Origin of the sequence: Streptomyces phyllanthi (genome assembly GCF_009377205.1) — a bacterium.
Taxonomy (GTDB): Bacteria; Actinomycetota; Actinomycetes; order Streptomycetales; family Streptomycetaceae; genus Streptomyces; species Streptomyces phyllanthi.
Window position 1 is genome coordinate 1 of record NZ_VJZE01000018.1, and the last position, 46,303, is coordinate 46,303.

General features: G+C 72.2%; 40 protein-coding genes and 1 pseudogene. 25 read left to right on the top strand and 16 right to left on the bottom strand.

Annotated elements, in window-relative coordinates:
• Positions 1 to 298: 298 nt before the first annotated feature.
• Complete coding sequence (locus FNH04_RS05040) at positions 299 to 2,401, top strand: ricin-type beta-trefoil lectin domain protein (RefSeq protein WP_194236562.1); 2,103 nt, start codon at positions 299 to 301, stop codon at positions 2,399 to 2,401.
• A gap of 210 nt (positions 2,402 to 2,611) precedes the next feature.
• Here FNH04_RS05040 and FNH04_RS05045 read toward each other — a convergent pair whose 3' ends face one another.
• The gene (locus FNH04_RS05045) at positions 2,612 to 3,379 is read right to left on the bottom strand and encodes an SDR family NAD(P)-dependent oxidoreductase (protein ID WP_152780717.1); all 768 of its coding nucleotides are present in this window, start codon (positions 3,377 to 3,379) and stop codon (positions 2,612 to 2,614) included.
• Positions 3,380 to 3,562: 183 nt separating this feature from the next.
• Here FNH04_RS05045 and FNH04_RS05050 point away from each other — a divergent pair, with 183 nt between their 5' ends.
• The 8 genes and pseudogenes from FNH04_RS05050 (at position 3,563) to FNH04_RS05085 (ending at position 12,355) form a co-directional block, all read left to right on the top strand.
• Positions 3,563 to 4,066 carry a MarR family winged helix-turn-helix transcriptional regulator gene (locus FNH04_RS05050; RefSeq protein ID WP_386573793.1) on the top strand — a complete coding sequence of 168 codons (504 nt, stop codon included), beginning with the start codon at positions 3,563 to 3,565 and terminating at the stop codon, positions 4,064 to 4,066.
• 66 nt (positions 4,067 to 4,132) lie between these two features.
• Positions 4,133 to 4,888, top strand: coding sequence for a response regulator transcription factor (locus FNH04_RS05055; protein WP_152780722.1), 756 nt, complete (start codon positions 4,133 to 4,135; stop codon positions 4,886 to 4,888).
• Positions 4,889 to 5,192: 304 nt separating this feature from the next.
• The gene (locus FNH04_RS05060) at positions 5,193 to 6,431 is read left to right on the top strand and encodes a cytochrome P450 (protein ID WP_152780724.1); all 1,239 of its coding nucleotides are present in this window, start codon (positions 5,193 to 5,195) and stop codon (positions 6,429 to 6,431) included.
• Between the two features lie 47 nt (positions 6,432 to 6,478).
• Entirely contained in the window at positions 6,479 to 6,676 is a 198-nt protein-coding gene (locus FNH04_RS05065; protein WP_152780726.1) for a ferredoxin, read from the top strand.
• The gene (locus FNH04_RS05070) at positions 6,673 to 7,881 is read left to right on the top strand and encodes an NAD(P)/FAD-dependent oxidoreductase (protein ID WP_322722600.1); all 1,209 of its coding nucleotides are present in this window, start codon (positions 6,673 to 6,675) and stop codon (positions 7,879 to 7,881) included. Before FNH04_RS05065 ends, FNH04_RS05070 begins: the two co-directional genes overlap by 4 nt.
• Positions 7,874 to 8,713 (top strand): SDR family oxidoreductase, encoded by an 840-nt coding sequence (locus FNH04_RS05075; protein WP_152780728.1) that lies wholly within the window; start codon positions 7,874 to 7,876, stop codon positions 8,711 to 8,713. Before FNH04_RS05070 ends, FNH04_RS05075 begins: the two co-directional genes overlap by 8 nt.
• Positions 8,714 to 8,809: 96 nt before the next feature.
• The gene (locus FNH04_RS05080) at positions 8,810 to 10,639 is read left to right on the top strand and encodes a flavin-containing monooxygenase (RefSeq protein ID WP_152780730.1); all 1,830 of its coding nucleotides are present in this window, start codon (positions 8,810 to 8,812) and stop codon (positions 10,637 to 10,639) included.
• Between the two features lie 32 nt (positions 10,640 to 10,671).
• Positions 10,672 to 12,355: pseudogene (locus FNH04_RS05085) on the top strand (hypothetical protein).
• A gap of 128 nt (positions 12,356 to 12,483) precedes the next feature.
• Here the strand turns inward: FNH04_RS05085 and FNH04_RS05090 are convergent.
• Positions 12,484 to 13,338 (bottom strand): LysR family transcriptional regulator, encoded by an 855-nt coding sequence (locus tag FNH04_RS05090; RefSeq protein ID WP_152780732.1) that lies wholly within the window; start codon positions 13,336 to 13,338, stop codon positions 12,484 to 12,486.
• Positions 13,339 to 13,406: 68 nt separating this feature from the next.
• Between FNH04_RS05090 and FNH04_RS05095 the strand changes: the two genes are divergently transcribed.
• From FNH04_RS05095 to FNH04_RS05120, 6 genes are all read left to right on the top strand, one after another.
• Positions 13,407 to 14,312 (top strand): EamA family transporter, encoded by a 906-nt coding sequence (locus FNH04_RS05095; RefSeq protein WP_152780734.1) that lies wholly within the window; start codon positions 13,407 to 13,409, stop codon positions 14,310 to 14,312.
• Between the two features lie 158 nt (positions 14,313 to 14,470).
• The gene (locus tag FNH04_RS05100) at positions 14,471 to 15,121 is read left to right on the top strand and encodes a GntR family transcriptional regulator (RefSeq protein ID WP_152780736.1); all 651 of its coding nucleotides are present in this window, start codon (positions 14,471 to 14,473) and stop codon (positions 15,119 to 15,121) included.
• 117 nt (positions 15,122 to 15,238) lie between these two features.
• Positions 15,239 to 15,997 (top strand): PIG-L deacetylase family protein, encoded by a 759-nt coding sequence (locus FNH04_RS05105; RefSeq protein WP_152780738.1) that lies wholly within the window; start codon positions 15,239 to 15,241, stop codon positions 15,995 to 15,997.
• Positions 15,997 to 16,707 (top strand): 4-carboxy-4-hydroxy-2-oxoadipate aldolase/oxaloacetate decarboxylase, encoded by a 711-nt coding sequence (locus FNH04_RS05110; RefSeq protein WP_152780740.1) that lies wholly within the window; start codon positions 15,997 to 15,999, stop codon positions 16,705 to 16,707. Before FNH04_RS05105 ends, FNH04_RS05110 begins: the two co-directional genes overlap by 1 nt.
• The gene (locus tag FNH04_RS05115; protein WP_152780742.1) at positions 16,704 to 17,801 is read left to right on the top strand and encodes a 4-oxalomesaconate tautomerase; all 1,098 of its coding nucleotides are present in this window, start codon (positions 16,704 to 16,706) and stop codon (positions 17,799 to 17,801) included. Before FNH04_RS05110 ends, FNH04_RS05115 begins: the two co-directional genes overlap by 4 nt.
• A gap of 10 nt (positions 17,802 to 17,811) precedes the next feature.
• Complete coding sequence (locus tag FNH04_RS05120) at positions 17,812 to 18,762, top strand: catechol 2,3-dioxygenase (protein WP_152780744.1); 951 nt, start codon at positions 17,812 to 17,814, stop codon at positions 18,760 to 18,762.
• 111 nt (positions 18,763 to 18,873) lie between these two features.
• Here the strand turns inward: FNH04_RS05120 and FNH04_RS05125 are convergent, their stop codons facing one another.
• The 4 genes from FNH04_RS05125 to FNH04_RS05140 form a co-directional block, all read right to left on the bottom strand.
• Entirely contained in the window at positions 18,874 to 19,827 is a 954-nt protein-coding gene (locus FNH04_RS05125) for an alpha/beta hydrolase (RefSeq protein WP_152780785.1), read from the bottom strand.
• 116 nt (positions 19,828 to 19,943) lie between these two features.
• The gene (locus FNH04_RS05130) at positions 19,944 to 20,666 is read right to left on the bottom strand and encodes an FAD:protein FMN transferase (RefSeq protein ID WP_152780746.1); all 723 of its coding nucleotides are present in this window, start codon (positions 20,664 to 20,666) and stop codon (positions 19,944 to 19,946) included.
• Positions 20,667 to 20,668: 2 nt separating this feature from the next.
• On the bottom strand, positions 20,669 to 21,409 hold the full coding sequence (locus FNH04_RS05135; RefSeq protein WP_152780748.1) for an FMN-binding protein: 741 nt from the start codon (positions 21,407 to 21,409) through the stop codon (positions 20,669 to 20,671).
• Between the two features lie 10 nt (positions 21,410 to 21,419).
• Positions 21,420 to 22,760, bottom strand: a complete 1,341-nt coding sequence (locus tag FNH04_RS05140) for a ferredoxin reductase family protein (protein ID WP_322722601.1) — start codon at positions 22,758 to 22,760, stop codon at positions 21,420 to 21,422.
• A gap of 132 nt (positions 22,761 to 22,892) precedes the next feature.
• Between FNH04_RS05140 and FNH04_RS05145 the strand changes: the two genes are divergently transcribed.
• The 8 genes from FNH04_RS05145 to FNH04_RS05185 all read left to right on the top strand — a co-directional run bounded on the left by FNH04_RS05145 (position 22,893) and on the right by FNH04_RS05185 (position 33,911).
• On the top strand, positions 22,893 to 23,618 hold the full coding sequence (locus FNH04_RS05145) for a response regulator transcription factor (protein ID WP_152780750.1): 726 nt from the start codon (positions 22,893 to 22,895) through the stop codon (positions 23,616 to 23,618).
• Positions 23,615 to 25,147: a sensor histidine kinase gene (locus FNH04_RS05150; protein WP_322722602.1), complete on the top strand. Its 1,533-nt coding sequence runs from the start codon at positions 23,615 to 23,617 to the stop codon at positions 25,145 to 25,147. The genes FNH04_RS05145 and FNH04_RS05150 overlap by 4 nt, the downstream gene beginning before the upstream one ends.
• Positions 25,148 to 25,214: 67 nt before the next feature.
• Positions 25,215 to 25,733: a MarR family winged helix-turn-helix transcriptional regulator gene (locus FNH04_RS05155; RefSeq protein ID WP_152780754.1), complete on the top strand. Its 519-nt coding sequence runs from the start codon at positions 25,215 to 25,217 to the stop codon at positions 25,731 to 25,733.
• Positions 25,734 to 26,306: 573 nt separating this feature from the next.
• Complete coding sequence (locus FNH04_RS05165; protein WP_322722603.1) at positions 26,307 to 29,330, top strand: SpoIIE family protein phosphatase; 3,024 nt, start codon at positions 26,307 to 26,309, stop codon at positions 29,328 to 29,330.
• 138 nt (positions 29,331 to 29,468) lie between these two features.
• A complete protein-coding gene (locus FNH04_RS05170; RefSeq protein ID WP_152780757.1) occupies positions 29,469 to 31,022 on the top strand; it encodes a sugar ABC transporter ATP-binding protein in 1,554 nt (517 codons plus the stop codon).
• Positions 31,019 to 32,203 carry an ABC transporter permease gene (locus FNH04_RS05175; RefSeq protein WP_152780759.1) on the top strand — a complete coding sequence of 395 codons (1,185 nt, stop codon included), beginning with the start codon at positions 31,019 to 31,021 and terminating at the stop codon, positions 32,201 to 32,203. Before FNH04_RS05170 ends, FNH04_RS05175 begins: the two co-directional genes overlap by 4 nt.
• Positions 32,200 to 33,357, top strand: coding sequence for a substrate-binding domain-containing protein (locus tag FNH04_RS05180; protein ID WP_152780761.1), 1,158 nt, complete (start codon positions 32,200 to 32,202; stop codon positions 33,355 to 33,357). Before FNH04_RS05175 ends, FNH04_RS05180 begins: the two co-directional genes overlap by 4 nt.
• 35 nt (positions 33,358 to 33,392) lie before the next feature.
• Entirely contained in the window at positions 33,393 to 33,911 is a 519-nt protein-coding gene (locus tag FNH04_RS05185; RefSeq protein ID WP_322722604.1) for a phosphatase domain-containing protein, read from the top strand.
• Positions 33,912 to 33,942: 31 nt separating this feature from the next.
• On the opposite strand, the gene FNH04_RS05190 is transcribed toward FNH04_RS05185, so the two are convergent.
• Entirely contained in the window at positions 33,943 to 34,158 is a 216-nt protein-coding gene (locus tag FNH04_RS05190) for a dodecin (protein ID WP_152780763.1), read from the bottom strand.
• A gap of 231 nt (positions 34,159 to 34,389) precedes the next feature.
• On the opposite strand from FNH04_RS05190, the gene FNH04_RS05195 reads away from it, so the two are divergent.
• Positions 34,390 to 35,655, top strand: coding sequence for an extracellular solute-binding protein (locus FNH04_RS05195; RefSeq protein WP_322722605.1), 1,266 nt, complete (start codon positions 34,390 to 34,392; stop codon positions 35,653 to 35,655).
• A 57-nt stretch (positions 35,656 to 35,712) separates the two neighbouring features.
• Here FNH04_RS05195 and egtD read toward each other — a convergent pair whose 3' ends face one another.
• Genes egtD through egtA form a run of 4 tightly spaced genes read right to left on the bottom strand, consistent with a single transcriptional unit; the run spans position 35,713 to position 40,098 of the window.
• On the bottom strand, positions 35,713 to 36,675 hold the full coding sequence (egtD, locus tag FNH04_RS05200) for an L-histidine N(alpha)-methyltransferase (RefSeq protein WP_322722606.1): 963 nt from the start codon (positions 36,673 to 36,675) through the stop codon (positions 35,713 to 35,715).
• Positions 36,672 to 37,490 carry an ergothioneine biosynthesis protein EgtC gene (gene egtC / locus FNH04_RS05205; RefSeq protein ID WP_152780765.1) on the bottom strand — a complete coding sequence of 273 codons (819 nt, stop codon included), beginning with the start codon at positions 37,488 to 37,490 and terminating at the stop codon, positions 36,672 to 36,674. Before egtC ends, egtD begins: the two co-directional genes overlap by 4 nt.
• Entirely contained in the window at positions 37,490 to 38,827 is a 1,338-nt protein-coding gene (gene egtB, locus FNH04_RS05210; RefSeq protein ID WP_152780767.1) for an ergothioneine biosynthesis protein EgtB, read from the bottom strand. The genes egtC and egtB overlap by 1 nt, the downstream gene beginning before the upstream one ends.
• Positions 38,824 to 40,098 carry an ergothioneine biosynthesis glutamate--cysteine ligase EgtA gene (gene egtA / locus FNH04_RS05215; protein WP_152780769.1) on the bottom strand — a complete coding sequence of 425 codons (1,275 nt, stop codon included), beginning with the start codon at positions 40,096 to 40,098 and terminating at the stop codon, positions 38,824 to 38,826. The genes egtB and egtA overlap by 4 nt, the downstream gene beginning before the upstream one ends.
• A 300-nt stretch (positions 40,099 to 40,398) precedes the next feature.
• Between egtA and FNH04_RS05220 the strand changes: the two genes are divergently transcribed.
• Positions 40,399 to 41,289 (top strand): TIGR02452 family protein, encoded by an 891-nt coding sequence (locus tag FNH04_RS05220; RefSeq protein ID WP_152780771.1) that lies wholly within the window; start codon positions 40,399 to 40,401, stop codon positions 41,287 to 41,289.
• A 4-nt stretch (positions 41,290 to 41,293) separates the two neighbouring features.
• On the opposite strand, the gene FNH04_RS05225 is transcribed toward FNH04_RS05220, so the two are convergent.
• The 5 genes from FNH04_RS05225 to FNH04_RS05245 form a co-directional block, all read right to left on the bottom strand.
• Positions 41,294 to 41,740 carry a type II toxin-antitoxin system PemK/MazF family toxin gene (locus FNH04_RS05225; protein ID WP_322722607.1) on the bottom strand — a complete coding sequence of 149 codons (447 nt, stop codon included), beginning with the start codon at positions 41,738 to 41,740 and terminating at the stop codon, positions 41,294 to 41,296.
• Positions 41,741 to 41,794: 54 nt separating this feature from the next.
• On the bottom strand, positions 41,795 to 43,213 hold the full coding sequence (locus tag FNH04_RS05230) for a flotillin family protein (protein WP_152780775.1): 1,419 nt from the start codon (positions 43,211 to 43,213) through the stop codon (positions 41,795 to 41,797).
• A gap of 161 nt (positions 43,214 to 43,374) precedes the next feature.
• Complete coding sequence (locus FNH04_RS05235) at positions 43,375 to 43,599, bottom strand: hypothetical protein (RefSeq protein ID WP_322722608.1); 225 nt, start codon at positions 43,597 to 43,599, stop codon at positions 43,375 to 43,377.
• A 35-nt stretch (positions 43,600 to 43,634) separates the two neighbouring features.
• Positions 43,635 to 45,059: an amidase gene (locus tag FNH04_RS05240; RefSeq protein ID WP_152780777.1), complete on the bottom strand. Its 1,425-nt coding sequence runs from the start codon at positions 45,057 to 45,059 to the stop codon at positions 43,635 to 43,637.
• Positions 45,060 to 45,224: 165 nt separating this feature from the next.
• The gene (locus FNH04_RS05245) at positions 45,225 to 46,247 is read right to left on the bottom strand and encodes a helix-turn-helix domain-containing protein (protein ID WP_152780779.1); all 1,023 of its coding nucleotides are present in this window, start codon (positions 46,245 to 46,247) and stop codon (positions 45,225 to 45,227) included.
• Between the last annotated feature and the right edge of the window lie 56 nt (positions 46,248 to 46,303).

Sequence of the window (46,303 nt, forward strand, 5' to 3'; positions counted from 1 at the left end):
GTTCGAAATTTCGTACGCTGTACGCAAGCTCGACCAGAACATAGGTTTGAGGTGCGATCGCGTCAACGTTTCCGGCGGGTTCGGCTCCGGTTGATTTCGCGTGGCCGGGGGCTTGGCGCACTCCGTCTCCCATGACCCGTGCGGCTGCTGCGAATTGAGTGGTGACGAGCCGTTGACTTCCGCGTAACGGGGGCTCTACTTTCAGCGCCGGTCGGTCGGTTCGGGGGTTCGAGCATTGTTCGGCATGTCGACCAATCTTGTGTGTGTTCGGTTGTCACGCCTTCCGGAAGGAACCCGTATGCCCCTTCAGCAGTTCGTCCCCCGCGCGAAACGCCTGGGCAGAGCCGTCCTGATCCGTACGGCGGTGCTCGCCACGGCCGCCAGTGCGCTGGTCGGCCTCCAGCACCAGCAGGCCACCGAACTCGACCGGGCGGAACCGGTCGCGGTGACGTCCAACCAGATCGCGGTACCCGCGGCGCCGATGGGCTGGGCCTCCTGGAACACCTTCGCCGCGAAGATCGACTACAACGTCATCAAGGCGCAGGTCGACGCGTTCGTCGCGGCCGGACTGCCGGAGGCCGGGTACAAGTACATCAACCTCGACGAGGGCTGGTGGCAGGGCACCCGCGACAGCCAGGGCAACATCACCATCGACGAGTCCGAGTGGCCCGGCGGTATGAAGGCCATCGCCGACTACATCCACAGCAAGGGCCTCAAGGCGGGCATCTACACCGACGCGGGCAAGGACGGCTGCGGCTACTACTTCCCGACGGGCCGCCCGGCCGCGCCCGGCAGCGGCAGCGAGGGCCACTACGAGCAGGACATGCTCCAGTTCTCGCAGTGGGGCTTCGACTACGTCAAGGTCGACTGGTGCGGCGGTGACGTCGAGGGCCTCGACGCGAAGTCCACCTACCAGGCCATCAGCGACGCGGCCGCGAAGGCGTCGGCCACCACGGGCCGCCCGCTGACCCTGTCGATCTGCAACTGGGGCAAGCAGAACCCGTGGAACTGGGGCGCCGGCATGGCCGCCCTGTGGCGGACCAACACCGACATCATCTTCCACGGCAACTCGCCGTCGTGGGACAGCATGCTCGCCAACTTCGACGCGAACGTGCACCCCTCGGCCCAGCACACCGGCTACTACAACGACCCGGACATGCTGATGGTCGGCCTGGACGGCTTCACCGCCGCCCAGAACCGCAGCCACATGAACCTGTGGGCCGTCTCGGGCGCCCCGCTCCTCGCCGGCAACAACCTGGCCACGATGAGCACGCAGACGCGTGACATCCTCACCAACCCCGAGGTCATCGCGGTCGACCAGGACCCGCGCGGCCTCCAGGGCGTCAAGGTCGCCGAGGACACCACCGGGCTGCAGGTCTACAGCAAGGTCCTCTCCGGCACCGGCAAGCGGGCCGTGGTCCTGCTCAACCGCACGGGCAGCGCGCAGAACATGACGGTCCGCTGGTCCGACCTCGGCCTCACCAGCGCCTCCGCCACGGTCCGCAACCTCTGGACGCGCTCCAACGTGGGCAGCTTCGGCACCAGCTACACCGTCTCCGTCCCCGCCAGGGACTCCGTGATGCTCACGGTCACCGGCGGCACCGAGGCCGCGAGCTCCACGTACGAGGCCGAGGCCGCCGGCAACACCAAGGGCGGCTCCGCGGCCAACGCGGCCTGCGCCAACTGCTCCGGCGGCACGAAGGTGGGCAACGTCGGCAACGGCGCCGCCAACACCCTCCGCTTCAACAACGTCACGGCCGGCGCCACGGGCACCAAGGTCGTCGACATCGCCTACACCAACGGCAGCAACGCGGCCCGTACGGCCGTCCTCCAGGTCAACGGGCAGCAGGCCACCACGGTCTCCTTCCCGCCCACCGGCTCCTGGACCACGCCCGGCACCGTCTCCGTCGAGGTCTCCCTGGCGAAGGGCTCGTCGAACACGCTGACGTTCTCCAACTCCTCCGCCTGGACACCGGACTTCGACGCCATCGAGGTCCGCCCGCTGCCCGGCGCGAACGGCGCCCAGGTGGTCGGACAGCAGTCGAACCGCTGCCTCGACATCAACAACAACACCATCACCAACGGCACCGACGCCCAGCTGTGGGACTGCAGCGGCGCCGAGAACCAGTCGTGGAACAACACCTCACGCAAGGAGCTCGTGGTCTACGGCAACAAGTGCCTGGACGCCTGGAACCGCGGCACGACCAACGGCACCCGGGTCGTCATCTGGGACTGCCACGGTGGGACCAACCAGCAGTGGAACGTCAACGCCGACGGCACCATCACCAACGTGAACGCGGGCCTCTGCCTGGACGCCAACGGCGCGGGGACCGCCAACGGCACCAAGCTCGTCCTGTGGACCTGCAACGGCGGCAGCAACCAGAAGTGGACCCTGTCGTAGTCCGCATGGCGCCGTGAAGCGCGAGGGCCCGATCCGAAGCGGATCGGGCCCTTCGCCGTTCCGGGACCGCCTGGGCCGCGACGCCTGCCGTCACGTGGTGCTCCGGCACCCTCCACCGGCGTATCCCCGCGCTGAGGCCGGCCGTCAGAGGGTGGCCTGCCGCAGGCCGCGGTCGGCGGCAGGCTCCACTTCCGGGCGCGCCCCGACGTCTCAGACGGCGGCCCAGCCGTCGTCCACGGGCAGAACGGCGCCGTTGACGAAGGCGGCGGCGTCGGAGGCGAGGAAGACGATCGCGGCGGCCTGCTCCTCGGCGGTTCCCAGCCTGCCGATGGTCGCGCCGATCAACTGGCCCACCACCGCGGGCCCGTGGGCTTCCTTGTCGGCGTCGACCTGGATGTTGGTCAGCGTGGGTCCGGGGGCGATGGCGTTGGCGCGGATGCCCTGCTTGCGGTACATGACGGCGAGGCTCTTCACCAGACCGATGACGCCGTGCTTGGAGGCGGTGTAGGCGGCTCCGGCGGCACTGCCCCGCAGACCGGCCTCGGAGGCGGTGAAGACGATGGAACCGCGCTCCGCTGCCAGCATGTGCGGCAGGGCGGCCCGGGTGAGCAGGAAGGGGGCGGTGAGGTTGATCCGGATGACGCGCTCCCACTCGGCGTCCGCGGTGTCCGCGAGGGCGGACATACGGTCCATGATCCCGGCGTTGTTCACCAGCACGTCCAGCCCGCCGAAGGCCTGCACCGCCGAGTCGACGACCTCGTCCACCACCCGCTGGTCGCTGAGATCGCCGACGACCGCGAGGGCGGTGCCCCCGGCGCCCTCGATCGACTTCACGGTCTCCTCGGCACCCTCCCGGTTCAGGTCCGCGACCAGGACCTTCGCGCCCTCCTCGGCGAACCTCAGGGCCGCTGCCCGGCCGATGCCGCCTCCGGCGCCGGTGACGACGACACCGCGGCCCTGCAGACCGGTGCTGCTCATGCTGTCTCCTCAGTGGGTGTGCGGGGGCGGCCGGCCGGGTGTGCGCGCCGTGCCCCGGGTGAAGGGGGAGGGGCCTGTGAAAAGCCCGACTTACTTGAGTCAAGCAAGCACAGACCGTTGACGCGAGTCAATCCCTCTTCCCATATTGCTTGAGTTAGGCAAGTGGCAGGTAGGGTGATGTCCATGCCTACTCCGTCGTCGGCCGGCGCCCCCGCACCGGAAGTGATCGAGATCGAACGCGCCCTGACCCGCGCCACCTATCTGATCAGCCGGACCCGGCAGCACGAGCGCCTCATGGCGCTGGCCGGCGTGGCGCTGGACCGGGCCGCCGTGACGGTGCTGCGGCAGATCGCCGACTCCGAGCCGCTGCGGCCGGGGGAGCTGGCCGGCCGGCTGGCGGTCGAGGCGTCCCATGTCACCCGGCAGGTGCAGCAGTTGCAGAAGGCCGGCTATGTCACCCGCGTCCCCGACCGCGCCGACCGCCGCGCCCGGCGCGTCGAGCTCACCCCGGCGGGGCGGGAGGCCGTCCGGCGCATACGGGAGGCGAGCCGCCGTGGCGTGCAGAGGACTCTGGCCGACTGGTCGCCCGAGGAGTGCCGGCGCCTCGCGGCCCTCGTCCGCCGCCTGGTCGACGACTTCCTCGTCCGCGCCGACGAGGAGGCGGACCCGGCCGTGGGTCCCGCCTGAGGCCCGGACACCCTGCCGGAAACCTCGCCGTCCCGCACGCTCACGCCCCCGATGAATGGTCCTCCCATGTACGGCAGCCTCAGTGAGAAACCCTCGGTCGCGCGCGGAGGAGGGCAGCACCTCCTGATCGCCACCGACGACCCGGCGACGTCCGAACTGCTCTCGACGACGCTGGAGCTGGCCGGTTACCGGACCGGTACGGCCGGGACCCTGGGCGACGCGCTGGCGCGGCTCGCCGAGCACCCGTTCGACCTGGTGGTCCTCGACATGACCGTGCCGGACCTGGAGGGGTTCGACACACGGTCCCGTCCCGTCGTCGCCCACCGTCCGGCGGTGCTCATCCTCACGCCGTACGACTCGCTCGGCAAGGTCCTTCCCGAACTGGGTCTGGGGGAGCGGGACTACGTCACCAAGCCGCTCCGGATCGCCGAAGTCCTCGCCCGGATCCAGGTGTTACTGCGCGACAGGAGCGTCGTATGGCGGGACAGCGCGCTGGAGTACGGCGATCTGGTCCTGGACGACGCCACCTGTCAGGCGCGGCGCGGGCAGCGGGTGCTCGATCTGACGCCCGCGGAGTACCGGTTGCTGCGCCATCTGCTGGGCAACGCGCACAAGGTCCTGTCGAAGGAACAGATCGCCCGCTACGTCTGGGGCGAGTACCGGGGGGACAACGCCATCGAGCAGCTCGTCTCCCGGCTGCGCCGCAAGGTGGACCGGGGCGGGCCTGCGCTGATCCACACCCGCCGGGGTTTCGGCTACTGGCTCGGCCGTACCGGGGACGAAGCGGGAACGGGTCAGGAAGCAAACGCGCCACTCTCGTGAGAGTCCGTACGGCGGTCCGGACGGATGGGGGCGGGAAGGCCCTCATGCGGTCCTCGCCGACAGTGTGGACGTATGCGCCGGTCTGGACCATGGTGTCAAGGGCATGGTTCGGCAAGCGAGTTGGAGCGGGAGTCCGTTCCGGTGCCCTCGCACCGAAGGGGCATGGGTGTGATCCGGGTCACGTCAGCTTGTTGTCAGGAAACTGTCCGGAAGGCGTCAGTCCGCTCTGTTTGCATGTGCTCATCGAGGCCTCGACATCACCCGGCGCTCCGCTCCGACGGAGTCCCCACCACCGAGGAGAGACATGGCCGACACGCTGGCCGGCACCCCCGACACCGCCCCTTCGGTTCCCGAGTACCCGATGCCCCGGGACGCGGGCTGTCCGCTCGCCCCGCCGCCGGCCCTGACACCACTGCGGGACGACCAACCCCTCGGCAAGGCCCGCATCTGGAACGGCGCCACGCCCTGGCTGATCACCCGGCACGCCGACCAGCGGGCCCTGCTGACCGACCCCCGCGTCAGCAACGACGACCACGAGCCGGACTTCCCCCACGTCAACGCCCACCGGGCGGCGATCGCGCCCTTCACGCCGAAGCTCATCACCAACACCGACGCCCCGGAGCACACCCGGCTGCGCCGGTCGGTCAACGGCCCCTTCCTCGTGAAGCGGATCGAGGCCATGCGGCCCGCCGTCCAGAAGCTCGTCGACGACCTGATCGACGACATGCTCGCCGGCCCCGACCCGGCCGACCTCCTCACGGCGCTGGCACTGCCCCTGCCCTCACTGGTCATCGCCGAACTGCTCGGCGTGCCGTACAAGGACCACGCCGTCTTCCAGGAGAACAGCAACCGCGTCCTCGACAGCTCCCTCTCGGCCGAGGAGGCGCAGGCGTCCGGCCGGGCGCTGCACCAGTACCTGGACACCCTGTTCCACGAGAAGCTCGAGAACCCGGACGACGACGTGCTGTCCGAAATGGCCGGCCGGGTCAAGGCCGGTGAGATGACCCACGAAGAGGCCGTCAGCATGGGCGTCGCCATGCTGATCGCCGGCCACGAGACGACCGCGACAATGATCAGTCTCGGCACCCTCGCCCTGCTGCTCCACCCCGACCAGCTCGCCCTGCTGCGCGAGAGCGACGACCCGAAGTTCGTCGCGGGTGCCGTGGACGAACTGCTGCGCTATCTGTCCATCGTCCACTCGGGTCTGCGCCGGGTCGCCAAGGAGGACATCGAGATCGGCGACCAGGTCATCCGCAAGGGCGACGGCCTCCTCTTCGACCTGCAGGCCGCCAACTGGGACCCGCGGGCGTTCCCCGAGAGCGAGCGACTGGACCTGAGCCGTCCCGCGCGGCAGCACAACGCGTTCGGCTACGGGCCCCACCAGTGCCTCGGGCAGAACCTCGCCCGCCTGGAACTCCAGGTCGTCTACGGCACGCTCTACAAGCGCGTCCCCACGCTGAGCCTGGCCGCGCCCATCGAGCAACTGGCGTTCAACCACACGGGGACCACCTACGGCGTCAAGTGCCTGCCCGTCCGCTGGTGACACCCCCGAGACACCTACCCCCACGAGGAACCGAGGAGCAGACCGGCATGCGTGTGGAATTGGACGAGCCGAAGTGCGTGGCGTCGGGGCAGTGCGTCATGGCCTCCCCCGACGTGTTCGACCAGCGGGACGAGGACGGCGTCGCGATCCTGCTGGAGGAGGAGCCCGGCGAGGAACTGCTCGACGACGTACGCGAGGCCGTGGCGATCTGCCCGGCGGCGGCCATCCGGCTGGTGGAGGAGTGAACCGAGTCGTCGTCGTGGGCGCCTCGGCCGCCGGGCTCGCCGCGGTCGAGACGCTCCGCCGGGAGGGCTTCGACGGCACGGTCACCCTCGTCGGCGACGAACCGCACCCGCCGTACGACCGGCCTCCGCTGTCCAAACAGCTGCTGTCCGGGGAGTGGAGCCCCGGGCGACTGGCGCTGCGCCCGACGTCCGACCTCGACGCCCTCGACCTCGACCTTCGTCTCGGCGTCGCCGCGACCGGGCTGGACGTGCCGGACCGTACGGTGCGTCTGGCGGACGGCTCGGCGGTGCCGTACGACGGGCTGATCGTGGCCACCGGGGTGCGCCCGCGCCGGCTGCCCGGTGAGGGCGCCCATGTGCTGCGGACGCTGGACGACGCGATGACCCTGCGGGACCGGCTGGAGCCCGGGCTGCGCCTGGTCGTCGTGGGCGCCGGGTTCCTCGGGGCGGAGGCCGCCGCCGTGGCGCGGCGGCTCGGCGCCGAGGTGACCCTGCTCGAACCGGCGCCGGTGCCGCTGGCCCACGCGGTCGGCGAGGAGGTCGGGCGGGTGCTGTCGCGGGCCCATCTGGACCACGGCGTCAACCTGCGCACCGGAGTCACCGTGACCGCGGTGACCGAGGACGGGGTGCGGCTCGCGGACGGTGAACAGGTCGACGCCGACGAGGTCCTGGTCGCCATCGGCTCGCTGCCCCACACCGAGTGGCTCGCCGACAGCGGCCTGGCCGTCGGCGACGGGCTGATCTGCGACGAGTACTGCGAAGCCGCCCGGAACGTGTACGCGGCCGGGGACGTGGCCCGCTGGTACAACCCGCTGTTCGGCACCTCGATGCGGATCGAGCACCGCACCAACGCCGCCGAACAGGGCATGGCCGCCGCCCGCAACCTCCTCCACCCCGAAGCCCGCAAGCCGTTCGCGCCGGTGCCGTACTTCTGGTCCGACCAGTACGACATGAAGGTCCAGGCATACGGCTACCTGCGCGGCCACGACGAAGTCGCCGTCGTGGACGGGGACCTTCAGGCGCGCCGGTTCGTGGCCGCCTACCGCACCGGCGACCGGCTGACCGGCGCCCTCGCGGTCGGTATGCCGCCCAAGGCGATCCGGACCTGGCGCCAGGCCATCGCGGCCGGCGCGAGCTGGCGTGAGGCCGTACGGCAGGAGACACCGGCAACGGCCGCTGACACCAAGGAGGTTGTCCATGACTGACCGTCTGCTCGACGAACGCCGCGACGTCGTCGTGGTCACGGGCGCCGGAGGCATGGGTACGGCGATCGCGCGCCGGCTGGGCAGCGGGCGCACCCTGTTCCTCGCCGAGGCCTCGCGCGGACAGCTCGACCGGGCCGTGGCCGCGCTCACCTCCGAGGGCTACGCGGTGCACGGCGTGCCGACCGACGTGTCCGACCGCGCGTCGGTCGAGAAGCTCGCGGAGGAAGCCGCCGGCGCGGGCCGCCTCGCCGCCGTCGTGCACACCGCGGGTGTCTCCGCCGCGACCGCGTCGGCGAGGACGATCCTCGAGGTCAACCTGGTCGGCACGGTCCATGTGATCGACGCGTTCGCGAAGACGGCGACCCGCGGTACATCACTCGTCGTGATCTCCAGCATGGCGGGCCACTTCGCCTCCCTGAGCCGGGAGGACGAGGCCGCACTCGCCACGGCCGCGGCGGAGGACCTCCTCGGGCTCGACGCCGTCGCCGCCGTCGGAGACGACGCGACCACCGCCTACATGGTGTCCAAGCGCGCCAACCACGTACGGGTGGAAGCGGCCGCGCTCGCCTGGAACCGGCGCGGGGCGACGATCAACACCGTCAGCCCCGGTGTGATCTCCACGGCGATGTCGCAGGCCGTGGCCGAGTCGCCGAACGGCGAACACATGCTCAGGATGATCGACGAATGCGGCGCCGGCCGCACCGGCACCCCGGGGGAGATCGCCGAAGCCGTGGCGTTCCTCACCGGCCCGCAGGCGCGGTTCGTCGCCGGCACCGATCTGCTCGTCGACGGCGGGCAGGCCGCCTGGATGCGCCGGCACATGCGGCGCTGAACCCCCACGCCGACCGGACGCCGCGCCCGGGCCCGGCGTCCGGTCGGCGTGTTCCCTTGATCAGCCGAGGACACCGGACAGCAGAGAGAGGACAGCATGTCCACACCCCCCACTCCGTCCGCCGACACCCCCCTCACCACCGACGAGCTGGGCTTCGACCCCGACGCCCTGCGCGCGAAGTACCGCGCCGAGCGCGACCGCCGGATCCGCCCCGACGGCAACCGGCAGTACCGGCGCACCACCGGCGAGTTCGGCTCCTACGCCGACGACCCGTACACCGCCTTCACCGAGCGGGAGTCCCTGCGCGACCGCGTCGAGGTGGTCGTCATCGGGGGCGGGTTCGGAGGCCTCCTCGCGGGCGCACGGCTGCGCCAGGCCGGAGTCGAGTCGATCCGGGTGATCGAACAGGCCGGGGACTTCGGCGGCACCTGGTACTGGAACCGGTATCCCGGCATCCACTGCGACATCGAGTCGTACATCTACCTGCCGCTGCTCGAAGAGGTCGGCTACGTCCCGAAGTGGAAGTACGCGCCCGGCGAGGAGATCCGGCAGCACGCGAGGGCGATCGCCCGGCACTTCGACCTCTACCGGGACGCCTGCTTCCAGACCCAGGTGACCGAACTGCGCTGGAACGACACCGAGTCGGAGTGGACCGTCACCACCGACCGCGGCGACGAGACGCGGGCGCGCCACGTGGTGATCTCCAGCGGGACGCTCAGCCAGCCCAAACTCCCCGGCATCCCGGGCATCGAGACCTTCCAGGGGCACACGTTCCACACCAGCCGCTGGGACTACGCCTACACCGGCGGCGATGCGAGCGGCGGCCTGACGGGGCTCGCCGACAAGCGGGTCGCCCTCATCGGCACCGGCGCGACCGCCATCCAGGTCGTGCCCCACCTCGGGGCCGACGCGCGGCACGTGTACGTGTTCCAGCGCACGCCCTCCTCGGTCGACGTACGCGGCCAGCGCCCCACGGACCCGGAGTGGGCCGAGTCGCTGGAGCCGGGCTGGCAGAAGCGGCGGATGGAGAACTTCCTCAAGGTCGTCACCGGTGTCCGCGTGGACGAAGACCTGGTGGACGACGCCTGGACCAGCAGCGCCCGGCTGCAGGAGAAGCTGATCCCCACCAACGCCTACGCGGACGTCCCGCCCGAGGCGCGGGAGAGACTGTACGAGATCGCCGACTTCCAGAAGATGAACGAGATCCGCGCCCGCGTGGACGCGTTCGTCGAGGACCCTCGGACCGCCGAGCTCCTCAAGCCCTGGTACCGCTACATGTGCAAGCGGCCCACGTTCAGCGACACCTACCTGCAGACCTTCAACCGGCCCAACGTCACCCTGGTCGACACGGCCGACACCCACGGCGTGGAGAAGATCACCGAGAAGGCGGTCGTGGTCGGCGGAGCGGAGTACGAGGTCGACTGCGTCATCTTCGCGACCGGCTTCGAGGTCGGTGTCTCCGGGATCCTGTCCGGGCGGCTTCCGGTGTACGGCCGGGGCGGCGCCAACCTGCTGCAGACCTGGATGAGCACCGGCCCGAGGACGCTGCACGGCTTCTCCAGCCACGGGTTCCCCAATCTCTTCCAGCTCGGCCCGCTGCAGAACGCCTCCGCCGTGAACTACGTGCACATCCTCGACGAGCAGGCCACGCACGTCGCCGAGATCGTCGCCGAGGCGGGCAAGCGGCAGGCCCGGTACGTCGAGCCGACCGCCGAGGCCCAGGACGCCTGGGTGGCCACGATCCGTGAGAAGGCCGCCGACCTGCACAGGTTCCAGGCCGAGTGCACGCCCGGCTACTACAACAACGAGGGCATGCCGAGGGAGCGCAGCGAGTCGTACGGCGACGGCCCGGTCGCCTTCCACGAACTGCTGCGGCGCTGGCGCTCCGACGGCGGCATGCGCGACGTCCTGGTCGAGGCCGAGTGAGCGGGGAAGGACGCGAGACGATGGCAGAGGCGATGACCACGCACCCCAGCCGGTTCGACGAGACCGGCCGCACACGGCCCGCCGGCACCCGCTGGGAGGCGAAGCGGCTCAACCCGCCCAACCGGCTGTGGGGTTCCAACGGCGTCGCGTTCGGCCCGGACGGGCGGCTGTACGTCGCCCAGTTCCTCGCCGGGCAGATCAGCGCCGTGGAACCCGCCACCGGGGACGTCGAGGTGGTCGTACCGATGGACAGCCCCGTCCAGTCGCCGGACGACCTGGCCTTCGGGGCGGACGGTTCGATGTACATCGCCGACCTGGTCCCCGGCCGGGTGTGGCGGCGCGGTCCGGGAGGCGAGTACACCCTCGTCTCCGACCGGGTGACGAACCCCAACGGCATCACGTGCGTCGGCGACCGGCTCTTCGTCAACGAGATGAAGCCGGGTGGCCGGCTGCTGGAGCTGTTCCCGGACGGCGGCGACCCGGTGGTCCTCACCGAGGGACTGGCCCTCGGCAACGCGATGCAGCTCGGCCCGGACGGCCACCTGTACTACCCGCACATGATGAGCGGCCGGAACCCGATGCTGACCGGCCAGGTCTGGCGCATCCCCCCCGGACGGCGGCGAGCCCGAACTGGTCGCGGACGACGTGCACCAGCCGGTCGCGGTCCGCTTCGACCAGGGCGGTGTCCTGCATGTGCTGTCGCGGGGCGTGGAAGGCATCGTGACCCGTGTCGACCTGCACGGCAGCGGGTCCCGCACCCTCGTCACCAGCGGTGTGGTCGGGCTGGACAACGCGGCGTTCGACGCGGAGAACCGGATGTTCGTCTCCAGCTACTCCAGCGGCGGCGTCACCGAGATGCACCCCGACGGGCGGATCCGCGAGATCGTGCCCCGCGGGCTCGACGGCCCCTACGGGGTGACGATCGACCTCGGCGGCACGGTCTACGCGGCCGACCACTACCGGCTGGCGACCCCGGCGACCACCCACGAGGGCGAGCCGAGCGACGGCCGGGAGGGTGCGGAGCCGGGGGGTGTGACCACGCGCCACCTGATGCCCTTCCACCACGGCATCACCGCCGACGGCGAGCTGCTGCACTCCACCTCGCAGTACGGCAGCGTCCAGACCTACGACCCCGGGCACGGGACCACGCGGGAACGGGCGGCCGGCCTGAGGCGGCCCCTGGGTATCGCGGTGGGGCCGGACGGCTCGCTCGTCGTCGCCGAGACGGACGCCGGCCGGGTCGTGGCCATCGACGCCGACGACACCCTCACCGTGCTCGCCGAGGGGCTCGACCACCCCGTGGATGTGGCCTTCGACGGGGCGGGGCGCTGTTACGTGAGCGACGACCGGCTCGGGGCGGTGCTGAGGATCGAGGACGGCAGGGCGGCGGTCGTCGCGGACGGCCTCGGCGCACCGCAGGGCCTCGCCGTACTGGGCGACGAACTGTTCACGGTGGAGACCGGGCCCCGCAGGCTCAGGGCGATCTCCCTGACCACGGGGGAGAGCAGGACCGAGGCGGAGGACCTGCCGGTGGGACCGCCCCCGGGTGTCGTCCCCCGCGCCGAGCCCGCGCTGTTCGCGGGCGGCATGCCCGGCGGGGTCCTCCGCTTCGCCGGCCTCGCCGCCACCCCGGACGGAGCCCTGCTGCTCTCGGCCAACGGCGAGGGCACGGTGTTGCGGCTGACCAGACCCGTGCCCGCCGAGCCGGCCGGCTGAGAGCCTGTGTCATATCCCCGGCCGGGCGTGCGACGCCTGGCACGCACGCTCGCCGCGTTGCCGAAACGCCCACGTGACTCCTCCCACCGGGGATATGACACAGGCTCTAGCGCCGTGCGGGCCGGGGCTCACGCGGAGCGGTAGAGCTCCGTGAGCAGTTCGATCGCGGCCTGGGTGGCGGGATGCGGGCCGTCCCGCCACCAGACGAGCCGTACGGCGATCGGCTCGGCGTCGCGCACCGGGCGGTAGACCACGCCCGAGCGGCGGTACTGGTGGGCGGTGGCCTCCGCCGTCACCCCCACGTACCGCCCCGTGGAGATCATGACGAGCCAGTCGTCGACGTCGTGCGTCTCCTCGGTCGTCGGCCGTGCGTCCGGCGGCCACAGGTCCGTCGTGGTGGTGCCGGTCCGCCGGTCGACCAGCAGAGTGCGCCCGCTGATGTCGGCGAGCCGGACCGAGCGGCGCCGGGCCAGGGGGTCGTCGGAGGCCATGGCGCACAGCCGCCGTTCCAGGCCCACGATGGCGGAGTCGAACCGGCGGCCGTCCGGCGGCCGGCGGACCACGGCGAGATCGCAGGCGCCCTCCGCCAGCCCGGCGGTCGCGGAGTTGACGCGGACCAGGTGCAGGTCGACCTCGGGACGAGCCTCACGCCAACGGCGCTGGAAGGCCGGCGTGTGACGGCCCAGGGCCGACCAGGCGTACCCGACCCGCAGCCGGGTGTGGCCCGACGTGGCCTCCCGCACCAGATCGTCCACCTCACCGAGCACCCGCCGGGCGTGCGCCAGCACGCGAAGTCCCGTGGCCGTCGGGTTCACCTCGCGGGAGGTGCGCCTCAGCAGCCGTACGCCGAGGGCCTGTTCGAGCGAGGCCAGGGTCCGGGAGACGGCCGCCTGGGAGACACCGAGCGCGATGGCCGCGTCCGTGAAGGTGCCCTCCTCGACGATCGCGACGAGACAGCGCAGCTGCCGCAGTTCGATATCCATGCATTCAGCGTATGGATGGATCCGTGGATGCATTATGCGCAAGAGGCGAGGCCGCCCACGATCGGTCCATGCGTGCAGAAGCGGCAGAGCCGGTGACCCCCACGTACAGGACCGCCGTAGCGGCGGAGGCGCCGGAACGCGATCGGCGGCCCCTCGCCGGGGTGGCGGCCATGGTCGGCAGCGGGCTGTCCAACCAGCTCGGTGCCGCGACCGGATCCCTCGCCTTCCCCGTGCTCGGGCCGGTCGGCGTGGTCGCGGTGCGCCAGTACGTCGCCGCGCTCGTCCTGCTGGCCGTCGGCCGGCCCCGGCTGCGCGACTTCACCGGGCGGCAGTGGCGGCCGGTGCTGCTCCTCGGCCTGGTGTTCGGCACGATGAACCTGTCCCTGTACGGCGCCATCGACCGCGTCGGCCTGGGCCTGGCGGTGACGCTGGAGTTCCTCGGGCCGCTGGCCATCGCCCTTGCCGCCTCCCGGCGCCGTCTCGACGCCTGCTGCGCGGTGGCCGCGGGGGCGGGAGCCGTCGCCCTGATGCGCCCTCAGCCCTCCACGGACTACGTGGGGATGGGCCTGGCCCTGCTGGCCGCCGTCTGCTGGGCGTCGTACATCCTGCTCAACCGTGCCGTCGGCCGGATCGTGCCGGGCGCCCAGGGCTCGGCGGCCGCCGCCGGTGTCTCCGCGCTGATGTTCCTGCCGGTCGGCGCCTTCGTCGTGGTGCGGCACCCGCCCACGGCCGGGTCCGTCGTGTACGCCGTCGCAGCCGGTGTCCTGTCCTCCGCCGTGCCGTATCTCGCCGACCTGTTCACCCTGCGCCGGGTACCGGCACGGGCCTTCGGGCTCTTCATGAGCGTCAACCCGGTCCTGGCGGCCGCCGTCGGCTGGGTCGTCCTCGGGCAGGGTCTGGGGTGGACCGAGTGGGCGAGCATCGGCGCGATCGTCGCCGCGAACGCGGTCAGCATGCTCTCGACGCGCGGCTGACCCTTCTGAACGCACGAGGACGTACGAACCGTACGAGTACGTGTGAGCTGAGCGTACGAGTTGAGCGTACGGCCCCGCCAACGCCATGTGAACAAAATTGTTGACAATCCTGTTGCTTGGATTTACGTTCGACGCGCACTCACTCAGGGAGGGCAGCCATGCCGAACGAAGCCCGTCCGGGCACTGGAGAGCAGGCCAAACAGCTCGCGCTCGCGAAGCTGCGGCAGGCGATCCTGCAGGGCGAGATGGCACCGGCCCAGCGGCTGGTGGAGAACGAACTCGCCGAGCAGTTCGGTGTCACGCGCGCCAGTGTGCGCGCGGCGCTGATCGATCTGGCCTCCGAGGGGCTGGTCGAGCGGATCCCCAACCGGGGCTCGCGGGTGCGCGTGGTGACCGTCGAGGAGGCGGTCGCCATCACCGAGTGCCGCATGGTCCTGGAAGGGCTCTGCGCGGCCAAGGCGGCCGTCGAGGCCAGTGAGGAGCAGCTGGAGCGGCTGACCGGGCTGGGCGAGGCGATGTCGAAGGCCGTCGCCGACGGTGAGCCGGTGACGTACTCCGAGCTGAACCGCGAACTGCACGACCGGATCCTGGAGTTCTCGGGCCAGCAGGTGGCCGTGGGGCTGCTGGATCGTCTCAACGCGCAGTTGGTGAAGCACCGGTTCCGGCTCGCGCTGAGACCGGGCAGGCCCCAGCAGTCCCTGAGCCAGCACCTGGCCATCATCGAGGCGATCTCGGCCAGGGACCCGCAGGCGGCCGAAGCGGCCGCGCGCGCCCACCTCGTCAGTGTCATCGACGCGTTGCGCGACTGACCCCTCCGGCGGTGGCCGGGTCGGTCTCGTCTGCCTGCTTCCTCGGTGGCCGGCTGCGGGCCCGCAAGGGCTGATCGCGCGGTTCCCCGCGCCCCTGATCGAAGGAGGACCCGAGCAATGACGAACGGCACGGCGCCCGCCACGCCATCCACCCCGCGATCGACCCTCGTCGTCACCGCGCACGCGGGCGACTTCGTGTGGCGGGCGGGCGGAGCCATCGCCCTGGCCGCCTCGCGGGGGGAGCGGGTCACCATCGCCTGTCTGACCTTCGGCGAGCGCGGCGAGTCCGCCACGGCATGGCGCGAGGGCCGGTCACTGGAGGAGATCAAGGGCATACGCCGGGAGGAGGCCGAGAAGGCCGCCGCCACCCTCGGCGCCGAGGTCGTCTTCTTCGACGCCGGCGACTACCCGCTGATCACCACACCCGAGCTCACCGACCGGCTGGTGGCCGTGTACCGGCAGGTCCGGCCCGATGTCGTGCTCACCCACCCGCTCGACGACCCCTACAACGGCGACCATCCGGCGGCGGCACGTACGGCCCTGGACGCGCGCGTGCTCGCCCAGGCCATCGGCTACCCGGCCGAGGGCGAGATCATCGGCGCCCCGCCGGTGTTCTTCTTCGAGCCGCACCAGCCGGAGATGTGCGGCTTCAGGCCCGAGGTCCTCCTCGACATCACCGAGGTGTGGAACACCAAGCGCAAGGCCATGGAGTGCCTGGCCGCCCAGCGGCATCTGTGGGACTACTACACCGACCTCGCCGTACGCCGCGGAGTCCAGCTCAAGCGCAACGCCGGCCCCAACCTGGGACTGGCCCACAAGACGATGGCGGAGGCGTATATGCGTCCGTACCCGCAGGTCACGGAGGTGCTGGACTGATGGGCGGCATGATCGTCACCAACCCGCCGAAGGCGGACGCGAAGGATGTCGAGGCGCTCTCCGCCTTCGGTGTCGCCACCGTGCACGAGGCGATGGGCCGCACCGGTCTGCTCGGCACCGGACTGCGCCCGATCCAGCAGGACACCCGTGTAGCGGGCACCGCGGTCACGGTGCTCTCCTGGCCCGGCGACAACCTCATGATCCACGCGGCCGTGGAGCAGTGCGGCGAGGGCGACATGCTCGTGGTCACCACCACCTCGCCCTCCACCGACGGCATGTTCGGCGAGCTGTTCGCCACCGCGCTCCAGCGGCGCGGCGTCTGCGGACTGGTCATCGACGCGGGCATCCGGGACACCGCCGAACTGCGCGCGATGGGCTTCCCCGCGTGGGCCGCGGCGGTCAGCCCGCAGGGCACGGTCAAGGCGACCGGCGGCTCGGTCAACGTCCCCGTGGTCATCGGCGGCCAGGTGATCCGCCCCGGCGACGTGATCCTCGCCGACGACGACGGCGTGGTGTGCGTGCCCCGCGAGCAGGCCCGGAGGACGGCCGAGGCGTCCGAGGCCCGCGAGGCCAAGGAGGCCGCGAGCCGCGCCGCCTTCCTCGAGGGCCAACTCGGCCTGGACCGCTACGGGTTGCGCGAGACCCTCGTACGGCTGGGCGTGACCTACGTGCCGTACGACGACCGGGCGGGGGACGGAGACCAGTCATGACGGGGCCGCCCGAGGAGGTCCGCTGCATGCTCATGCGCGGCGGCACCTCCAAGGGCGCCTACTTCCTCGCCGGGGACCTGCCCGCCGACCCCGGTGCACGGGACGGCCTGCTGCTGCGGATCATGGGCAGCCCCGACCCGCGCCAGATCGACGGCCTGGGCGGGGCGCACCCCCTGACCAGCAAGGTGGCCGTGGTCTCCGCCTCGCCCGACCCCGTGGCCGACGTCGACTACCTCTTCCTCCAGGTCGGTATCGGGGAGCCGGAGGTGACGGACCGCCAGAACTGCGGCAACCTGCTCGCCGGTGTCGGCCCCTTCGCCGTCGAACGCGGACTGGTCGCCCCCGGGGACGGCGAGACCGCGGTGCGCATCCGCATGCTCAACAGAGGGGAGTACGCCACCGCGAGGTTCCCCACAGCGGGCGGGCGCGTCGTGTACACCGGATCCGCCGAGATCTCCGGTGTGCCCGGGACCGCCGCGCCGGTGGTGATCGAGTTCCCGCCGGGCGGCAGCCCGCTGCTGCCCACCGGGAACGTCCGGGACACCGTCGCCTGCACACCGGTGACCTGCGTGGACAACGGGATGCCGACGGTGCTGATCGCGGCGTCCGCCCTGGAGGTCACCGGCTACGAGGAGCCCGGGGACCTGGAGGAGGACCGGGTTCTGGCGGACCGGCTCCACAGGATCCGGCTGGAGGCCGGTCGGCGCATGGGCCTCGGTGACGTGGAGGACGCCACCGTGCCCAAGCTCAGTCTGCTGGCGCCGCCCCTGCACGGGGGCTCGGTCATGACCCGCACCTTCATACCGCTGCGCTGCCACACCTCCATCGGTGTCCTGGGCGCCGCGAGCGTCGCCGCCGGACTGCGGGTGGCGGGCGGGGTCGGCGAGGGCATCGCACGGCTCCCCGCCGAGGGGGACCGGCTGCGCATCGAGCACCCCACCGGCTTCCTCGACATCGAGGCCGGAGTCGACCAGGGCGCCCCGGGTTCCGTCCCGGTGGCCAGCCGCGTCGCCGTGGTCCGTACCGCCCGCAAGATCTTCGACGGCACGGTCTTCCCGCGGCCGTCCCCCGCACCCGCCACCGAACGCCCCTAAGGAGAACCGGATGACTCCGCCCCTCGGAGACATCGCCCATCTCGGGCACGTCGAACTGCTCACCCCCGACCCGGACCGCAGCCTGACGTTCTTCACCGACTACCTCGGCCTGACGGTCAACGGGCGCAGCGGCGACTCGGTCTATCTGCGGACCTGGGACGACTACGAGCACCACAGCCTGGTCCTCACCGCGCACGAGACCTCCGGCATCCGCCGCACCGCGCTCCGGACCTCCAGCGAGGAGGCCCTCCGGCGCCGGGTCGGGGAACTGGAGTCGGCCGGCCACGAGGGCCGCTGGACGCAGGACGAGCCGGGCCTCGGCCCGCTGTACGTCACCACGGACCCCGACGGCCACGAGATCGCCCTGTACTGGGAGTCCGAGTGGTACCGGGCCCCGGACGAGCTGAGGCCCGGCCTGAAGAACCAGCCCCAGGCCAAGCCGGGCCACGGCGTGGGCGTACGCCGCCTCGACCACGTCAACTACCTCGCCGCCGACGTCGCCGCCGACGCCGACTTCCACCAGCAGCTCCTCGGCGCCCGCCCCACCGAGCAGATACGGCTCGACAGCGGCCGGATCGCCGCGAAGTGGCTGACGTTCACCCACAAGTCGTACGACGTCGTCTACACCGAGGACTGGACCGGCTCACGCGGCCGGCTGCACCACATCGCGTTCGCCACCGACACCCGCGAGGACATCCTGCGCGCCGCCGATCTCGCCCTGGACACCGGCGTGTTCATCGAGACCGGCCCGCACAAGCACGCCATCCAGCAGACGTTCTTCCTGTACGTCTACGAGCCGGGCGGCAACCGCGTCGAACTGTGCAACCCGCTCACCCGGCTGGTCCTCGCCCCGGACTGGCCGCTGATCACCTGGACCGAGGAGGAGCGGAAGAAGGGGCAGGCCTGGGGCCTGAAGACCATCGAGTCCTTCCACACCCACGGCACGCCACCGGTCGACTGACGCGCCTGTACGAGGGGGTGGGCCGTGCGCGACGTCGCCCCGTGCCGGCCGGCCGTCTTCTTCGACAGCCCCGACATGTTCGTCTACGACGCGACCTTCGGCGCGAGGGGCTCAGCCCTCCCCGTGGGGCTTCGACTCGGTGGCCCGCCGCACGTGGTCCGCGATCCGGGCGTAGACCGGCCGGGCGGCCTCGGCGTCGTTGAGGTCGTAGCCGTGGTCGACCCCGGGCACGTCGTAGTGCTCCACCAGCGCCCCGGCCTTCCGGAGCCGCCCGGCATAGCGTTCGCCCTCCGCGCGGAGGAGGTCGTACTCCGCCGTGACGACGAGCGCCGGGGCGATGCCCGTGAGGTCGGCGGTGTCCGCGGCGTTGGCCGGAGAGACCAGACGGTCGGAGCGCCGCTTCCGGTCCGGTATGTACGCGGTGTCGAAGACGTCCGCCATCCAGGGGCGCAGCATCGGCTTCGCGACGGCGGCGCGCTTGTCACGGGCGTTCGTGGCGAGATCGAGCGGCGGATAGTGGAGGACCTGGAGCGCGATCGAGGGCCCGCCCTCCTCGAAGGCCTGGCGGGCCACCGCCGCGGCGAGGCCGCCTCCGGCGCTCTGGCCGCCCACGGTGAGCCGGCTGCCGTCCCAGCCCTGCTCGGCGCCGTGCTCGGCGACCCAGCGGACGACCTCGTACGCCTGGCGGGGCGGGGCGGGGAACCGGTGCTGCGGGGCCACGACGTAGTCCACGTTGACCACGGCCACGCCCGCCTCCGCCGCAAGGTAGCGGCACAGCGCGTCGTCCATCTCCGCTCCCCGCAGGACGTAGCCGCCGCCGTGGAAGTTGACGTGCACCGGTGGCAGCGTGCCCTCGGGGGAGCGGGGCAGATACACCACGGCCGGGGCCGGGGCCACCGAGGCCGGGATGGTCAGCTCGCGGATGTCGCGCGGTATCTCGGGGAGGCGGGCCTGCCAGGAGGCCGTGGAACCGCGCCCGCTCGACCGCCGGCCGGCCAGTGCGAGGGCGCGCTGCATCGTCTTGGCGGCGAAGTCGGCCACCGCGGGCCGGGCCAGGAGGGACATGCGGCTCCGTTCGGTCGTGCGGATGGTGAGGCCGCACGGCGTCGCGCACCCGGCCTCCTTGACGTTGTCAATCATTCTGTTCCCAGATGATTGACAACGTCAAGGATTAGGGGGTGTCAGGCGGCGACGGGCAGCCCCGGCGTACGGAACACCCGCCGCTCGGCGTCCACGGCGAACACCTCACAGCCCCTCTGCGAGGCGGCCCACTCGACGCCCTCCGCGCCCATCGCGAACGCCGCCGTCGCGACCGAGTCGGCCTCGGTCAGCGAGGGCGCCACGACGGTCATGCTGAGCAGGCCGGTGGCCGGACGGCCGGTGCGCCCGTCGACGATGTGGTCGCCGCGCTCGTACCGCGCGGAGGTCGCCACCGCGCCGTCGCTGATCTCCAGCACCGTGCACAGCCGGTCGGCCCGCTCGGGGTGCCGCACGCCCACCCGCCACGGGCCGTCGGTCGCGACCACGTCTCCGCCGGCGTTCAGGCAGAACCGCGTCGCACCCGCCGCCGTCAGCAGGTCGGCGGCCCGCTGCACGGACCAGCCCTTCACCACCGCGCACGGGTCGAGTCCGCGACCGGGCAGCCGTACGTCGAACGCGCCACCGGTCGCGGCCCGGTAGTGCTCGCACACGCCGAGGACCTCCCGCAGGTCGGCGCTGACGTCGTCGTCCGACAGTTCGCCCCGGTCCAGCCGGGACACCTCGCTGTCGGGCCGGAACGGACTGAACCGGGCGTCCACCTCGCGCAGCCACGCGAACACCGTGTCCGCCGCTTCCTCCGGGACGTCCTCGTCGTCGATCCGCAACGACACCGGGAACCCCATCACGTGCTCGACGCGCCGCATGGTCAGGCGGTCCGCGCGTCGATGGCGGCCTGGAGGGACTCCTTGTAGCCGTCGCTGGTGATGGTGGCGCCGGAGACGGTGTCGATGTCTGCGCTCTGCGCCTTCAGCGTCGCCGCGATGAGCTTCGGTACGGCGGCCGTGGTCTGCGGGTGGTTCGGCTGCTGGAGCATCCGCACCGAACCGATCCCGTCGCCCTCGAAGGTCACCTCGACCTGGACGGCGCCCTTCTCGGTGTTCACCGTCGACCCCGCGACGACCTCGCTCGACGAGCCCGACGCGGAGTCGGAGGAGTCCGCGGAGTCCGAGGAAGAGGACGAGTCCGAGGAGGAAGCCGCCTCGGCGTTCTCGTCGATGGCGGCCTGGAGGGACTCCTTGTAGCCGTCGCTGGTGATGGTGGCGCCGGAGACGGTGTCGATGTCTGCGCTCTGGGCCTCCAGCGTCGACTCGATCAGCTTCGGCACCGCGGCCGTGGTCTGCGGGTGGTCCGGCTGCTTCAGCATCCGTACGGCGGTGATCTTCTCGCCGTCGAAGGTCACCTCGACCTGGACGGCGCCCTTCTCGGTGTCCACCGTCGAACCGGTGACCACCTCGCCCGACGAGGACGAGGAGGACGACGAAGAGGACGAGGACGAAGAAGAAGAGGAGGAGGCCTCGGTGCTCGTCGTGCCGGTCGACGGCGCGTAGCGCCACACGGGGATCAGGCCCGCGACGGTCAGGGCAAGGACAGGGAGTGCTCGCTTCATGGTGTCTCTCTCATCCCGCCAGGCTGAAGCGCTCGAAGTGGATCTGCGTCCTGGGCACGTTCAGTTCGCGCAGGCTGCCCAGCACCGCGTTCATCATCGGAGGCGGTCCGCACAGGAAGACGTCCCGGTCCGCGATGTCCGGCACGAGCCGCACGAGCTCGCCGGGCGCCAGCTTGTCGGGGCTGACCGGCCCGGTCAGCAGGTGCAGTTCGGCGCCCTTGGCATGGGCGAGTTCCTGCAGCTCGCCGTAGAGGACGGCGTCCCGGTCCGCGGCAACCCGGTAGAGGACCACGGCATGGCCGTCCAGCTCCTCCAGCAGCGCCCGGATGGGGGTGACCCCCACACCGCCGGCGATGAGCAGGGCCTCCGGGCGGGTGCGGTGCATCGCGGTGAAGGCGCCGTAGGGGCCCTCGGCGAAGACCCGCGTGCCGACCTTCACATGCCGCAGGGCCGCGGAGCCGTCACCGGCCGCCTTGGCGGTCAGCCGCAGCGTACGGCCGTCCGGAGCGGCCGACAGGGAGAACGGGTTGGCCTGCCACCAGCGGTCACGCGTCAGGAACCGCCACAGGAAGAACTGGCCGGCCCGCGCGGGCAGCCGGTCGAGGTCGCGGCCGGACATGTAGACCGAGACGACGTTGTCGGACTCGGGGACGACGGCCGTGACACGCAGCTGGTGGCGCCAGTTGCGCCACAGCGGGAGCACCAGCCGGCCCGCGAACACCGAGGCGAGGGCGGCGCCCCACACGACGTACCAGTACGCCGTGGCCGCGGACGAGGTGGCGAAGGTCGTGCCGGCGGCGACCTGGTGGGTGAACGCCAGCACCACGGCGACGTAGGTGTACAGGTGGATGAAGTGCCAGGTCTCATAGGCCAGCCGGCGCCGGGCGTAGCGGGCCGAGACGGCGCCCACCACCATGATGATCGCCAGCGCGACCACCGCGCGCAGTACGCCCTCGACGGTCTCGGCGAGGTCGACCAGCTGGTTCACCGGGTCCAGCGAGGACGACTCGGCGTAGCCGTAGGTGATGAAGACGGCGTGCGCGAGCAGCGTCCACAGGATGCCGAAGCCGGTCCAGCGGTGCCAGGAGGTCAGCCGGTCCATCCCGATACGGCGGTCGAGCCACGGCAGCCGGGCCACCAGCAGCAGCTGGAAGGCCATCAGGAGCGCGCCGTACAGGCCGGTCAGCCGACCCAGCACGATCAGGGTGTTCGAGGCGAACCCGGCCTGGACGAAGAAGAAGGCCACCACGGCCACGTTCGCGGCCAGCACGGCGTACAGGCCTGTGCGGGCCACGACTCTGGGACGTATCGCCGTGGTGGGGGGCGGCTGAACGCTCTGGACAGTCGTCACGGACGGGAACTCCTCACTGGGGGCCGGGGGTTCGAGCCTGCCGGGTGGGAGCTGTCGTTTCGCTGTCGCTTAACTTTCAACTTCTTACCGATGTGGTCCCGGCCGGTCCAACCGGGGGGCAGTCGTGGCCTCATGGAGGACGTGCAGCAGTATGAGGACGTGGAAAGAGTGCGACTCCTCGTTGTGGACGACGACCCGCCCATCGCCGATCTCGTGGCGACCGTCGCCCGTTACGAGGGCTGGGACGCGGTGACGGCGAACTCCGGCGAGGAGGCGCTGCGTCACGCCGCCGAGTTCCGTCCCGACATCGTGGTGCTCGACCTGATGCTGCCCGACCTGGACGGCTTCGGCGTGCTCGACCGGCTGCGCGCGTCCGGGACCATGGTGCCCGTCGTGTTCCTCACCGCGCGGGACGGCGTCGCCGACCGGGTCGCCGGCCTCACCCGGGGCGGCGACGACTACCTGGTCAAGCCGTTCGCGGTGGAGGAGCTCATGGCGCGGCTGCGGACCGTGCTGCGGCGCAGCACCGGCCCCGGCTTCCAGCGGTCCGTGCTCCAGGTCGCGGACCTGACGATGGACGAGGACACCCGCGAGGTACGGCGCGGCGAGCGGCTGCTCACGCTCACCCCCACTGAGTACGAGGTGCTCCGCTACCTCATGCGCAAGTCGCCGACCGTGCTCACCAAGGCGCAGATCCTCGACCACGTCTGGGAGTACGGCTTCGGGGGGCGCTCCAACGTGGTCGAGCTGGTCGTCAGCCGGCTGCGCCGCAAGCTCGACGGCGCCGACGAGAGCGGGACGCCGCTCATCCACACCGTGCGGGGCGTCGGGTACGTGGTGCGGCAGGTCACCGAGTGATCGGCCGGCTGAGGCGGACGTACCGCAGGATGCCCCTTGGGACCCGGCTGGCGCTGGGCCTGGGCGCGCTGTCGCTGGTGGTGTTCGCCGTGGTGGGCACGGCGCTCACGACGTACATGCGGGACTACCTGTCGGCCCAGCTCAACGAGCAGCTCAAGCTCGCCCAGGTCGCCCAGTCCAAGAGCATCGCGGACCACGGCACGCTTCAGGGGAAGAAGTACTACCGCTGGTACTACGCCGTGTACGACGTGTCGGACGGCACGGCCATGCTCCGCGAGCCCGAAGACCCTGGCGACGTGCCGAGGGATGTCGACGACTTCACCGCCCTCGCCCGGAACCAGGTCACCGCCGGCGCGGAGATCACCCGGACCGAGTACCTCAAGGGCTCGGGCATGTACCGGTTGCGCGCCTGCGAGGTGAAACCCGGTGTCGTCCTGGTCAGCGCCGCGCCCATGGAGGACCTGGAGGACACGGTGGGACAGCTGGTCGCGATCCAGGTGGTCACCTTCGTCCTGGCGCTGCTGGCACTCGTGGTGTTCGGGCGGGGGCTGCTGCGACGCGGCCTGAAGCCGATCGGCGACATGGCGCACACGGCCCGCGGTATCACCTCGCACGACCTGACCGCGGACTCGGCGAGGCTGCCCGTGCGGGCGGACGGCGGGAAGGGCGGCCCGGAGGTCGAGGAGCTGCGCACCGCGTTCAACACGATGCTGGAGCACATCGACGACGCGCTCGCCGTCCGCACCGAGGCCGAGCAGCGGCTGCGCCGGTTCGTCGCGGACGCCTCGCACGAACTGCGCACGCCCCTGATGTCGGTACGCGGCTACGCCGACCTCTTCCAGTACGCGGCGGCCAACGCCCCGGAGGAGCGGGACAAGCACCTGGCGCGGCTGCGCGCCGAGGCCGCCCGGATGGGCGTCCTGCTGGACGACCTGCTGCTGCTCGCCCGGCTGGACGCCGCCGACGTCGAGGCGCCGCTGCGGCCGGAGGACGCCGACCTGACCGAGCTGGTGCGGCAGGCCGCGGACGCGTTCCGCGCGGGCCATCCGGACCGGCCGCTGACCGTGACGACCGGCCCCGAGCCCGTACGGCTCCGCCTCGACCCGCTGCGTATCCGGCAGGTGCTGGACAACCTCCTCACCAACGCCGCGGTGCACACTCCGGCGGGGACGAAGGTGACCGTGGAGGTCTCCGCGGAGGTTCCCGCGGAGAGGCTGGGGGAGGGGGCCGCACCGGCGTCCGCGAAGAGGGCCGCGGAGTCCGGTCCGCGCGGTACGACGGGTACGGCGGTGGTGCGGGTCACGGACGCGGGGCCGGGCATTCCGGCCGCCGACCAGGACCGGGTGTTCGACCGCTTCTACCGCGTCGACAAGGCCCGCAGCCGCGACCGCGGAGGCAGCGGGCTCGGTCTGGCGGTCGCGTGCTCCCTGGTCGAGGCGCACGGCGGCACGATCGACCTGTCCGGTGAGCCCGGTGCGACGACCTTCACGATCAGACTGCCGATCGGCGGGGTGGACGCGTCGGTGTGATGCGGAGCGGGTGGCTGCCTGCGCGGGTAGTTACTTGAGTTAGGCAACAAGAGGTAAAGTGGAGGGTATGTCCACACCATCGCCGGCCAACGTCCCCGCTTCACAGGAAGTGATCGAGATCGAGCGAGCGCTCACCCGGATCACCTATCTGAGCACCCGCACCCGACAGCACGAACGCCTGATGGCCATGGCCGGAGTCCCCCTGGACCGCGCCGCCGTGGCACTGCTGCGGCAGATGGCCGACGCCGAGCCGCTGCGCCCCGGGGAGCTGGCCAACCGGCTGGGCGTGGAGGCGTCGCATGTCACCCGGCAGGTGCAGCAGTTGGAGAAGTCCGGCCATGTGGACCGCATCCCCGACCCCGACGACCGCCGCGCCCAGCGCATCAGGCTCACTCCGGCCGGACAGGAGGCCGTCGACCGCATCCGCGACGCCGGTGCCCGCGGTATGCAACTGGCCCTCGGCAACTGGTCACCCGAGGAACTCCGCGAACTCGCCTCCCTCTTCCACCGCATGGTCGACGACTTCCTGAACTACGGCGACGACCTCACGGAGCAGGAGAGGACCGCGTCGGCGAACCCGGCCTGACCCCGCGGGTGCGGGGGTGCGCCGGCGGGGGGCGCCTTTTTTGGGGATGACGCACCGGCCGTCTGCCGTCTGCCGTCGGCCGTACCCCCCCGTCTGTGCCTCCGTCTCGTCGGCGAGGCGGAGTCGAGCGTCGCCGACCGGTCCCTGGGAGCCCGCCGCCGCGAGTGCGGGCTTCCCCGTGGACGCCGTACGGCCGCGATGGGCGTACCGCTCCTGGACAGCCTCGACCCGGAGGCGCTCTCCGCCGAGACCGCCGAGGAGGGGCGCCGTGTTCCCGCCCGTCGTGGCGCCGCTGAACGTTCCGCGCGGGACAGGCTCGCTCGTCACTCCCGTCGCGTCCTGTGACGACCTGCCCACAGGCCGGCGCGCGGACCGGGAGCGCGGACCGGGAGCGCGGGCCGACCCGCACGATCGCCGCCCGTGAGCGGATCCGCACGCTCACCACCTGCGACGAAACTGACGAGCAGTGACTCATGACCCCATTGCCCGTATCCTCGTCAATGCCAGGATTATCCCGAAATAGCTTGAATGGCTGAAAACGTGGATCGATCGAGAGCGTGAGTGGGGAGAGGCGTGGTTCGTTCCGGCGAGGAGCCGATACAGACAGGGCGTGCGGCAGGCGGCACCGTGCCCGCGCACAACCGTGAGCGGTTCATGCAGGGCGAGCCGGTCGACAAGGGAGTACGGGCCTCCATCCTGAACTCCTGGCAGCGCTGCCGCTCCCTGGGCCTGTCGCCGGACCAGACGGAGCTGCCCTTCACGGAGGACTTCGACCCGGACGGCCCGCTCGTCCGCGCGGCCGGCCCCGTGGTCGACCGGCTGCAGTCCAGGTTCGCGGGCAGCAGCATGAACATCTCCGTCGCCGACGCGAGGGGAACGGTCGTGCTCCGCCGTTTCGGAGAGGCATCCATGGCCCGGAGCCTCCCGGCGATCCAGAGCGTCCCCGGATTCGTGTTCGCCGAGCAGGTCGCCGGTACGAACGGCATCGGACTGGCCCTCGCGGAGCGGCGGCTCATCCAGGTCTACGGTTCCGAGCACTTCGCCGAGCGTTCGCAGGCGAGCGCCTGCCGTGCCCTTCCCGTGCGCGACCCGCTCAGCGGGCGCATCGAGGGTGTCCTGTGCCTGGGCTATCCGCGCGGTACCGAGAACCCGGCGCTGGCCACGGTGATACGCAAGGCGGCCGAGGCCATCGAGCGGCGGCTACTGGGTCAGCGATCCGCGCGGGAGCGCTCCCTGCTGAAGGCGTACCTGGACACCTCCGCCGCGTCCCCCCTCGTAGCCTCCGCCACCCCCACCGCCGGTGCCGACGCCGGCCTCGGTCGCACGATCGGGGTCGACGAACTGTCCCAGGGACTACACCAGGACGACCGGGCGATCCTCAAGGAGAAGGCCACCGAGCTGATCTCCTCCGGGCAGCGCGCCGCCGTGGGCGTGGCGCTGTCCGACGGCCGGCGGGTGACCCTGGTGAGCCGCCCCATGGCGAGTTCCTCCGGAGTGGAGGGCATGGTCATCGAGGCCGTACTCCCCGGATTCGCTCCCGGTGCCGACACCGACCTCTCGCCGCTGCGACCCCTCGCCGTACCGCATCCGGTCGACCGGCTTCTCGGTTCCCCCGTCGAGGCCGCGGCCCTCACCGTCGCGTCGCCGTCCGCGCACACTCCCCCCGCCATGCCTGACGGGCCCCCGCCGCTCATGTTCCCGTCCGTGCCCCTCCCGGTCGGCCCTCTCGGCGACATCCTGACCGGCCCGGCCGCCACAGACCGCACCGGCACCGCCGGCGCCACCCGAACCACGGAAAATGCAGGCGCTGACGGGGCCATGCCCGACGGAACCGACCGCCCCGACGCCACCACGGACGACCAGGCCGACTCCCATGCCCCCGCCAGAGGCCTGGTCCTGGTCGGCGAGCCGGAGGTGGCCAAGATCGCCCTGGCCGCACGCCGTCGCCTGGAGCTCCTCTCCGAGGCCAGCACCCGCATAGGCACCACCCTCGACGTGCGCCGCACCGCCGAGGAACTCGCCGAGACGGCCGTCCCGCGACTGGCCGATTTCGTGACGATCGATCTGCCCGAGGCCGTACTGCGCGGTGAGGAGTCCGCCGACCCCCGGAGCGACCTGCTCCGCACGGTGGTCCACGGCATCCGAGACGACCTGCCCTTCAGTCCCGTCGGCAAACGGATCGACTTCGGCCCGACCGCGCCCCAGCTGTGCAGCCTGTCCAGCGGACAGGCGGTCCTCGAACCGGACCTGAAGGCCGCGGCGGGCTGGCTCCCCCGCTCCGAGCACACCGAGCGGCTGCTCGCCCACGTCCACTCCCTCATCGCCGTCCCCCTGGTCGCCCGTGGTGTCGTCCTGGGCGTCGCCAGCTTCTACCGCGCGCAGGACCAGGCGCCCTTCGGTGACGACGACCGGGCACTGGCCCTGGAACTCGCCACCCGCGCCGCCCTCTCCATCGACAACGCCCGGCGCTACACGCACGAACGCACGATGGTCCTGGCCCTGCAGCGCAGCCTGCTCCCGCGCGGCCTGCCCGAACTGGACGCCGTCGAGGTCGCCCACCGCTATCTGCCCGCCGAGTCCGGAGTGGGCGGGGACTGGTACGACGTCATCCCCCTCTCCGGTACCCGGATCGGCCTGTTCGTCGGCGACGTCGTCGGCCACGGCATGCACTCCGCCGCCACCATGGGCCGACTGCGCACCGCCGCACGCAGCTTCGCCGAACTCGACTTCCCCCCGGACGAGGTCCTCACCCACCTCGACAACCTCGTCGTGCGCCTGGACCGGGAGGAGGGCAAGGACGACCCCGCCGCCGACAGCGTCGGCATCATCGGCGCCACCTGCCTGTATGCCGTCTACGACCCGACCTCGAAGCGGTGCACCATGGCCCGCGCGGGCCACCCACCGCCCGCGCTGGTACGCCCCGACGGCACCGTGTCGCTCCTCGACCTGCCCGCCGGGCCCCCGCTCGGCCTCGGCGGCCTGCCCTTCGAGACCGCCGAGATCGACATACCCGAGCACAGCCGGCTGGTCCTCTACACCGACGGACTCATCGAGGACCGGCACCGGGACATCGACGTGGCCCTCGACCAGCTGCGCGAGACGCTGGCCCACTCGGACCGCACCCCCGAGGACACCTGCCAGGTGGTCCTCGACACCGTGGCACCCGCCCACCCCGGCGACGACATCGCCCTGCTCGTCGCGCGTACCCACGCCCTGGACCCCAGCCGCATCGCCACCTGGGAGCTGCCCGCCGACCCGGCCCGCGTCAGCGAGGTCCGCGCCGCCGCCACCCGGCAGCTGGCCGAGTGGGGGCTGGACGAGGTCGCGTTCTCCGCGGAACTGCTGCTCAGCGAGCTCGTCACCAACGCCGTCCGCCACGGCGCCGGACCCATCCGGGTACGGCTCCTCCATGACCGCAACCTGATCTGCGAGGTCTCCGACACCAGCAACACCGCCCCGCACATGCGCCGGGCGGCCAGCACCGACGAGGGCGGCCGCGGCCTGTTCCTCGTCGCGCAGCTCGCCCAGGCCTGGGGCACGCGCTACATCCCGGACGGCAAGGTCATCTGGGCCGAATGCTGCATCGACGCGCATTGAGAGCACTCGTGGGCCCGTGACCGGCTGAGCCGATCGGCGGCAGGCACAGCAGGCCATGAAATGTCGTATATGGGATGATCGGTTCTGCCAGTGCCCCTCGTGCACGTCGGGAAGAACAGGCCAGGCCGACCCCCGGAGATGTCCGTGCAAGACGCTCCCGACACCTCTGTGAAGACGCCTCCGCCCCATGGCGCGGAGCCGCTGGTCCGCGTTCGCGGCCTCAGCAAGCGGTTCGGCGGGACCCTCGCCCTGGACCGCGTCGACCTCGACGTACACGCGGGCAGCGTCCTCGCCCTCCTCGGCCCCAACGGCGCCGGAAAGTCCACGCTCATCAAAGTGCTCGCCGGGGTCCACCGCGCCGACGCGGGAGAGATCACGGTGGCCGGGCACCCGCTCGGCACCCACGCCGCCTCCGGGAGCATGTCGTTCATCCACCAGGACCTCGGTCTGGTGGAGTGGATGACGGTGGCCGAGAACATCGCCCTGGGCACCGGGTATCCGCGCCGGGCGGGACTGATCTCGTGGCGGCGGACCCGGGAGCGCTGCGCCGAGGTCCTGCGGACCGTCTCCGGACAGCTCGACCCCGACGCGCGCATCGCCGATCTCGGCCCGGCGGAGCGTTCGCTCGTCGCCATCGCCAGGGCCCTGGCGGCCCGGGCACGACTCATCGTCCTCGACGAGCCGACCGCCCGCCTTCCCGCCGCCGACTGCGCCCGGCTCTTCCGCGTCCTGCACACCCTCCGCGACAACGGGCACGGCATCCTCTACGTCAGCCACCGCCTCGACGAGGTCTACGAGGTCGCCGACACCTTCGCCGTCCTGCGCGACGGGCATCTCGTCCGCCACGGTCCGCTGGCGGGCCACAGCCCGGCCCGCCTGGTGCACGACATCGTCGGCGAGGCACCGACCGTCCACCACCCGGCCGCCGTCCCCGCGGGCGGCCCCGCCCTCCTGGCCCTCGAAGACGTACGGACCGCCGAGGCGGGACCGGTCAGCCTGGAGCTGAGGGCCGGGGAGGTGCTCGGCCTGGTGGGGCTCACGGGCGCAGGGCACATGGACCTGGGCCGGGCCCTCGCGGGCTCACGGCCCGTCCTCGCGGGGCGGGTGCTGCTCGGCGGCCGCCCGTACCGCCCTCGTCTGGTGGCCGACGCCGTCGGCCTCGGCGTCGGCCTGGTGAGCGGTGACAGACAGCGGGAGGGCTGCGCCTTGGAGCTCACCGTGCGGGAGAACCTCCTGGCCAATCCCCGCGCGGGAGGACTGCCCGCGCTGCGCTGGATCAGTCCGCGCCGAGAACGCGCGCAGGCCACCACCCTGATCGAACGGTTCTCGGTGCGTCCCCGTGACAGTGAGGCCCCCATCGCCACCCTCTCCGGCGGCAACCAGCAGAAGGTCATGATCGGCCGGTGGCTCCGGGCGGGGCCGCGCCTGCTGATCCTGGAGGAACCGACCGCGAGCGTGGACGTCGGAGCCAAGGCCGCGATCCACCGCCTGCTCGACGAGGCGCTCTCCTCCGGCCTCGCCGTCCTGCTCCTCTCCACCGACTTCGAGGAGGTCGCGGGCGTGTGCGGGCGCGCCCTGGTCTTCGTCCGCGGGACTGTGACGGCCGAGCTGAGCGGCACGGCCCTCACCGTCGCGGGGCTCACCCGGGCGGCCTCGGCCCTGCCCCCGTCCGTCACCGCGGGGGGCCGATGACCGCCTCGCCCACCCCGTCCTCCCCGCGGCCCGCCCGGCCACATCGACCGGGCGGGCCGGGGCGGCTGCGCGGGCTGGGCGGTCCCGTCGGGCACTTCGTCGGGACCTACGGTCTGCTCGCCCTCACGGCCCTGCTCTTCCTGGCCTTCTCCCTCGCCCTGCCGCGCACCTTTCCCACCCTGGACAACATCGACTCGATCCTGTCCAGCCAGTCGATCCCGGCCATCCTCGCGCTCGGCGCCACCGTCCCCATCGTGACCGGCAAGTTCGACCTCTCCATCGGCTACGCCCTTGGCCTGGCGCACGTCATGGTGCTGCACCTGATCGTCAACGAAGGGTGGCCCTGGCCGTCGGCGTGCCTCGTGGTGATCGTCGGCGGGGCGGTCGTCGGCGTCCTCAACGGACTCGTCGTCGAGTTCGGCCGGATCGACTCCTTCATCGCCACCCTCGGCACCGGCAGCATGATGTACGCCGTCACCGGCTGGATCACCGAAGGCGGACGGATCGTCCCCGGCCCCGAGGGCCTCCCGGCCGCCTTCACCGACCTCTACGACTCGTCCTTCCTCGGCCTCCCGGTCCCGGCGTTCTACGTGCTCGCCCTCGCGCTCGCCCTCTGGCTGGTGCTGGAGCGGCTGCCGCTCGGCCGGTATCTGTACGTCGTCGGCTCCAACCCCCGCGCCGCCGACCTCGTCGGCATCCCGACCCGCAGGTACTCCGTCTACGCGTTCGCCGCGTCCGGGCTGATCACCGGCTTCGCAGGGGTGCTGCTCGCGGCCCAGCAGCAGATCGGCAACCCGAGTGTCGGCCTCGACTATCTGCTGCCCGCCTTCGTCGGCGCCCTCCTCGGCTCCACCGCGATCAGGCCCGGCCGCCCCAACGCCCTGGGCACCGTCGTCGCCGTCGCCGTCCTCGCGGTCGGCCTCTCCGGTATCGGCCAGCTGGGCGCGGACTTCTGGGTCACCCCGCTGTTCAACGGCGCCACCCTGCTGATCGCCGTCGGTCTGGCCGGCTACGCCGCCCGCCGCCGGCTGCGCACCGGCGCGACCGCGGCTCACGACGGGCCTGCCGCGCCGGAGTCCGCACCGCCGTCCTCCCCACCGTCCTCGTCCTCCTCACCGTCCTCGTCCACCCCGCCGTCCTCCACCCCTCCGGACGGTGGCACACCCGGGAGCCAGCCATGAACAGCGCCACCGGCCGCACAGGTTTCCGGTCTCGGACCGCCGCCATGACCCTGCTGGTGGCGGCCGCCGTCCTCGCCGGCTGTGATCGCGGGTCGTCGAACGGTTCGGGGGACTCCACCACCGGCCCGGTCGGCTGTCCCGCCGCCCACTCCAGGGCCGAGGACGCCGTCGAACAGGCCGAGCGGACCGACGTCCCCTGGAACGGCCCGACCAGCGGCCCCGCCGCGGTGTCGGGCAGGAGCATCGTCTACGTCGCGCAGACGATGACCAACCCGGGAGTCGCGGGTGCCGCGAACGGGGTGCGGGAGGCCGCGAGGGTCGTCGGCTGGAACGTCCGGGTGATCGACGGCGGGGGCACACCCGCCGGCATCCAGTCGGCCTTCAGCCAGGCCGTGGCCCTCAGACCCTCCGGGATCGTCATCGGCGGCTTCGACCCCAACGCGACATCACGGCAGGTCCAGCAGGCGGGCGCCGCGGGCATCCCGCTCATCGGCTGGCACGCGGTCCCCGCACCCGGCCCCAGCGACAGCCCCAGGCTCTTCACCAACGTCACCACCAGGGTCGAGGACGTGGCGAGGATCAGCGCGCAGTGGATCATCGCGGCCTCCAACGGCAACGCCGGGGCCGTCGTCTTCACCGACGCCTCGATCCCCTTCGCCAAGTACAAGTCCGACCTGATCACCAAGGAGCTCGCCACCTGCTCGAGCGTCGACCTCCTGGCGTCCCAGAACATCCCGATCCCCGACGCGAGCAGCCGTACGCCGCGGGAGGTCTCCTCCCTGCTCTCGCGCTTCGGGGACAGGTGGACCCACTCCGTCGCCATCAACGACCTGTACTTCGCGGACGCCGCCCCCGCCCTCCGCGCCGCGGGCAGGCCGGGAGAGGGTCCTCCCTTCAACATCGGCGCGGGCGACGGCGACCCCTCCGCCTTCCAGCGCGTCAACAGCGGGCAGTACCAGGCCGCCACCGTCCCCGAACCCCTGTCCCTGCAGGGCTGGCAGATCATCGACGAGTTCAACCGTGCCTTCTCCGGACGGCCCGCCAGCGGATACGTCGCCCCCGTCCACATCAGCACGGCCGCCAACAGCGAGGGGGACAGCACCTGGGACCCGGAGGGCTACCAGGAGGGGTACCGGGAGATCTGGGGCAAGTGAGAGCGGCACCGGGCGGGCGCCCTAGGGTGGGCGCCGTGACGGAGAACAGCAGACCGCGGGCCGCCTCGCGCGGGGACCGCAGGCCACTCGCCGTGTTCGACCTGGACAACACCCTCGCCGACACCGCGCACCGGCAGCGGTTCCTGGAGCGCAAACCGCGGGACTGGGACGCGTTCTTCGCGGCCGCGCCGGACGATCCGCCCCTGGAGGAGGGCGTGGCGCTGGCGCGCGAGAGCGCCGAGGAGTGCGAGGTGACGTATCTGACCGGGCGGCCCGAACGCTGTCGGCGCGACACGCTCGACTGGCTGGCCGCGCACGGGCTGCCCGAGGGGCGCGTCCACATGCGCCGCAACGACGACCGCAGGCCCGCCCGCCGCACCAAGCTCGACACCCTGCGCCGCCTCGCCCGCACCCGCGAGATCCGTGTTCTCGTGGACGACGACGAGCTGGTCTGCGACGACGCGGAACGGGCGGGCTTCACGGTCGTACGGGCACGCTGGGCGGCCGCGTCCGCCGCGCTCGAGGTGGCGCAGGAGCGGGAGGGACGGACCTGAGGGTGCCGTCACCCCGGAGCGCCCGCGGCGGTCAGCCCGCGTCCTCCAGTCGGAAGCCGACCTTCAGGCCGACCTGGAAGTGCTCGATCTCGCCGTTCTCCATGTGCCCCCTGATCTGTGTGACCTCGAACCAGTCCAGCTGACGCAGGGTCTGTGAGGCACGGGCGAGGCCGTTGCGGATGGCCTGGTCGACGCCCTCCGGGGAGCTGCCGACGATCTCGGTGACGCGGTAGGTGTGGTCGGTCATGGAGGTGCTCCTCTCCGCCGTGGCCGGTGTGCCACGCGTCACTCCACGGTGCCGCAGAGCGCGACGGTTCGCGAGGTGTCGGGGGAGCCGGGTGCGGGCCGCGGGCTCTTGACGGCGACTATTGGTCTATACCAAAATCCCCGCACACCCGTACGAGCGCCGAGCTCGTCCCCCACGTCGGGCCCCTCCCTGTCCGGAGACCCTCCGGAACGGCAGAACAGGATCCTCTCCGTGAGACGTCGCTCCGCTGTCGTGTTGCTGGCTCTCTCCCTGCTCACCTCGTGCGGGCTCCTTCCCGGCACCGAGGGCGGGCGGCGGACCGTCACCGTGTGGCTGATGAAGGACAGCGCCTCCGACGCGTTCCTGAAACGGTTCACCGAGGAGTTCGAGCGGACCCACGAGGACCTCCGCCTCGACATCCGTGTCCAGGAGTGGACCGGGATCGGCGACAAGGTGCGGCAGGCGCTCGACGAGGACGGCACGGACGGGCCCGACGTCATCGAGGTCGGCAACACCCAGGTCGCCCAGTACGTCGATGAAGGCGGACTGGTCGACCTGACCCTGGAGTCGATGCGGGACTGGGGGATGCAGGACTGGCTCCCCGGCCTCGCCGAACCCGGCCGGTACCTCGCCCACCAGTACGGCATCCCCTGGTACGCGGCCAACCGCGTCGTGATCTACCGCAAGGACCTGTTCGCCCGGGCCGGCATCAGGAAGCCACCGAAGACACGGGAGCAGTGGCTCACCATCACCGAGCAGCTCGACTCCGGACAGCAGCAGGGCATCTACCTGGCCGGACAGGACTGGTACACGCTGGCCGGGTTCGTCTGGGACGAGGGCGGCGAGCTCGCGGAGGAGTCCGGCTCCGGATCCGGCCGCTGGCGGGGCGCGCTCGACTCGGCCGCCGCGCGGCGCGGCATGGACTTCTACCGGCGCCTCCAGGCGCTCGGTGACGGACCTGTGGGTGCCGACGAGGAGCATCCGCCCCAGGCCGGTGTGTTCGCCAAGGAGGACGTGGCGCAGATAGTGGCCGTGCCGGGGCTCGCCCAGGCCATCGTGAGCGAGAACCCCGACCTGAAGGACGACCTCGGGTACTTCCCCGTCCCCGGCAGGACGGCCGCCGAGCCCGGCGCCGTCTTCACCGGCGGCTCCGACCTCGTCGTGCCCGAGAACACCGACAACCGCGCGGGAGCCGTCGCCGTCATCTCCGCCCTCGCCGGCGCCAAGTGGCAGACCCGGCTGGCCACGACGATGGACTACGTGCCCAACAAGACGACCCTCGCGGACGTGGTCGCGGACGAGGAGGGTGTCGCGGCCATGGCGGCGGGCGCGGCACAGGGCCGGGCGACACCCTCCTCCCCACGCTGGGCGGCCCTCGAGGCGAACAACCCGATCAAGGAGTACATGACCAGGGTCCTCACCGGCTCCGACCCGGAGGCCGAGGCCGAACGCGCCTCACGCCTGATCACGGAGGCACTGCGGGACGACCGCGGCTGACCCGGGCGGTCCGCCGGACGGTTTCCGGCGGACCGCACGAGGGCCGTATCCCCGCTCTCACCGAGCCATGCTCAGCGACAGCGCGAACCTCCCCTCCCGGTCGGTCCACCAATGCGTCAGGCCCAGCCCGGCGGCGGCCAGTTCGCCGCGCACACCGTCCTCACGGAACTTCGCCGAGACCTCGGTGCGCAGTTCCTCGCCGCCCGCGAAGTCGACGGCGAGGTCGAGCGCCGGGATCTTCACGGTCTGCGCCGTCCGCGCCCGCAGCCGCATCTCGATCCACTCGTGCTCCGTGTCCCACAGCGCCACGTGGTCGAAGGCGCCGGGGTCGAAGTCGGCGCCCAGCTCGCGGTTCATGACGGTCAGCACGTTCTTGTTGAACTCGGCCGTCACCCCGGCCGCGTCGTCGTACGCGGCGACGAGCACCGACTCGTCCTTGACCAGGTCCGTGCCCAGCAGCAGCGCGTCGCCGGGCGACAGCAGACTCCGTACGGAGGCCAGGAACCCCGCGCGTTCGACGGGCAGCAGATTGCCGATCGTGCCGCCCAGGAAGGCCACGAGCCGTGGTCCGGGCGTCCGGGGCAGGCTGAGCCCGCCGGTGAAGTCGGCGATCAGGGCGTGCACGTCGAGGCCCGGCCGCTCGGCGATCAGCGCCTCGCCCGCCTGCCGCAGCGCGCTCTCGCTGACGTCGACCGGCACGTAGGTGTGCAGCCCGGGCATGGCGTCGAGCAGGTGCCGGGTCTTGTCGGAGGAGCCCGAGCCCAGCTCGACCAGGGTGCGGGTGCCGGTCGCGGCGGCGATCTCGGGGGCGCGGTCGAGGAGGATCTCGCGTTCGGCGCGCGTCGGGTAGTACTCGGGCAGTTCGGTGATCTTCTCGAAGAGGTCGCTGCCATGGGCGTCGTAGAACCACTTCGGCGGGAGTGTTTTCGACGTGCGGGTCAGGCCGTGCAGGACGTCGGCGCGCAGGGCTGCGCCGGTGGCGTCCTCCGGCAGGGTGCGGGTCAGCTGGAACGGGCTCACGCGATGGGCTCCTTGGGTGGTGCGGATGCCTGGTCGTCGGGGGCCGAGGTGTCGGATACCTGGTCGTCGAGGTCCTTGAGCGGCGTCAGCAGCACGTCCGTGCGGCTGGCGGCGAGCAGCGTCCGGTCGGGCACCTCCCGCCAGTACGGATCGTCGTCGTACGGCTCGGACGCGACGACCGTGCGCCGGCCGGGCTCGGCCAGGTACCAGAGGGTGTCGCCCCAGGCCGTGGCCGTGATCGTCTCGCCGTTGGTGAGCAGCAGGTTGAGCCGAGAGCCGGGCGCGGCCCGGGCGACCTCCAGGACCGCGCCGGCGAGGGCCTCGCCTTCCTCGTCCCCCTCGCGCAGCCGGTTCAGCACAAGCGCCCAGACGAACGCGGAGTCGGAGCGGGCCTCCATCGACAGCAGGTCCACCGGCGGCACGGTCGGTACGAGGGGAGCCAGGGAATGCGGCCAGCCGGCGACGGCCCCGTTGTGGCTGAACAGCCAGCGCCCCGCGGCGAACGGCGCCGCGGCGGCCTCGCCGTCCGCCCCCGCCACGGTCGCGTCCCGAACCGCGGCGAGCAGCGCGGTGGTCCGTACGACCCGGGCCAGGTCCGCGAAGGACCCGTCGCCCCAGATCGGCCCCGCCCTGCGGTACCGCGCGGGCACGGGGTCGCCCTCGGCGTACCAGCCGACCCCGAAACCATCGGCGTTGACCGTGCCGTACCGCTGCCGGCGCGGCGCCCACGACTGCCGGAACAAGCTGTGCGGCGGGTCCGTGAGGAGCGTGCCGAGCCGCTCCTCGGGCCCCAGGAACGCCAGATGGCGGCACATCAGCCGAGCTCCGGGGAGGCGTCCCGCGCCGTGCGGAACCCGGAGAAGATCTGCCGCCGGATCGGGTAGTCCCAGTTGCGGAACGTTCCCCGGCACGCCACCGGGTCCACCGCGAACGAACCGCCACGCAGCACCTTGTACTCCGGGCCGAAGAACACCTCCGAGTACTCCTTGTACGGGAACGCCGTGAACCCCGGATACGGCAGGAAGTCGCTCGCCGTCCACTCCCACACGTCACCGATCAACTGCCGTACGCCGAGCGGTGACTCGCCGGCCGGGTAGCTGCCCGCCGGTGCCGGGCGCAGATGGCGCTGGCCGAGGTTGGCGTGCTCGGGCGTGGGATCGGCGTCGCCCCACGGGTAGCGCGTCGAGCCGTCGGTGGCCGGGTCGTGGCGGGCCGCCTTCTCCCACTCGGCCTCGGTGGGCAGCCGGCGCCCCGCCCAGCGCGCGTACGCGTCGGCCTCGTACCAGCTCACGTGCAACACGGGCTCGTCCGGCGGTACGACCTCGGTGACGCCGAAGCGGCGGCGCAGCCACTGCCCGCCGTCCCGCCGCCAGAACAGGGGCGCCGAGATGCCGTGCTGCCGGATGTGCGCCCAGCCGTCCGGGGCCCACCAGCGCTCGTCGTCGTAGCCGCCGTCCTCGATGAACGCCTGGTAGGCGCCGTTCGTCACCGGTGTGGTGTCGATGTGGAAGGGCGGGACGAACCGCCGGTGCGCGGGCCGCTCGTTGTCCAGCGACCACGGCTCGGCCGATGTGCCCATGGTGAACGGGCCTCCGGGCACGAGGACTTCGGCGGGCCCCGTGAACAGCGGCATGGGCTCGGGGTCGGGGGCCGTCAGGGCGGCCGCGCCCCTGCGGAGCTGATGGGTGATCAGCATCGTCTCGTCGTGCTGCTGTTCGTGCTGGGCGATCATCCCGAAGGCGAAGCCCGCCTCGGTGAGCCGGGTGCCGTGGAACGCGGTCCCCTCCAGCACGTCCAGCGCCCGCCCGCGCACCTCGGCCGCGTACCGGCGGGCCTCCGCGGGCGGCAGCAGCGGCAGCGAGGGCCGCTCGGCACGCGGATGCTCGAACGCGTCGTACAGGCCGTCGATCTCGGGCCGCATCGGCTCACGCCCGGCGACGTTCCGCAGCAGCCACAGCTCCTCCTGGTTGCCGATGTGGGCGAGGTCCCACACCAGCGGGGACATGAGCGGCGAGTGCTGGGCGGTCAGTTCCGGGTCCTCGACGCAGGAGGTGAGCAGCGCGGTGCGGGCGCGGGCCGTGGTCAGCGCCTCCAGCGCGCGCGTGCGCAGTATCTCCGGATCGGTCGGGGCGGTGGTCTCGGGGCCGGTCATGTGCGGATGTCCTTCCCGTGGAGCAGGTCGAGCAGATCGTCGGCGGGACAGCGGCCCCGGGCCACATAGCGGTCGGTGAACTCGGCGACGGCCTTCAGCACGTCGGTGCCTGCACCGAGCCGGGGCAGCGCCTCGGCCGCCGCCTCGAAGCAGACGGCCGCTGCCTCGCGCAGTTCGGGGTCGGCCAGCCCCGACCGGGCGGCCGCGATCCACAGCGGATTGCACGGCGCGGGCAGCGAACCGGCCCGCTCCACCAGAGGCTTCACGGTCCGGTAGGCGACCTCCGCCGCTTCCGGGTCCTCGAACAGCGCCGCCGTCACGGCGAGCGGCACGATCCATCCGTCCTCGCCGGGCTGGGCGTCGATCATGCGCAGTTCGAGGTGGCCGCGGGGCCGCACGGGCGGGAAGAGGGTGGTCAGGTGGTAGCCGAGATCGGCGCTGGTGGGCGGGTCCGCCGAGCGGGTCCAGGCCCGGAAGCTCATGCCCTCCGGAACGCCCCAGGGGCCCTCGTCGGCCCGTACGCACATCACCGGCGCGTCCAGGACGTGTCGCGCCCAGACGGCCCGGGGGTCGCCGTCCATCACGGGAGCGCTGGTCCGCCCGGGGTCCATCGCCGCCCACAGGGACTGCCGCGTGGAGCGCCAGCCGGTGGCGCGGCCACGGACGACCGGCGAGTGCGCGAACGCGGCCACCAGCACCGCGCCCAGCTGGTGCGCCAGCCACCAGCGCCGCCCGAACCCCAGCGGGCCCGGCTCCTCGTACCCGGCGTCCAGACACACCTGGACGGACGCGGAGGAGCACATCATGGCCCGGCCCTCGGGCCCGGCGCGGTCGAGACACCGCTCCATCGCTTCGTAGCGGGGCTCATGGAGATAGCGGCGGGGAGGGTGCCAGGGATCGTGGCCGAAGCCGCTGAGGACGAGACCCGCCTCGCGCAGTACGGCGCGAACGGCGTCCAGATCGGCGGAGACGGACCCGATGACTTCCATCAGCGAGGCGGCGGGAGCCGAGCTGAGCTCCAGCTGGCCGCCGGGTTCGATGGTGAGCGCCGAGGAGAGGGGCAGGGTCCGCAGTGCGGCGTAGGCCGCTTCGAGATGTTCGGGTGATGCCGGGAGTCGCGGGTCGCGCAGGTCGTGGACGAGCCATTCCAGTTCGACACCGAGGGTGCGGGGCGGTCCGGTCTTGAAACAGATACCGCGGACCAGCGCCTCCACCTCGGCCTCGGTGACTACGGAGCCCTGCTCCGTACAGTCACTCACCGAATCTGACATGTAGGGATCCTCCTGAGATTCCACCATGCCGCCGGCCCGGCGTCGGTTTTGAGCCGGACCGGCAACGCTCGTCCCACCCAAAACCCTCGCGCCGGTTCGCACAAGGGCGCACTTGATGTCGTCCGGCGTCGAAAACCTCTGTTTCCGTGGTCGGGGGCCTGTGTCAGCAGGGCCTTCGCAGGCCGTTGTGGAGCGGGAAATTCCATTGCGGCGTAGGACCAGCATCACCCACGATGCGTGCATGAGCACGACGGGGGAGACAAACCGGGGCGCGTTCATGGCGTGCACGGGGGTGGCGCCATGAGCGCGCGCCTGCGCGAAATCGCGCGGGAGACCGAGGAGATCGTCGCCAGGGGCGCCTACCGCGCGGCCGACGGGCGCGAGGTGTCCATCGCCGGCGCGGTCGCCGCGGCACGGGCCGGGACGCGGATGTACGGGCCGGATCCGGTGGCGACAGCGCCGACCGGGCCTGTCGACACCGGATCCGTCGACACGGTGTCCGTCGACACGGTGTCCGTCGACACGGTGTTCGAGGTGACCGGGGAGAGCAGCCTGGAGGCCGCGCGACGGCTGGTGCGGGAGGGTGACCCCCGGGCCGACAGCCAAGTCGCCGTCCTGAACTTCGCCTCGGCGCGAAATCCGGGCGGCGGCTTCCTGAACGGCGCGCAGGCCCAGGAGGAGGCCCTCTGCCGGGCCTCCGCGCTGTACGCGTGCGTCCGCGAGGTCCGCGCCTTCTACGACCACCACCGGGCCCACCGCGACCCGCTCTACACGGACCGCGTCATCCACGCACCGGCCGTACCCGTCTTCCGCGACGACCGCGGCCGGCTCCTCGACGAGCCGTACACCGCCGGATTCCTGACCTCCGCCGCGCCGAACGCCTCAGTCGTCCTGCGTACGGCACCGGAGCGCGCCCGTGAACTGCCGCGGGCCATCGCCGTGCGCGCCGAGCGGGTGCTGGAGACGGCCGCGGCCTGCGGGTACCGGCGGCTGGTGCTGGGCGCGTGGGGATGCGGGGTGTTCGGCAACGACCCGGAGCAGGTGGCGGGCGCGTTCCGGAAACTGCTGGTCGGGGGTCGTTTCGAGGGGTACTTCGCGCACGTGGTGTTCGGGGTGCTCGACCGGACGGCCGGTTCGGTCGTCCTGAGCGCCTTCGAACGGGCGTTCCCTGAGGGGCTGCGCCGGCCTTAGCCGGTCACCGCCAGCCGTAGCGCTCCCGCAACCGGTGCACCACCGAGTTGAACCGCATCCGGTCCAGCGCGCACGCCTCCCGCCGCATCCCCGCCTCGTGCAGCCGCAGCACCCGGTCCACATCCACCCACGAGGCGCGCCCGGACCGGTCCCAGGGCCCGCTCCCGATCGGCACCCACTCGCGGTCGCCGTCGTGCTGCTTGCTGGACAGCTGCACGGCGAGGAACGTCCCGTCGGCCTCACGGGCCACCACGAGCACGGGCCGGTCCTTGCCGCGCCCGTCGTTCTCCTCGAACGGCACCCAGGTCCACACGATCTCCCCGGGGTCGGGGTCACCGTCGTACGCGGGCGAGTACTCGGTCCGCACCCGGCCCACCTCGCGCGGGTCGGCCTCGGTGGTGGCGTAGGGGCCGTGGCGGCCGGGGACGTCTTCAGCGGCGAACGCAGTCACGCGGGCCACGTTAGACCTCCGACCGACTCCCGCGGGCACCAGGCCCCCGTCACCTCACCCCTCGTCCGTCTCCAGCACCACCTTCTCCACGCGCGGCGGCACATGGCCGTTGACCGCCGCCGGTCCGCCCGGCGCCGCCGCCCCGTTCTGGTTCATCGAGGCGAGCAGCTGCCGGGCCAGCCCCAGCCCCGTACCGCCCATGGTGAGCGCCTTGGCGAACATGTCCGCCATACCGTCGGCGCCGTTCAGCAGCACCATGTTGTCGACGTTGCCGAAGGCGCCCGCGCCCGCCTGCACGATCTCCGGCCACTTCTCGGCCAGCTGCTGGGCGATCACGGCTTCCTGGTTCTCGGCCAGGGCGGCGGCCCGCGCCTTGATGCCCTCGGCCTCGGCGAGCCCCCTGGCGCGCGTGGCCTCGGCGACGGCCAGACCCTTGGCCTGCCGCGCCGCGGCCTCCGCCTCACCCGTGGCCCGGGTCGCGGTCGCCTCCGCGGCCGCCGCCAGCTCGGTCTCCTTGGCCTTGGCCTGCGCCGCGGAGATACGCGCGTCACGGTCGGCCTCGGCCAGGGTGCGCTTCTCGTAGGCCGTCGCGTCCGCCGGCTTGCGGACGTCCGCCTGGAGCTGCTGCTCGCGACGGCTCGCCTCCAGCTCCGCGACCCGGGTCTCCTGGACGACGACCTCCTGCCGGGCGGCGGCCTCGGCGAGCGGGCCGGCCTGCTTGGCCTCCGCGGAGGCCTTGTCCCGCTCGGCCTGGTAGCCGGCCTGGAGGATCTCGCTGTCCCGGGTGGCCTCCGCCATCCGCGCCGCGGCCTGCTGCTCGGCCTCGGTGGCCAGCCGGTTGGCCTCGGCCTGCGCGATGCGAGCGTCCCGCTGGACGGCCGCCGCGTGCGGCATGGCCAGGTTCTTGATGTAGCCCGTCGGGTCCTCGATCTCGTGGATCTGCAGCGAGTCGACGATCAGGCCCAGCTTCTCCATCTCCGTACCGCACGCGATACGGGTCTGGCCGGTCAGCTTCTCGCGGTCGCGGATCATGTCCTCGACCGTCAACCCGCCCACGATGGACCGGAGATGACCGGCGAACACGTTGTGCACCCGTTCCGACACCCGCTTCTGCTGGTCGAGGAACCGGCGGGCGGCGTTGGCGATGGACACGAAGTCGTCGCCCACCTTGAAGATGACCACGCCCCGGATCTTGAGCGGAATGCCCTGGTGGGTCACGCAGTCCACGGACAACTCGGTCTGGTTGAGGTCGAGCGACAGCTTGCGCACCGCCTGCATGCCGGGCGCCACCAGCGTGCCGCGCCCGGTGACGATACGGAAGTTCATGCCCTCCTGCAGGCCTTCCGTCTTGTGCTTGGAGCCGGAGATGATCAGCGCTTCGTTGGGCTCAGCGACGCGCCACATCAGTTTGAACAGTCCGATCAGAACCAGCACGGCGGCAACGCCCGCCCCGGCAATGACACCGACGAACATCGGCACATCCCCCTTTTGCCTGGTGCCCCTTACGGCACCGAACGTCGGGAGTGTGCGCCTGTTCGAGGCCGGGGTACAGACATCGGCGGACCCTTGTTGCAGTCTTGATGCGGATGGACGCTGTCAGGCCGGGACAGGCCGGCCGTTGCGCCGACGGACCGTCAACTGTCATACGCCGCCGAGACGTACACCGTGCGCGGCGGGAGGTATTCGATCACCATCACCACCGTGCCCGGCTCGATGCGGTCCTTCGCGGAGGCGGGATACGCCAGGAAGTGCTCGGCGCCGCCGCGCACACGCAGGATCACCTCGCCGACGAGCCCGGGACCGACCGCACCGGTCACCCGTCCCATCAGCCCGACCATCGACGCTTCGTCCATGGTCACAGCGTACGGGCGGAACGCCGTCGTACGAATGCGCGTCACGCCGCCGGTGAGTTCGCCGCGGCCCGCCGCGACGGCCACACCTCGTACCACCGCCGGTCCGCCTCCAACTGCGCGGCCAGCGACACGAGGAGAGGTTCACTGTGGGCCGGGCCGAGCAACTGGGCGCCGACGGGCAGCCCTTCGCCGACGAAACCGGCCGGGACGTTCACCCCGGGCCAGCCCAGGACGTTCCACGGCCAGGCGTACGGGCAGGCCGCGATCATGGCCCGGTCGGTGGCGAGCCCGCCCAGGGAGAGCATGGAACCGATACGGGGCGGGGGAGCGGCCGTGGTCGGCGCGAGGATCACGTCGTACGTCTCGAAGAACGCGCCGATACGCCGGTGCAGGACCGCCTCGGCACGCCGGGCCGCCCGCAGCGGGTGCCCGCCGAGCAGCCGCCCGAGGCGGGCGGAGCCCAGGGTGCGCCGGTCGAGGAGCGTGGGGTGGGGTGCCTCGCTGACCCACTCCGCGAGCCCGGCCGTGGCCCGCGGGACGAAGGTCAGCCCGATCTGGCCGTACGGCGGGTCGGCCTCCTCCACGGTGTGCCCCAACGCGCTCAGTGTCTCGGCGAGTTCGACCACCCGGGCGCGGACCTCCGGTCGCAGCCGTGCGGGCAGCGCGGTGAACGGAGGCTTCAGGGACAGCGCGATCCTGAGCCGTCCGGGCTCGCGGCCCACCGCCTCCGAGGCGCGCACCGAGGGCGGCCGGTGCAGATCCCCCTTGTGGTTGCCGCTCGCGGCGTCCAGGAGCAGGGCCGCGTCGGCGACCGTGCGGGCGAGCGTGCCGTTGACCGTGATGCCCTGGAAGGACTCCGGGCGTGGCCAGGTCGAGATGCGCCCGCGCTGCGGCTTGATGCCGATGAGATGCGTCCAGGACGCGGGGATACGGACCGAGCCCGCGCCGTCCGAGCCCAGCGCGGCCGGCACCAGGCCCGCCGCGACCGCGGCCGCCGAGCCGCCGGACGAGCCGCCCGGGGTGTGGCCATGGTGCCAGGGATTGCGGGTGGAGCCGAAGGCGGGCCCCTCGGTGAACGGCCACTGGCCGAGCTCACAGGTGTTGGTCTTGCCGACGACGATCGCCCCGGCCGCGCGCAGCCGCCGTACCGCCTCACCGTCCTCGGCGCGCGGCGGGAACTCCCCGGGACATCCGAACGCGGTGGGCTCGCCCGCGACGTCCATGTCGTCCTTCACCGCCACCGGCACCCCGAGCAGCGGCCGCCGCACCCCCGCGGCCAGCTCCTTGTCCGCCGCGTCGGCCTCCGCGAGCGCCGCCTCCCCGCGCACCCGGCGGAAGGCGTTGACCGTCGCCTGGGACGCCTCGATCCTGGCCAGTGCCCGCTCGACCAGCGCCCGTGACGTCACCTCCCCGTTGGCCAGCGCGCGAGCGCACTCCGCCAGACCCTCGGAACGGTCGGGAGCCATACGGGTACCTCCGGAAGGACGCTCAGTACGTTGCCCATGCCTGTGTCTACTGAACGGTAACGTCCCGGCGGGCGGCGCGGTAAGGGAGGCAAGGAAGGCAAGGAAGGTGAGAGAGGTGAGGGAGGCAAGGGACGGGGAAACCCGGTGGGCACGACCGACGGTTCGTTACCCGCGTGCCAGTTGCCGCATGGCCAGGGCCAGCTGGAGTCGCAGGCGGCCCTGAGGGGTGCGCACCGGCCAGCCGAGAACCGACTCGGCGTGGACCAGCCGGTCCTGAAGCGTGGAGTGGTGGACGTTGACCTCGGCGGCCGCCGCGCGCAGGCTCGCCGTGGAGGCGACGGCGTGCAGGGTGACCAGCATCCAGGGGGCGTCGGCCACGGCGGTCTCGAGGGCGTGGACGTCGGGTGGCGGCTCGGCGCCCGGAACGACGAGCTCGGCGAGGAGGGCGAGGCCGCCGAGGTCGTCGGCGTGGACGACCCGTTGGCCCGGGTCCCGCGCGGTGCCCTCGGCGGTGAACCGCAGGGCGGTGCGGGCGGCGGTCCAGGAGCGGGGCAGGTCGAGCACGGGGACGGCGGGGCCGACCCCGAGGCGGCCGCCGGGCAGGCCGGTGTCGTCCGCCCGTCCCTCCCTGTGCACGGGCAGGATCCGGGGCCGGCCGTCGAGGGACGCGAGGGCACGCGCCCGCGTGGCGGGGTCGCCCGTGTCGAGGCCCAGGTGCCGGGCCGCGTGCAGCCGGGCCTGCTGGGTGGCGGTGGGGTCGAGAACCGTCTCCACGAGCGCCGGGTCGTCGGCCGTGGCGGCGGGCGCCCGGCCACGCGTGCGGTCCAGGACCAGCCGGATCGCGCCCGCGGCCCGCTCCAGGATCACCGCGTCGACCACGCTCGGCCCGGCCTCGGCGCGCTCCAGCCACAGGGCCGCCGTGCCACCCGGGGCCAGCGCCTCGGACGGCCACGCCGGATCCGGCGGTGCGTCCGCGTCCCGCCGGCTGCCGTCGGGCTCCACGCGGACATGCACCCGCCGCTCGGCGTCGACGAGCCGGGCCGGGCAGCCCGCCAGCACGGCGGCTCCCCGCACCAGCGCCTCCAGGCCGACCCGGGACTCGGCCAGCCGATCGAAGTAGGCGATGACGCGCACGGCGGCACCGGCATCCGGGTCCAGTGCGGTCAGACGCCCGGCGAGCTCTCTCATAGGCCCATGGTGCGCCATACGACCGGTATTTCGCCCCCGCCGCCCCTACCCATTCC

Bases quoted from the DNA above. Each gene is read 5' to 3' on its own strand.
- FNH04_RS05220 (WP_152780771.1), top strand. From the start codon at position 40,399: ATGAGCGCGCGCCTGCGCGAAATCGCGCGGGAGACCGAGGAGATCGTC.
- FNH04_RS05110 (WP_152780740.1), top strand. From the start codon at position 15,997: ATGGGCGGCATGATCGTCACCAACCCGCCGAAGGCGGACGCGAAGGAT.
- FNH04_RS05090 (WP_152780732.1), bottom strand. From the start codon at position 13,338: ATGGATATCGAACTGCGGCAGCTGCGCTGTCTCGTCGCGATCGTCGAG.
- FNH04_RS05045 (WP_152780717.1), bottom strand. From the start codon at position 3,379: ATGAGCAGCACCGGTCTGCAGGGCCGCGGTGTCGTCGTCACCGGCGCC.
- FNH04_RS05115 (WP_152780742.1), top strand. From the start codon at position 16,704: ATGACGGGGCCGCCCGAGGAGGTCCGCTGCATGCTCATGCGCGGCGGC.
- FNH04_RS05145 (WP_152780750.1), top strand. From the start codon at position 22,893: ATGGAGGACGTGCAGCAGTATGAGGACGTGGAAAGAGTGCGACTCCTC.
- FNH04_RS05230 (WP_152780775.1), bottom strand. From the start codon at position 43,213: ATGTTCGTCGGTGTCATTGCCGGGGCGGGCGTTGCCGCCGTGCTGGTT.
- FNH04_RS05190 (WP_152780763.1), bottom strand. From the start codon at position 34,158: ATGACCGACCACACCTACCGCGTCACCGAGATCGTCGGCAGCTCCCCG.
- FNH04_RS05095 (WP_152780734.1), top strand. From the start codon at position 13,407: ATGCGTGCAGAAGCGGCAGAGCCGGTGACCCCCACGTACAGGACCGCC.
- FNH04_RS05080 (WP_152780730.1), top strand. From the start codon at position 8,810: ATGTCCACACCCCCCACTCCGTCCGCCGACACCCCCCTCACCACCGAC.
- FNH04_RS05100 (WP_152780736.1), top strand. From the start codon at position 14,471: ATGCCGAACGAAGCCCGTCCGGGCACTGGAGAGCAGGCCAAACAGCTC.
- FNH04_RS05245 (WP_152780779.1), bottom strand. From the start codon at position 46,247: ATGAGAGAGCTCGCCGGGCGTCTGACCGCACTGGACCCGGATGCCGGT.
- FNH04_RS05240 (WP_152780777.1), bottom strand. From the start codon at position 45,059: ATGGCTCCCGACCGTTCCGAGGGTCTGGCGGAGTGCGCTCGCGCGCTG.
- FNH04_RS05040 (WP_194236562.1), top strand. From the start codon at position 299: ATGCCCCTTCAGCAGTTCGTCCCCCGCGCGAAACGCCTGGGCAGAGCC.
- egtC (WP_152780765.1), bottom strand. From the start codon at position 37,490: ATGTGCCGCCATCTGGCGTTCCTGGGGCCCGAGGAGCGGCTCGGCACG.
- egtB (WP_152780767.1), bottom strand. From the start codon at position 38,827: ATGACCGGCCCCGAGACCACCGCCCCGACCGATCCGGAGATACTGCGC.
- FNH04_RS05155 (WP_152780754.1), top strand. From the start codon at position 25,215: ATGTCCACACCATCGCCGGCCAACGTCCCCGCTTCACAGGAAGTGATC.
- FNH04_RS05130 (WP_152780746.1), bottom strand. From the start codon at position 20,666: ATGCGGCGCGTCGAGCACGTGATGGGGTTCCCGGTGTCGTTGCGGATC.
- FNH04_RS05170 (WP_152780757.1), top strand. From the start codon at position 29,469: ATGTCCGTGCAAGACGCTCCCGACACCTCTGTGAAGACGCCTCCGCCC.
- FNH04_RS05135 (WP_152780748.1), bottom strand. From the start codon at position 21,409: ATGAAGCGAGCACTCCCTGTCCTTGCCCTGACCGTCGCGGGCCTGATC.
- FNH04_RS05065 (WP_152780726.1), top strand. From the start codon at position 6,479: ATGCGTGTGGAATTGGACGAGCCGAAGTGCGTGGCGTCGGGGCAGTGC.
- FNH04_RS05050 (WP_386573793.1), top strand. From the start codon at position 3,563: ATGCCTACTCCGTCGTCGGCCGGCGCCCCCGCACCGGAAGTGATCGAG.
- FNH04_RS05180 (WP_152780761.1), top strand. From the start codon at position 32,200: ATGAACAGCGCCACCGGCCGCACAGGTTTCCGGTCTCGGACCGCCGCC.
- FNH04_RS05105 (WP_152780738.1), top strand. From the start codon at position 15,239: ATGACGAACGGCACGGCGCCCGCCACGCCATCCACCCCGCGATCGACC.
- FNH04_RS05075 (WP_152780728.1), top strand. From the start codon at position 7,874: ATGACTGACCGTCTGCTCGACGAACGCCGCGACGTCGTCGTGGTCACG.
- FNH04_RS05060 (WP_152780724.1), top strand. From the start codon at position 5,193: ATGGCCGACACGCTGGCCGGCACCCCCGACACCGCCCCTTCGGTTCCC.
- FNH04_RS05055 (WP_152780722.1), top strand. From the start codon at position 4,133: ATGTACGGCAGCCTCAGTGAGAAACCCTCGGTCGCGCGCGGAGGAGGG.
- FNH04_RS05120 (WP_152780744.1), top strand. From the start codon at position 17,812: ATGACTCCGCCCCTCGGAGACATCGCCCATCTCGGGCACGTCGAACTG.
- FNH04_RS05125 (WP_152780785.1), bottom strand. From the start codon at position 19,827: ATGTCCCTCCTGGCCCGGCCCGCGGTGGCCGACTTCGCCGCCAAGACG.
- egtA (WP_152780769.1), bottom strand. From the start codon at position 40,098: ATGTCAGATTCGGTGAGTGACTGTACGGAGCAGGGCTCCGTAGTCACC.
- FNH04_RS05175 (WP_152780759.1), top strand. From the start codon at position 31,019: ATGACCGCCTCGCCCACCCCGTCCTCCCCGCGGCCCGCCCGGCCACAT.